Below are 53,676 nucleotides of genomic sequence, written 5' to 3'. Positions count from 1 at the left end.
TAACTTAACTCGTCGGTGATAAGATTTTCATTTGGCAAACTGTTTATAACATATTCTTGCAAATGCTTTTTACGCATTTACCTAAATGCCATAAGCATTCCAGTAAATGCCTTCCTTATTCATTCAAATGCTTTTCGCATGCATCCGAATGCCGGATCCTTTCATAAAGTTACTATAATCAATGAGTTAAAGATGCCGTGATCTTTACTTGAACTCTATTGATCTTTAGTGATCTAAAGAATTGATCTAACCTGTTGAAAACAATGATAAGTCCATATAAAACAAGGAATAGCGCTCCTTTATCAATATCTACAGATCGCAAACGGAAATGAAAGTGGGTTTACTATCATTGTTTTATTCAAGACAGTTTTTATTTTAATTTTATTAAGCAAATTTTTTGAGTTTACCTTTTAGATGTATCAGCCCTATTTGGCAAATTTGAGGTTCATGTATCATGTAGTAAACAGGAGGAAGATATGAACAACAGCAAACATACAGTCATTGAAGTGGATACTAATCTAGTTGAAATTGAAAAGGGATTTAATCCCCGAGAGGCGGTAATCGGAGATTTGTGTTACGAACAAGAACCTGTCAAATCGATGATTGTGTCAATCAAACAAGCCTTTAAGGAAGGAAGGCAGGTTGATATGATCAAGGTCGTAAAAAGAAAAGGTAAATATTTAGTTCGTCAAGGTCATACTCGTTTTCATGGCTTAAAATTAGCAATTTCTGAAGGTGCTAATATTCCAAAATTATCTGTTATCTTAATCGATTATAAAAACGAAATTGAAGAATACCTTGAGAACCTCGATGGTAACAGAAGCAATGGGCTAAATCCGGTTGGGCAAGCTCATGCATTAGCTCATGCTGTTAGTCTCGGGTATTCGGTTGAAGAACTAGCAATGCGATATCAACGATCAACTACCGCAATTCGTAATATGCTAAAAATCCTTGATATGCCATTAGAGCTTCAACGTTTGATTAGCCTAAATCTAATCAAAAAAACGCTCGCCATTGAAATAATGTTAAAATATTCCAACGATCACAAAATGGTTTTAAAACATATAGAAGGTTTCTTACCTGGCGTTAAGAATATTGAGACTACAACGAGCAAAATTGTAGGCATACCTGAACACAATGCAGCTGGAGCAGGACCAGACACCTTAAATAAAGGCGGACCAGAAAAGAAAAATTCGGCAGTCACACGTAAGACTTTGGGTATTAAGCGCCTCTCGCATAAGAAAACAGAACGGCTAAAATCTGAATTTCTTGAGCTTGTGGAAAGTACACATACGGAATCTATAACGAATACTCAAACAGAACTAAAATTTGGTAGAGATAGTGCACACTTGTTCAAAAATGTTGATAGTAAAAATGTAATATTTTCTGATGATGGTGTTCAAATAATCTTGAATGATGAAAAGCTAAATATTTTATTGTCTTTACTTAACGACGAAAATACAGCAATCATTCTTTCTAAACCAAAATTAGAAGAGCTTCTGGAAATTCGAGATCTCCTTAAGGAATAAAAAACCGAGGATTAGTTGAGTGATTAAACCTATAAAGCTGACTCTTATCGATAATTATAATGATTTGCTTCTAACTCATGAAGTCCTTAAACGCAACATGGAAGAGTTAGAACACGGTAAACGTTTTGACCAATTTCCTGAAGGGCATGACCACTATGAAAAAACTGTGAAAGAAGCTGTAGCAATCGTAGAGGCACGTTTGGAGGTGTTTCGAAAATGAAATCTCTTTTCTTTACTCTTGATGGTCATATGGTACCAGCCTCAGTGAATGTATCCCTTAACGGAGATGGAAATTATTATGCACCTATCGAAAGAGAATGTAACGAATGTGCGGGCACAGGCCACAAAGGGGCTGATGTATGTGAAAAGTGTCATGGGGTGCAAACAGTTGGACCCATTATTGAAAAATTAGTGGTACTAGAGCCAATTACCTTTCTCGATAACATTCCGGAACTGCGTGTTAACCCAACACTCGAAGCATGGAAATCCAGAAACCACGTACTTATTGAGAAAGCAAAAAAGGCTAACACTAAGTTTTCTAATAGTATATTGGCGCAACTAGACAATAACCGTTTTTTGACAGAACGCCAGCTGGATTGTTTCTTTACAACCTTTGATGTGATGTTGTCTGAAACTCCGGAAAATGAACAAGAAATTTTAAAACATAGCTACAATATCGGCCAGGTCATAAGCATTGAACTAACATTTACTGAAGTCAGGGCCGCGTACGCAAAAAGTAAAGGGAGTTATTTTTTTACATTTACTGGTAAAGTTAGAAATGACGGGATCGCTTTAACGGCCGATAAACAGGATCACATTTTATTGGGTGAACGTTATCATTTGACTGGAAAAGTCAGAAAATTCTATGATTTTGATTCGAAAAATTATGCTGCAATAACAGTTTTTAAGTTAAGTAAACTCCAAGACAGTTAAATGTTTTACTGCTTAAATATAGAGCCAAGACTTAAACTGTCGTTAGGACTCACTCACGTAATATTGTTGCTTACGCAATGGGTTTTATCCCTCATAAAGATCTGCGAGTATAAATCTTTTACATTTAAATTCCCCTCTATCACAACCTTTTCAATAGTAAAAAAATGATAATCTTATTAATTATAATTTTTAATTTTTTGTATACCAATACCATACAGTTAAGGCTAAAAGGTGATGATGGAGATGGACTTTAAAATGCACAATGATCTGGGTCTCGGTTTCATTTGTAAAAATGCAAGAACATCGTCAAAGCCAACGTTAAGAAAAGTTACTTTTCCGGTAAGCGCATATGAAACGTCTAAGCTTTCTTTAACCGGTTTTCAATGCCCCACAGCCTGCCGATTTCCTTTTTTTGTGCTATGCATGATAATCCATAACCATCTTTCGTCTGCATGCCCTATCAACCAAAATGAATGTTCAAATCATATATCGCAATTTTCTATCGACATTAAAGTACAAGATTGGCTTAGCCGTTCAAGAGTAGCGTTTATTGATTTCCATAATCTAAGAAATACAGATAAAACCACATTAATAACAGTGGAACATCTTGAAGCTTTACTTACTGTTATGTCAACTACTCTTGTCGCTTACGCTCCATATTCAAAAAAGAGACTTAACTTTAGCTTTCTAAATTCATTTACTTTGTCTAAAACTTCTCAAAGTTACACATTAACTTTCCCGGTAGTTCTCAGTCCGCTTTTAGATGCTCTTGGCGGTTTCATTCAGGAATGCATAACCGAAAAATTGTTAAAACGACGAAATTCGAATTTCATGGTTTACGAGTATCTTAAACGTTCAGGCCAGAGCTCTCATAAAGTGGAGGACATTAATAACGACTTACAGCTTAAAACTCTAAATATAAGACTTATGAGCGTCCTTACTGGGCTTTCTCAGCAAGGACTCATTTCATTTATTTGCGAAGGAAAGAGGGGCGACCGGAGAATAGAAGAGCTTCAGTTTATACCTTATGTTCAACGAACTCACCCTGAGGTATTAACTTTTCAGGAATGGATTAGCCCCGTTGATTAGAATTAACTCTATTTCAGCACGGCCAGTATTTCTGTTTCCGTTTTCCGTGTATTTGGCTTACTTCCTACGGATCGGTAAGCGCTGAGTCTGTGTATGACGAATCCACGCTCTTCATAGAGGCCCAAAGTGAATGGTGTCAGGCTATTTGATATCGCAACAGCAGCGCCTTTTCTGTGAGCGTCAACGAGCATATTTGCTAACAGCACGTGGTCGCTTTGGCTGAACGGTTTACCATCGTAACTGACAAAACTAGTTTTGCTTGTTTTGTCATATGGCGGATCACAATAAATCTGATCTCCTTCGCCGGTTGCGGCCAGAGTCTCCTCAAAACCAGCGGTGATCAGTTCAATACCTGAAAGACGAAATGAAAGGTAGTCTATTTTATTGAAGTCAAGCTTCAGTTCTGTATGTTTCCCCCAGGGCACTGAATAGATTCTTTCTGAGTTATAGCGGCACATACCGTTATAGCCCAGGCGATTCAGGGAGTAAAACAAAGCCGCTCTTTGAAGCGGTTGACCAGAAATACAGGTTTTGTTGAAACGGTCCCTCATCTCATAGTAGTCCTTTTCGACAAAGGTTTTATCCGCTAGGTTTTGGACCTGATTTATAAAGTTAGTTTTCTGTCTTTGAATAGTCCTGTATAGGTTGATCAAGTCTGGATTGCTATCTGCAAGCAATGCATTTTGTGCAAACATGTTCAGAAAAACGGCACCACCGCCTATAAAGGGTTCTACCCACCGGCAACTATGATCGTGTGGGTAGTGATGGCTGATGAAAGGCATCAGTTTCGTTTTTCCACCAGCCCATTTGATTATCGGCATGTGTCTGAGATGTCGAGTCAAAGTGTCTATACCTGAGAGAGAAATTTAGGTGCTGGTATCGTACCTAACCACGGGCTTTAACTAATAACTTAGGGAGCAAAAAAAAGTTGTTTAAGACGCACAGTTTTGACTTTCAGCATTGCGGATTTATAAGATTTTTCCTCACTGATACCTGAACTTTATGTTTTGGATTTATGTCTTTGTTTATGAAGCGATTTTGATGCCATCACAAGAAATGGGGAGCCCTCTTTTTTTGTGAAAAATCAGAATAGGCTCAAAAAGTACCTTTTTTGCGAAAAATTATGGATTTTTTTTTCGGTAGTATCCCCGCTACGCAGAAAGTAAGCAGAAAAATGTAACGGAGCCCCTATGAGTGTTTTACTGACAGAACCTACACAGCAAGCTAATGACAAGGTCTTTAAAACGGCCCATGTTGCCTTTTCAGTAGTTACTGGCACAGGTCGTTACGTCACTGGGCTTAAACAGTTCCGTGATGCAAACCCTGAACTTTGTACTGAAGTAAGTGACCAGAAAGCATGGGCTATCCACCCTTCAGTAATTCAGGTCACGCCAGGCTTCAACTCCCGCGAAATGGGAATGGGTGACGATTACTATAAGCTCCCTGAGGTTGAAGAACACATCTACAACATCAAGAATGCCTACATTCGAGGTGACTATGTAGACCCTATCCGAGTACGTGTCATTGATGGGGTACCTTTTGTTCGCCAGGGGCACTGCCGTTTAAAAGCCGCAATGATGGCATGTGATGAAGATCATGACATCACAATCCTTTGCGTTGAGATTAAAGAAGATGAAATTGGCTGTGAGCTCGCGACCATTGATGGTAACCGTGGTCTTGCGCTTTCTCCTGTTGCGCTTGGCGAGTCCTATCGTCGCCTACATTCTCTTGCTGGCTGGTCACTCGAACGAATTGCTCAACGTGAAAATAAAAGCCCGACGACCATCAGTTCTCTTATCCGCCTGACAACCTGTTCTGTTGTTATCAAGAAATGGATTCATGCTGACGCTATTTCGTATGTTAACGTGCTTTCACTGATCGATGAGCTCGGTGAAACAGAAGCAATTTCACGTATCAAGAAGATGATCGCGGAACTTGAGCAGGCCGATGCGAATGGCATCACGGTGAAAAAAACCCAACATGGTCAGGTACGAGTCAGACCTTCAGACTTCAAGCCAGCACGGATTCCGCCGGTTATTGCCACAAAAGCCGTAGAAGGCGTCAAACTCATCACCACCAGCTTATTACAGAAACTGGGGGATATTGAATTGCCGGAGATGACAGATTCAAGTGCTGACGAAGAAATCAACATTACGTTGAACCGCAGTACTCTGGAGATGCTGAGAAATCTTTCAAAAGAGATCACAGAATCAGAGAACAAGCAGCTTCGCCGTGCGGAGAATCGTCAGGCAAAACTTAATGGTGAGAAGCCAAAATACCCACGTAAAAAAAATGCTAAGAAGGCAGGGGAAGAGACCGATCAGGATACTGACCCACAGCCGGACGCAGAATAATTTACTTTTGGCAAAGTGTTGGTTTTGTCAGAGTCATTAAGGATTCAGGCTTTTTGCCCGCCTTTTTTAAACCTCCATGTATCGTTCTTGCCCCGTTTATGCGGGGCTTTTTTTTTGCTTCTTTCTATGAGTTGACATCTTTAAGTTTTATTCAGAGACATAAAAAACTTTTTCGTGTCACTGAACCTATTAGGTTACAGAGCGACGTTGCTATCCTGGTAAAAGTTTTTTCTAAAGGACCGGTAAAATGTCATCTCTTGATTCTGAAGCTAAACCCGATAATGCAGGTCACAGCGTACTGGCTTTAACAACCTCTCATAGCCTGGTGGTTAGCTCTTCTGAAACATTTCTTCCAGATATGCGCAAAGAGCTCGGCATTATCGCGGATCTTGTTGAGTCCTATAATGATGAACTCTGCTTGTTGAAACACATGGCTGTCCAGTTCAAAACCCACAATCACCAGAAACTTTATTCTTATCTCTCAGGCTACAACCACAGTATCTCTGAAGCGGATGCCTTGTTCGCGGAAAACGCTCTGAGATCTGAATACTGGAAACGCGTTATGGCACTCACTGATGTTTTGCCTATCATGTCGGATGCCAAACGTAACGAATGGGATAAGCAGTTTACGGCCGACCGCTATATTATGCCGCCTCAGGTGATCCCTGATTTCACAGCTGACGCTGTAGTAGGCACAGTCGTTGCTTTGCTTAATGACCGCAATCAATTTATTAAAGAAAGGGTTTACGACGTCTTCCAGTCTCTGAGCCGCAGTCATAAGACAAACAAAGCTTTTGGGTTCTCCACCCGCATGATCACTACCGGAGTTTGCGAGCCGTCTAAATACCCCTGGCAGAAATTAAGGGTGGATTTTAAAGAGTCTGGCATTTCACCACTGAGCGAGCTCCGCGTTATATGCGCATTCTTCCGTGGCGAACAGGTGAAGGCGATCCATAACACCAAATCATTGGTTGAGGCGTTGGTCGAACATGAGGGGTTCAGAAAATGGATCTGCATCGATGGCAACAGTATTCGTTTCAGGGTTTACAAAAATGGATCAATGCATATTGACGTCCACCCTGATATCGCCGAGCGGCTTAACAATATTTTATCAGCTATCGTACCGCTGGCATTACCTGCCGACCGCATGGCTCATAGCAAGAAATCTTTGGAGGCATTCCCTGTACTTAAGCAGTGCATCGACTTTGATACCCGGATGCAGCTTTCTGAACTAATGTTTAAAAATGACGGGGACAATAAATGGAGTTGCTGGACATCTTTAGGGTCTCTCGCCGAACGCAAATCTTCGAGTGTTGCCGCTGACACCCTTCGGTTCTTAGGGGCAACAGTAACAAAATACGATGTGACATTTTCCTATGATCCGTGTGAGGTTATTCGTTACATCGGCCAGATAGGGGAGATGCCTGATATTGTATCGCATCAGTTTTACCCTTCATCTTGCCGAATCAGCGAATATGTATATTCCCTGCTCGGTGCAGGGGAAGGGGATACCCTCCTGGAGCCTAATATTGGCCATGCGGATTTGCTTAAATCATTCCCTGCCGGTGTGATCGTTACTGGCATCGAGCTTGATACTTTGAATTGCCTTATCTCCCGGGCTAAGGGATACGATACGACAGAAGCTGACTTCCTCACATGGTCTAAGTCTAATCAACAGAAGAAGTTTGATTATGTCGTGATGAACCCACCTTTTGCCGATAACCGGGCCAGGCTGCATCTCCAGGCAGCTGCATCTCATCTCGCAGCCGGGGGATCTCTAGCAGCCGTTCTTCCATTATCTCTTCAGGGGCTCGATAACCTTCTGGGGGAAGAATTCCGGACGGAATGGATGGACGTTTTTGAGAACGAGTTTGAAAACACGACCGTTTCGGTTCGCATCCTGTACGCCGAACGTATTCAACAAGAGGAAGTCCTATGAGCAACCAACCCACCAGCCTGCCAGAAGAAGATATTGAGTTTGTTATGGATACCTTTCAGAGGAGCATGGGTAAATCCAAACCTGTCAGGGATACTCAAATAGAGGGCGAGAAACCGCAAAGTAAAGAGTCCGCAAACTCAACTGAAAACCCCGGTTATGAAGAATTCTTTTAATTACGCTCATGATATCCTGGTGCAGTTATTTAGAATGATATTTGAGGGATGGGGGACATTGTGATTAAAAGGCGTAACATTCGACGATCAGTTTATGGATTGCTTATTGTTCTTATCGCCGGAAATGTGTGGTTAGGCCTTAGAGCTGATAAAATTCATAAAGTGCGTTATCAGGATTTCTGGTCACCGGCAACTGTGATTAAAGTAACTGTAATGCCTTCAACGAATGAAATCCAGCTCAGTGGTAAAATCCCTAAATCGGTAAGAGTTTCAAACAATTATGTTGAGTACTCGTTACCGGGCACACTCTCGGACAAGACCATTTACCGAAGCGTGTTAGAAGATGAGATGCTCACTTTGCTTAATGCTGGAGGTCAACTTGAAGTTAAATACACTCTGGACAAGCAGACAAATCGAACTAAGGTATGCACTAAGTGCTTACGGGTGATTAAAGATATTAACCATCAATATTCAGCCACTGAGGTAAAGCATGGGCAGTCCTAAATTTGAAATTGCTGAGCAAATTAAAATGTGGATCGTTGTTTATCTAGTTTGCTTTTTAGCACTTTACTGTGTGTTAAGCGCTCTACATGCGCTTTATGATCCGCTAAATTTACCTGCCCTGACGTGGCCTATCAGCTGGTTCGTGGTGCCTGAAATGACAAGTTTTGGCAGTGCATTATTAGCTTTTGTCCTAACGCCAGGCCTTTGCTCTATAATTGCTGTTTTATTCGGTAAGTCTACCTTTAAAAAAGCTAAAACAAAAATATAGAGTTAATTAGATTGGTGGCTCAGGTTTATAAAACCTCTCACTAGAGAGGTTTATTTATTATTTTTGACTGAGATTAACAGCGTTTTCCATAAATGTATCAATAACAACCGTAAGAGACTGGCTGGTACCATGGCTATACTCAGGCCAAGGTAAAAAAGGATATGAAGAATACGCCATCAACATGATACTGGTTGGGCAACGCCAGTCCGTTGGAACACCTTTACTGTAATGGACAATCATAGCCGGGCGACTACAATCAATATCTCCAGCGTTTTTATCGAGTACGAAAGTAGCCAGAACGCCGGTGTCCTTCTGGGATACGAAAACAAGGCTGTCAGTAAAAATAAAGGCCATTAAGGAAGAGGCCAGGAAAGCGCCAGTAAATAAGGACTTCTTCTCTTTCCAAACGCGTCGAGCATATAACCCCATTAGCGCTACCGCTGAAACCATTCCGGACCACTGAGCACCCAAAGAAAAATCTGTTACTGTTTTAGATGTCATACTTTCATTAATAGTAATCATTGCGACAATGAATGGTGATGCAATTCCAAGTGTTGCTAGGACTATCAGCGATATTTCAGACCGGTTTTCTTTAGCGGATCCTTTACTTATTGCAGACATTGCTCTGAACATAACGAATGTACTGTTGAGCATCAGAAAACAGCATAAGAGCATGTATAACATTGGGTTTCCTCAACCTAGAAGTGATGGTTACCCTGTTATTTTACATAAATTTGACTCAACAGATGCTTTTAAAATCTCGCTTCCTTGAATTTAAAAACATATCAGCACAATTGGCAAACATAAAGGAGCAGCGTCTATCAAAAGTTACTTTTATGATTGGTTGAATACTCATTTTGAAGGCTAAAATCCAAAAAAGTGGGTACAAAAAGTTACTTTTGCGTCATCCAGATGCACTGCCGCCATTTTGCATTCTGTACGTTGGTTGCTTTCTCACTTGATGTCTCTTTTAACAGGCAAATTATCACTTTATCCGACCGGACCTTGTAGGCTGAATCCGTAGAATAAGGCTATAACCTATTCCCGGAGCATCATATGCGTAAAACTCTAATTGGCTGCATGGTTGCAACTGCCCTTGCTACTGTATCTTCGGCACATGCTCAGGTATTTAGCTACTCATTTACAGATACCAATAAGGCTGTTCGGAATATTAAGCCTGCAACACAAACATATCTTAATCCCGCTGGTGTTTTGACTCTGAACTTGATATCGGGTCTTGATCGGTACGAGCGAGTGACGGTCACACGAGACAGCGATAAAAAGGTTATGTATTCCTCCGTCTCGACCAAAACGAGCGTTGCAGATCGTATCGTTGCTGCCGATGGAACAGAATACTATGGAAAGGATATGGTTCTACCGGCGCTCGGAGAAGGGACCTTTACTGTAGTCAATGAAACTCTGGATATTCGCCAGACTGTAGTGAGCACATCTACTTATCATTTCATCGTTGATACAACTCCTCCACGCTATAAGAGTATTTATCCGAGTCAAAACGCAGGTTACGACATGGTACTTTCTGGGCCACTTTGGGAGTTGGGCCGAGGCGGTAGTGGCCAGTTTTCTATATTTGCAGACGGTATTGAGGATGCTAGTGGAATTGCCAAGATCCGTCTTGTCATTAAACGAAGTAATGGTTCTGTGGTCTCCGACAATAACCTGAGTTATGACACAGCCAATAAACGTGCGTTCTATCCGTGGATTAAAGATATGAACACCCAGGCTGGCATGCCCTCAAGTGATCTTGATGAAGAATTCACCTTCAATTTCATCGTTACGGACCTGGCAGGAAATACGCTTAACATTCCTCCCCAGCGGTTTTTATATGACGATCAAATGGGAGAATTTACGCCATTTGCAGTTCATGACTCACGTGTAAGCACCAGTGTTGTACCCGGCATTTCTTCGGGATACGTCCCGTTTAAACGAGGCCTTACAGTGCTGGAAAACCCCTACAAGTTGGTTATACGTATCCCAAGAACTAACTGGAAGCCATATCGAAATGGTGGCATGAGCATTACCAATAACTATGGCGGAGTACAGGTCCTTTCCGAAGATGCCACCTATGTCTACGTGGAAGTTAAGCTGCCACAGGGTGCCTTAGATGGAAACTACTATAGACCTGTGAATACATATCAATGGTCTGGAGGAGATCTTGGTCAGTATGCCAGCTGGCTCAACTGGGATCCTGCCTCTGTAAAGAGTCCGGCTTGGGGAAGTTCACCCATAGAACGACAAAAGGCTGATGGAACATGGTTCAACAGCGTAAACTGGAACCTGTTCAAGGCATCTGATATGCCTATAAAACTTACTAATATCCGGTTCAATGTACAGGCTAGGCCATATGATCAAAAAATCACTGGCGGAGCAACATGCAGTATTCCAGCTGGCTCAACAACCTGTACCGTCTCTTTGCCCCAGGATATTATAAATGGCACTACCGGCTATCTTCATAGTGGCTATGAAGTAAGGTCAACCACCGAAGCAACCTTCTTTGCCCCTATATGGGAGAATATAGCCTGGCATACACTGGGTCCCTCCGTCACTGGATTTGATTACATTGAAACCACCAACATTCTCCAGGTTTACGTGAATCAACCTGGAGATGGTTCATATTTCGACCATGTTTATGTAAATCGAGTTTGGTTGTCAGATAAAAACCGTAACAACGCAGAAATAAGCGTAACCGGCAAACAAACAGGTAGAAATATGGCGTCTGGGAACTACACGTATGAGTTCAACATGAAAGAGGTACCAGAAGGCAGTTATAACGTGGTAATTAATGCCCAAGATACATTCAACAATACCGGTAACCTCCCTTATCAAACTGTTGTCGTTGATAATACAGCACCATCTGTAAGTATTAGCTACGAAGGAAAACCGATCAGCAAAAACGTAACAGTATATGGGCTGGAGAACGTCCGTATACAGCTCACCGATGCTCTAACTAAACCATCCTTAAGCCGTATGACTCTTCGCGGTGGCCCTGTTTCTGATGCGGTGGAATTGTCTTGGGTGAATCTGGGAAACAACCTGTATGCACCTAATTATCCCAAGATCTTTCCGTCTCTTAATGAAGGCGAAACATACACTCTCACAGTTCAGGCCAAAGATGAGATGAACAACGTTAAAGAAAGCTCAGTCGAATTTAACTACCTTCCAAACAATCTCGTCAGGCTAGAGAATCTGAAAACCTTAGCTGTCAATGCTTCTCTCAAAACATCTGACAATACTCCTCTGGCTGTTCTGTATGCCAGCCAGCTGCGTAAAAAGGATGGTTCAATCGCTACAGGGCTTCAGGACGCAGTGCTTACTGTCCGTAAGGACGCTGCATTCGGCGTGACTGTAAATGGTGTTTCTGCGATGCCAGGTGAAAGCAAAGAGCTTCAACTGGATTTGGGGCTCGGGGACAGCCGTAGCTTTCCTATTTTCCCTGCTGTATCCGGCCTTACAGGCAGATCTGAGTTCATGATTAACATTGAAGAATTAAAATAAAGCAGGGCTGTTTTGCTGAAGCACAACGGCCGTCTTCTGATGCGCCGTAGCCCATGTTGTTGCAAATCAGTCCGACGTTCATTGCGTAAGTAACGCTTACTGCGGACCATGGTAGTGATTAGACTCACTACCATGGTCATTTCACCACATATCTTCTCTGCATTGCTCTTGTTGGGCAGACTAGTAACTCGTCACTAAATTGCAGCTTTTGTCTTGCTAAGTCGCTGGTATAACTGCACTACGAAATCGTCAAAAGATTTTATCCCTCATGTAGATCCAATAAATGATCCCAAAGGTGCCAGAGAGTACAAAGAAGATCCCGGTACGCTGTAGGCCGCATGGTTACTGGGCTGGAGCATTGTCACTGACAACAGTAGCGACATAAGTGACAACGGGAGTGACTTAAAAGACAATGGTAGAGACTATTTCGACGTTGGTAATGATTTTAAGTGACAATGGTAGTGAGGTTAGACTTAAACTTCCACTGTAAGGTAAGGTGACTCGCATTATTTAAATAAATTATTACTTTCAATTACTTGCGACACGAGTCTGCATGTATGCTTCTATTTCTCAAAAATTTATCCACCGAAAATGCCTGTGGCTGTGATTTAGCTTTGACGACAGTTTTTATCAGGGAGGCAAGTTGAGACCTGTATAAGAACTAAGCATTTATTTATCCCCATTTTCCACAAGGTAGTTCCAATAATTAGTACCTTAGTGTTCCTGATAGATCAAAAGAGATCCCCGCTGCCTCCAGGCCAGACGGCACAAGGCCTGAGACGTGATCAGTGACAACAGTAGTGATTATTTTGACATTGGTAGTGATTATTATAACGTTGGTAATGAGTTTTTTGACATCAGTAGTGATCAGAGCGACAATAGTAGTGACTTTTCATTAGATCTTTTTAACTTGATCTGATCCGTTGTTGATAAGAGTTGCAGGTCATTGTATGCAAAGAGTTTTTGCCAAGTTTTAATGAGTGGAGTCGTTTTTTTAGGTAGAACTTATGCACAGATATGGATCATCACAATGATCCATCCAGTGACATAGAGTTCGCTGGGGCTTACTATTCACCAATCTGTTTACACATTCAGTGATAACTTATTATGACTAAAGAGAAAGATACTGAGCAGCAGGACCTGGTCACCAGGGCTTTCTCTGTTAGAGAGAAAGAATCAGGTAAAGACATCATTTTGCGTCCTAACAGCAACCGTACGGTGCAGTCTATTGCTTTGATGCGGCTCGGGCTGTTCGTCCCATCACCAAAGAGTGTGGGGCGTCAAAATCGGGAATATAAAACGGTTGGCTTTGACGCAACGAAAGAGTTACAGACGCTCTCTTTAATGGAGAGCGAGGGGTTCACCAATATTTCAATTGTCGGTGAGCGTCTTGATATGTCAGTAGATTTTAAGACGTGGATGGGCATCATTCGAACCTATGCCAATCATCCGATTAACAATGACACGATAAGCTTAAAATTCACTGAATTCCTCAAGCTATGTACGCCTGAAAATTATCGCTCATCTACAGCGTCCAGAAAACGTATAGACGCCTCCTTACGCAGGTTAGCATCCGTTACCTTGTCGTTCACCAGTAATAACTCGTCCAAAGTCTATACAACGCATCTGGTACAGTCTGCCCTGTTAGACCCGGAATCAGATCAGGTTGTCCTTCAGGTTGATCCTAAGATTTTCGAGCTCTATCAATACGATCATAAGGTTTTGATGCAGCTGAAGGCAATTAAGGAGTTGGCCAAGAAGGAAAGCGCCCAGGCTCTCTATACGTTCATAGAGTCATTACCGCCAAATCCTATACCGATATCCCTTACTCGGCTGAAAAATCGTCTGAACCTCAAAACACGAGCAAATAGTCAGAATGCTACCGTGAGAAAGGCTCTTGAAGAGTTGGCATCGATAGGATACCTCCAGTACACCGAAATTAAGAAAGACGGAAAAGTATACTTCCAGATTCATAAGCGGGATCCCGATCTGAATTTGAACAATACTCAGCCTCCTTTAGAAGTGGTTGAAGATGAAGAAGAGAACTCAGGGTCTTCTGTTTTAGAAGGTGAGTTATGCCCACCAGCTGACCCGATAGACGGCGATGATGTTCTTACCGTCCATGATTTAACCGCTGAAGAACTGCGCTATATTCGTAGTCTTCGAAGCCAGAAAAAGAACAGCAACGCCAGCTAAAGTTAACCCGGCGGTTCAGGCTCCGGGTGCTAAATTACTTCTTCGATTTTCGTTAGTCCCAGCCCGCTCTTTCACGTCAACGGTAATGAGTCAAAAGTCATTACCGTTGTCATTGTTCTCTACCACCCTATGTAGATCGAGATTGCGAATTCAACGCTTTCTCCTGAGTCACCTGTTAACACCCGGTTTCTACGCTTTACTTCATTGGCCAGTACATCCAACGGAAAATATCGTAACGGGGTGACAATGGCAGTGAGTTGACCCACTCACTACCATCGACATTCAAATCCCGGCTTCTCTGGTAGCTATAGTGACAATGGTAATGATGTGTACCTTACTGGCATTGTCATTGTCCTCCGAGTGTGCGTTCAGCTTTGGGAGGACACCGGAACTTAATGCGGCGAGTCACGGCCATTGTGAATCTCGATTGGATTGGCGAATACGGCTTCCGGTTGGGCCAGATGTCAATGGTTATGCTTCATCCAGCTCATTACTGTAGTCATTGCCGTTCAGCTGAGCTGATGCTCCTCTCATTCTATGTGGCGACAACGGTAGTGAGCCCAGAAAGTGACTACCGTTGTCATGGCCGTCCAGTAGAGCGGGTCAACCTCTTAAATCACAGGGTGACAACGGTATTGAGCCCAGAAAGTCACTACCGTTGTCATGGACGTCTGGTTAAGCGGATCTACCTCTCAATTCACAGGGTGACAATGGTAGTGAGCCCAGCAAGTCACTACCGTTGTCATAGTCGTCCCGTTGAGCAGATCAACCTCTTAACTTACAGGATGACAACGGTAGTGAGCCTATTAAGTCATTACCGTTGTCATTGCCATCCAGAAGAGCGGATGATCCTCTCAATTCATACGGCGACAATGGCACTGAGCCCAGCAAGTCACTTCCGTTGTCATAGCCTTCCAGAAGAGCAGATGAGCCTCTTAATTAACAGGGTGACAACGGTAGTGAGCTCATTAAGTCATTACTATTGTCATGGCCGTACAGCTGAGCTGATCATCCTCTCAATTCACACGCCGACAATGGTAGTGAGCTATTAAAGTCACTACCATTGTCATAGACGTCCAGTTAAGTGGACCATCCTCTCAATACACACGGTGACAACGGTAGTGAGCCATTAGAATCACTACCGTTGTCATTGCTTTTCAGGTGCACTGATAAGGCTCTCAATAGACACGACGACAATGGCAGTGAGCAATTAGAGTCACTTCCGTTGTCATTGCTTTCAGCTGAGCTGATAAGGTACGTCATTTACACGATGACAATGGCAGTGAGCCAATCGAGTCACTACCGTTGTTAATGCCGACCAACCGAGGGAAGGGTCCGCTCAAAGAACTGAGTGACAACAGTAGTGAGATCATCCAATCACTACCATTGTCAGCTTAAACCTGTAGGACGAAGAGGCTTGTCCGATAAAATGACGACAATGGAAATGAGCCTATCCATCACTACCACTGTCATTAAAGTCCAGCGGTTCAACGTTAATCAGTAGCTCCGGATGACAATGGTTGTGAGTCAGGCAATTCCCAAGCATTAAGTGACAGCAGCGTAACACCTCTAAGCTCACTCCTGTTGTCAGGGGTTAGGGTATTGAGTCTCTACCGTCGTCAGTGTTTCTGAGACACCAGTATTGCAGATCACTACAATTGTCACTTAAGTATCGACGGGGGAATAGATGCAAGTGACTGGCTAACCAGTACCAGTTTAGATTCAAAACGATCCCATCTTTGTGGATGCACTTGAGTAAGCTCGTATGACGATATGTCAGAGAAGTGACAACGGGAGTGAGTTGCCGGACTCACTACCGTTGTCATCCCCGGTTGAAGGAAGAGGATCCCCGGGGCTGTATATTTACCGGGTATCCTTACTCAAGGGTTTCGACACTCACTCCCATTGTCGTAATCAACGAGTGTGCATTGTCTTTTAAAAGCATCGCTGGAAACGTACGATTAAAGTAACTTTTCTTTCGGTTCTTCCTTGCGAATCTCTGAAGACGTACTGGCTGATCGGAGTCAAGGAGGGCAGTAAAATTGAAGCCGTCAGTTTTACTGTCGGCTCCGGGTAGTTACTTCAACTCGTCGATCTGAATCATGAATTCTGAGGTGCCAACTTTCCCATTTTCGGAAGGATAAACGGGTAACAGAAGATTATCCCCCTGGCCCATATCTATTTGCACCTCAACTGACTCACCTGGAGCCGCCTGTGCCCCGTTAAATTTAATACCGAAGGCTGCATCCTTCCGCACAGTCAGCGTTGCGTTCTGGACCCCTTTAGCAATTTCTCCATTTGTCTTACGCAGAACGTTAGTGGACAGGTACGCAAGGGGTACGCCATCTGTCGTTTTGAGAGGCGAACTGACCGATAATGTGCGTAGATTATGTAACTGCACAAGGTTATTCGGTAGATAACTGAACTTCTGAGTATAGGTTTTGGTATTCGACTGACTATCGGCAACTGTTACGCTAATTGAATAATTTTCAGATGGTTCGAAATTTGGGAACAGCCTCGGATACTCAGGCATGTATGTATCTTTGCCTGCCGGTGACCACGTAAGCTCAACGTTATCAGCTGTGGGGCCACCTACGAGCTGAAGACGGGTTATCCTCGGGGTTGTCAGATTATCTGCCAGAGCGATCCTGAGGTTCTCCAGGCCGTACACTACCGTATCGTCTTTTACCGGCTTTCCGTCGAATGTTATGGCCACTGTCGGAGGAGTGTTATCCAGAGCAATTTCTCCGAAAGTTTTATTGGTCTGGTTCTGGAAGAAGTCCCTGATGTTGACCTCAACGTTGTATTTTCCTTCAGACTGACGGGATAAATCATAAGCAATCGTGTAGTTACCTGAGATACGAGATTTGATTACGCCTGTGGGTGACATCCGGGTACCGGTGTTCTTATCGGAAAGATAAAATTCCCTCAATGAGACCGAGTCGAACCAGTTACCATCGCCTTCAAGTGACGCCAGTACATCCAGCTGCTTGTTAGTCTCGTCATATGATATCGAGTTTATTACCGGCAGTTGTTTATTGTTCCAGCGTGTCATAATCCATTGCTCAGACCGCAAAATGGGATTGCTGATGCTGCGAACGAAGTAAAGGATCCTATTGTAGCCCTGGGTACCCAAGGCCATATCAAACGTCTCAGGCGCTTCACACGAGGTTTTTCCTGCCGGAATGGTGCAGGTCGCCTTACCGCCGATCTCTTGTGCAAAGGGCCGGGCTTCAACGTTAAAACGAAGTCGGGAAATTTTAATTGGCAGTCGTGATGAAGCCACACTCTCAAAATCCTTCCACTTAACCCAGTTCCCCTTGTCATCGAGGAAATCTACCCAGGTACCCGCAAATGCAGGCGTTTGGTTTGCAGATGGGTTTAGAACGAGGCTGTATGACGGATAATACCCTCCCCACTGGCCAAAGTTCGCCATACGAGCCATATCCCCATTAATTGAGCCATAGGGAAGAGTCATTTCAACATAAGCATAAGTGCTGTCTACAGCTATCTCTTTGGGGGCGGAATATTGATTGATGAACTGAAGCCCACCTTCTGAATAAGCACGGTAGTTAGATTTTGGGATCCGGTAGACTAATCGAATAGGGTTTTCGTTAACGACCATACCGGCTTTGTAAGCCGGATAATTAGAAACCCCGGGTACGACGCTGGAAGACGTATTTGGATCATGAACGGCCCACAGTGTCATCTCACCCAGCGTGTTGTCGTAGCGAAATTTTTGAGTTGGCAGCGTTCGGCTATTACCTGCGTTATCGAAGATAACAACTTTTGCAGTAAAGTCTTCATCCAGGTTGCTGTCTGGTATTCCGGTTCCCTTAACTGAATTCTTAGAGTAAGTGTGGTACATCTTTTGGCCGGATACGTCATACTGCATCTGTGTAGTGCTGTAGAGGCTACCGTCCTGCCTGTAAATATATATTAGGCCCTTATCAATACCATTTGCATCACTTACGCCCGAAGAGGTGAAGTCATACTGCCCCGTTGCCTCTAATCCAAGCTTCCACACGTCACCAGCGGTAGAGCCAGAACCAGTATTAGCGGTAAGAGCATTTGCCGCTGGAGGGGTGACATCAATTAGCCAGTTATAGTTATAGGTCGCTACAGGCTTCTGATTGAGATCTAACACGTTTATCTGAACGACAAATTTGCCTTCACCCAAAGCAGGCAAAGTTACTTTTTTGCCGTAGAACTCACTACCGTCAGCAGCTGTTAGTCGGTCTGATACACCCGTCCGTGTAGTCGTAGTATTAAGAATGACAGTTCCAGTGTCTTTCGTGACTTTGACATTAACGAAACGATCAAGACCTGAAATAAGTGTCAAAGTTACCGGTGATGCCGGATTAAGCATAAGACGAGAAGACGGGGCGTGGATCTCAATACCGTTCGTGTCTTTAAAGGCCGATTCATATATCTGAGCTGGGGCCTGAACAGACATACCGAGTCCGGCTACAGCAGTAATAAAAGCGAGATGTTTCATTCTTATTCCCCTTTAGGTTTGGTGTTATTTTAAGCTTTTCCTAAAGGTCACTATGTTCGTAAAAGTATAAAAAACTTCTCCATATGGTGCTCGAAATTACAAATCTATAATTTGCCTTTCGACAAACCTTATTGTGCGTTCAGGACGGAAATCTTTCTTTTTGGAATTACATCTGACATTTCTGTGGTGTCCAAACTGGCAACGATTGCAAAACTTATAACATTAGCCTGAAACTATCGGCATCCACATATCGCATTAAGTGATGCTTTTACTTTATGTAAAAAAGAATCAGGATAAATTAGGTATGTCAGATATAAATGCGTTAACGGACGGCATATATGAATCAAAACCTGGCGGCATTACGCCACCAGTCGAGAGGGGAGTGAACCTCAGTCAGTACGTCTACCTTCGTTCCGCAAGGCGCTTCTTGTTGTGAATTACAAACTGCCCTGGCGAGAACTGCATCATTTCACCCCTAGCAACACACGTGCCTCTTCAACGGTTTGCCAAGAAGGCATTGCTACGCCAGATTGAGTGCCGTTGCCCCTGCGCTCACCTGTGTCACATTCTACATAAAGACGCATCAGCATCGCTTCTGTTTCAGCGGCCCGGCTATTATCCATTACCAGTTCTGCTGCGCGTCGTAGCTGTTCTGGAATGTCATTCCACATTCCCGCACCACTTCTGTCTTTGTTAGTGAGCAAGTCTTCAATAGCAGATGAAGCCATGTTAAGCAGGTCAGCCGAAACTAAAGGCATCGGCGGGGCGGTATAGAGGATTCGACGTCTTCCGCGTCTGTCTGGATCGTATTTATCATAAAAAGCTTTGTTCACATCTTCCCAGTGCCACTGAAGTTGCCCGGTTGCGTCATGGTGGCAAAACTCGCACTGATAAACAGGCGCAATCGACATAACTGCCTTTCCAATACGTGCCAGTACAGCAACTTCGTCAGCTCTGAGACTCATTGCTTCGCTTGGGTTACTACCCTCGGCAAATTCCAAAATTTGTTCAATACGTTCTGGTGTGAAAGTGGTCATAGGCTTTGAAAACATATTTTTCCAGTTGTGCTTACCATATCATCAGGCATTAGGAGCGTTAGCGAATAATTAACAGGTCAGGACCAAAACTAAATCCTTCCCCCATACGGTCTTCATGACGGGAGACATATGCCTTACCGTATTTCTCCAGATCCTGTAAGCGATCTTTTGCCAGATTCCACGAGTATTCCTGGCCCCACACGGGTCCGTCACGCCCGTCAAAGCGGTCAGGTTTACAATTTGCTTTCAGAAGAGCGTAGACATGCTCCACCGTGGGTAGCTGCAAAGCACTATTAGCCTGAGAAACGGCAGTATGCGTCATTTCTGTTCACTCTTTATTGATTTAGTCAGTTAAGCCGGTCAGGTAACTTTAACCGGCTACTCGTATTAAGATTTCTTTCCGGTTGCTTGTCAGTTAGCGGCGAAGATCAATTTCAAGGCGGGCTGTTTTGACCTTTGTTCCGGACTCCCTAAATGTATCATCCGGAAGAGGCGAAATTTGTCCGCCAAGTTGTTTGACTCGCTCCCTGAGCGCTTTTGTCAGTGTGTCTTCCCGGAACAATACCCCAGCTGACAGAATGGCCTGTAAGCGACCTCGCTTAGCGAGCATTGCGATGGCATGCATGACATGTTTAACGTCAGAGCGTTTAAGGAATGGTGGATTCATAACGATAACATCAAAAGTTTCATCGGGCTGGTACCCAAGAAAGTCGGTATGCACCAGCTCGACTCCTGTGCTAAGGACACTATCGTTCTTCACTGCAAGGAATCGCTCATCGTTCAATTCGATCCCGGTAATCAATGCATCCGGAGCCGCCAGTTTTAAGGCTTTCAGAATGCGGCCATCACCAAACTCTGGCTCCAGTACACGCTCCCCGGCAGCTGGTTCAGCGCGTAGAACCATATCTGTGACTAAATTCTCAGGTGTAGGGAAGAAATTGAACAGATCTCGTGGGATGTCAACCGAACCTGTCAGAATGATTTGCTCGATACGCTCAGCTGCATCCGCCGTAAAAATATGTGCCTGCTCTTTTCGGTTCCATTTGCCACCGGCGGCTTCGAGCACTTTGTTTGTCTTAACATAAATGCTGCGGTCGAGCTGGTCGGCCAGGAAAAGAAAGTTCCCTTCAGCACGGCAGCGAGATAAGACGTTCAGAACTTCAGTTGAGATTTGCATTAAAACTCCATTAAGAGGATTTACCCGCCTGGCGGCAGCGGGTTGGTTACTTAAACGGGACAATTCAGATTTGGCCTTGGTTAGTCGGCAGACAACAGCAGGGATGGGCTGTTATAAGAGAAGCGGTCAACGGGAGCCTTATCAAATCGCTGACCGCTTGCATCAGGGGTCAGAACGAGTCCGTTATGGGCGCAATGAATGTGGAGCAACATATCCCCGCCGGTGTTGATGTGTAAGGCAGGCACACCCTGATCGATTTCGAACATGACACCAAAACAGGGGTTACCTTCCTTGTTAACAACTTCACAGTGGATGTTATGTTGGCCGGTAACGCTGACCTGATAGGCCTGACTGTCCTCTTCTGGCAGTGTTTCCTCCTCCAGGCGCCAGTCCTGAAGTGTGAGGCTAATTTCAGGGGTGTCATGCTCTTTCTGAAGAGCCTGGATACCTTTACGGAACAGCTGCATCATTTCAGGAGTAAGGCAGTCTTCCTCAGCTCCAAAATGTTCTTTCCAGCCTTCAGGATCTGCATACATCCAGACGTTTTTAGCGAGCGAAGGTAAGGAAGCATCAGGCTCTACAAGGAGGTGAGGGATGTTCTCTTTGATTCCGAGATAACGTACCGGCTGGCCATTAAGCGGTAACCCATCCGACACTGTAACTTCTGTTCCTGGCAAGACGACGCTGTTTACCAGACCTCCACAATGTTCGGCCACCACGCGGCCTAAATCTGCCATAAACATCCGATGCTTTTCTGGTGAGTCCAGCTCACCAAGGAGTTCAGGTTTAAGCAGTAAACCGGTAATAATCTCAGTCAGTTCACGAGGAGATACTAATTTATACATTTTGTTTTCCTTTTCTGTGTTGGCTTTATATTACCAATCCAGATGCACGAGCTAATAACCTCCAGACAACTTTTTCAAAAATTATTTACTTAAAGCAGGGTGCTAATATGCGCAAGAAATGAATTTAGGAAGGACGGCTTCAAATTTAACTTTTTGGTTTTTTATTTTAGACGGACTTTAAAATAGCATCGTTGATAAAATAATAAACATGGTTTGTTTTTTTGTTTGTATTGACAATCAAATGGGTATAAATTAATTTACTTACATGGCGTATATTTAACGCCACCGCCCCGGCGGCACCGGGCATAAAAGGAAAACCATTTTGAAACCGATGCTCAAAAAAGATTTTTTTTCAGCTATTGAAAACCTTCTCAAAGCTGGCTTTCAACCTCGCTTTTACACTGTTAACAGTGGCCGAATCGGTCTCATTACATTCACTGATAAAAATGGAACAAAACAGGTTGAACAGGTTTATTCCTGCACTTCTTTAGCCGCCAATACTTTTGGAAAGCGCTTCACCACTTGGTTAGAAGAAATTTTTCAAAAGCATAATGAAGAAAAAGTAGCTGATTCCGGGTTCGAGGTTGGTAGCCGTGTCTGGGATAAATTGATGTATACGTTGCGCACCATTTCAGAAATTCGTGCCGGGGGGGTGCTGGTGCTGGATAACGGTGCACAGCGTACACTGGATGAAGTGCAAAAAACGGCACCTGAAACAAACCAGGTGGAGCCAAAGGAAATCTCTTCACTTCAGGAGCTGCTGAACGCTTCCAAAAATCTGGAGCCGACTTCGCCTGAGCTAATTGCGGCTCTTAATGAGGCTCTGTCAACCGCCATAAAACGGTGAATGCAACGGCAGTCTGGCACATCAGGCCTTGTCAGAGATTAGGCCTGAAAAGCACTTACGTACCGATATAACACCTAATTCCCCTCTAAGGAGATTGCCCTAAATGGCGATGAATAAAAAAGAACAAGCCGCGTATGATGAGCTGGTGGCACAGGCCAGAATAAACCGCGCTTTACGCTGGTCTGACTATGGCGTTGAACGCGATATGCCCGTACCAGAGGTCTCGGGGGAATACCAAAACGGCTGGAGCTTCAACACCGCCACTGGCACTGTTTATCCGACATGGAGCGGAACTACGGTTCACGGCACACGGGAAGAGGGAGAGGTTGTCGATGCAACCTCCCGCCGCATGCGAGGCATGAATGGTAGCCAGAACGGCATACCACAATACAGCACCAAAGAACGCGCCCTGAAGGCATTACGCTGTTCGCTTGAAATCAAGTTTGCCATGCAGCTGGATGCCATAGATAAAGCTATCGCAAAAGAAATAGAGCTGTCCACCGCTCGCCGGGAGAGCGATACATCAGATGCCTAGCGGTAAACCATCAATTCAGGCCCGTGATCAGAGGGGCCTTAACGCCCTGAAAGAGGCGGTTCCAGCGACGGCACAACTACAGATGCGGGTTACCCCTGAACGTAAACTGCGTTACGTCAATCAGGCAAAGGCCGAAGGTCTGGGTCTAACAGACTGGGTCCAAAAGCATATGGATAACGTGTGTGATCTGGCAGGCCAGCCTGAAATAACCATGTACAAAGATGATGGAGAAACAAGTGGCCAAAAATAACAACAGTCTCAAACAGCATGTCTTCAATATGCTGTCGGCTGGCAGCGAACTTAAAGAAGTGAAGCGTTTTCTCACCAGCAAGCGAGTTAAAGCCCGCCTGGCAGTGTCAATGATCCACGAGCAGGCGATTGCTGTGCAGAACACTGAATACCAGAATTATCCGGCTTATAGCTAACTGGTAACAACAATTACAGAGAGATACTTAAAATGAGCGTAAACCCAGAATACACCAGGGTTCAGCATGTCCAGATTATTCGCGAGCGAGATGGGCAGAAGGAAGTTGTTCGAGTCTATGATGAAGATGGCGACGTGGTTCTGTGTTTACCTGCCTACATTCAGGATGAGGAAATAAATCTTATTCTGCGCCGGTTGAATGACGTATATTCAGTCGGATATCGTGTAGGTGATGCAGCCCGCCGCCGCGCCATCAAAAAAGCGCTGGGGGATGATGAGGAGTAAGGCCATTTTTACTGGCAAGATATCTGTATACCGGAGTCTTTAGAGTACGTTCTAATGGCTCCGGATTATTAATACTGTTTTACTCATGCAATAAAAAGCAAACCAAAATTCTTTCGCTAATTCATTTTTAAATGCTCAAATCATTAAATGTAAGGAGCGTTATTTATCAATAGGTATGGCGTTCTTAATGGCTATTAAGCTAGTTCTGCTTTCGCTTGCTTCTGGAAATTAGGGAAACCTAATTTTACCCTATCAAAAAGTAACTTTTCTGGTTTTGTTGCATTCACGTAAACAAAAAAGTCCCGCCGGGCAGAAAAGAAAAACATCAAAAATAGCTATTTTCCCGAAAAGATCACGAACACTGAAAAAGTATCATGGGGAACCTGATCAGGAGACAACCCATGAAAATCAAACTAGCCCTGCTTATTGCATTTGCAGGTTTCAGCGCAGGAGCTTCCGCTGAAATCGCAGAATTCAGCTTTAAAGATACCCTGAACGTTAAAAAGACCGTATCGCCTGCATCCGTATGGATTAATCCGGTAACGAGCTTTGACGTTGCCGTTATTTCCGGTCTGGACCGTTATATTACGCTCAGTCTGCTGAAAAGTGACGGGAGCCTCATCTGGAGCACGAAAAGCAGCCTGGTTACCGTTGATGACCGTACCACATCTTCGACAGGCTTTGATTATTACGGCAAGACTCTGACCGTACCAGCGATGGGAGAAGATAGCTTCACCCTCAGAGAGGTGATTACCGACTTGCAAGGGAAGGAGGTCTCCCGGCAGGATTACCCGCTTGCAATTGACCGAACGCCTCCGGCAACGGGTACCATAAGTTATACGAGAAATGGGTGGAACTTTGGCAGCGAAGCGATCTTCACTTCAGTACCAGCCGGTATGCAGTACGCCAGCGTCCAGGCACTGGTCTTTAATGGACTGAGTGATAAAGGTTCCGGGCTTGCTAATGCTGAATATTTCATAACCGATGCCGCTGGAGTGGAGCGTAAAAAGCCAGCGGAAATTAATACAGTGGAAGGTAGCGTAACCGTTCAAGTCGCCGACGCAAGCAGCAATGCCCTGGCACCGGAAAACCGCTCTGAATATAAAGTGGGGATCTACCTTTATGACAAAGCGGGAAACAGGAGCGAACTAAGCCGCCGAAGCGTAATTGATCGGGTTAAGCCTGACGATATCATCCAGGTGCAGGACGCCACTACCGGATCATGGGTCTCCTATCAGTCTGGCATGACCGTCTTCCAGAACCCTATTTCCGTACGGGTATTAAGGAAGAAAAGTGACTTTACTGCTGTTAACGGTTCCAAATATGGCTGGGCGGACTCGAATTTCCAGACGTCCGATAGCACTTATAATATCTATACTTTCAAATACATATATCCAAATGTGGGGGATACTTATCATGAATTTCAGACTCTGGCGGGAGGAGTAAGACGAATTCATCATAACTCCCTCAACTTCACTCCAGCCCCGGCGATGGAAATAGCCCCGAAGATAGTGGCTAAAGAGATGTACCGGAGTGATACCAGTGAGTGGTTAACTCAGGCCTCAATCAGCGTTAAAACCGCCACCATTAGCCGCATAAAGGTAACCGCAGAACCCCGACCATACGTGCAAAAGTTCAGAACGGTAAAAAATGCAGCCTGGTTCTGCACTATTCCTGTCGGACAAAGTTCATGCGAGATGACGGTTAACTTCAACTACACCAGTGACAAAGGATTTGAGTATCTGCATCTTTACTCGGGAAAAGATGGTGACAGCATATTCGATGCGCTTGCTGGTAATTTTACGGTTATCTGGGATAACAACCCACCGGTGGTTAATGTCGCTCAGGTAAACAAGGCCTCCAAGACAATCACTATGACGGCCACCGATAATGATCGCGTCAACGCCTGGAACATCAGCTACTGGGATACCAAAGTTTTCGAAGCCACCCTTAAAAATGCCCGGGGGGAAACTTTCACCCTGAAGCCTGTGACTGTCAGTGAAAGCGATTATAAAACCAAAAACGCCACTTTCTCATACGCTGGTCTACCGGACGGGGATTATACGGTTGTTAGCGTGTCTGCCACGGATCTTGTTGGAAACACAGGAACCAAAACGCTTAATGCACCGCTGAAAATTGACTCAACGCTTCCGGTTATTGCGTTCAGCTTTAATGGCGCAGACGCAGAAGGAAAACTGGTTAAAGGGCTTGAGAACCTACGCATAAGCGTTACTGATGCCTCTGGGGATGCTTCCCTGATATCGCTTCAGCTCGCTGGTGGACCTAACTCTGAAAAGGTCACCCTTGCATTCACGCCGCTATCCAAGGATGTCTTTATTCCTGAATACCCCAGAATCTTCCCCAATACTGACGAATCGGGACAGATGTATCATCTGGAGGCTCTGGCTATTGACGAATCAGGTAACCGGACCACTAAAACGCTTAATTTTACCTACCAGCCAGCTAACCTGATTATGCTGGATAATCTCAAGACGCTGGCCACAGCCGTAGCACTGAAAGCAACGGACAACACGCCGCTGGCCATCATCCGAACCAGTGTGTTGCGTCGTCAGGACGGTTCTATCATTACCGGACAGTTAAACGGAACCCTGACTGTTCAGAAAAACGCCCAGTTCGGCGTTACGGTTGCCGGAGTTACGGTCCAGCCTGGTGAAACTAAATCGCTGTCACTGGATCTTGGTAATGGTGAAGAGCGCACATATCCCGTTACTCCCGCTGTAAGTGGTCAATCTGGCACGGCCACATTTACTATAGAATTCCCTCAAACATAAACCCTACACAAGGGTACGGTAGTATGCCGTACCCTGTTACGCCATCCTCAATGTAAAATGTAGAGTTGAGCATGACTTAATTATTACTTTCTCATTAAGTGTCTCTTAAACTGCAAACGGGAAAGTAATATTCCCGAGACGGGAAGGACTCCTTCCTTTTGGTTATAATCTATGATGCTAAACTGTGTAATTACACCGGAACAATGTCCTCGTTTAAATCGCTGGCACCAGTACATGATTTATCCATGAATGCTTTTTGATGCAATTTTACTTCAGAATGCTCTTAATTTTTTAAACAAATTATATTTGAATCCTTCGTGTATAAATTTGCAGCCCCTCTCTCAATGTTTTTTTAAAATATTTACTCTCAGGTTATTAGCCAGTAGATTCATTCTGTCATGATTACTCCAGAACTAACCGGAGGAATCACATTATGACCAAATATTATGATCGCAGTGGAATTGAAATCTCCAGCGCAAAAATCCGCTGTGTTGATTCTGTAAAAGGTACTGCGGAATATACTTTTCGTATTGTTTGCGATAAATGCAATGGGCGGGGAGAGCGTAAGCATTTTTATAGAAGTCGCTGTATGGCTTGTAAAGCCACGGGTTACAGCCTCGAAACGACCCGTACTGCTTACACGCTGAATGCGCTGTACCGCATTAATGCGCAAGCTGCCCGCAAAGTGTCAGCATCCCTGCAAGACGAGCGTTTAAGGACTGAAAGCGCCCACAGTTCTGCGTTCACAGCATGGTGCAGGTCTCATCAAAAAATGGTTGATGCAATCACCCAACAATCCAGTAGTAATAATTTTCTGGAAAGCCTTAAGTCTTCTTTAACCCACCAGCGTCAGTTAAGTGATAAGCAGCTGGCAGTTGCCGCCCGCATTTTAGGTATTCATTAATTCAAAGCCCTTTTAATTTAATTTTAAGGTCAATTATTACGGAGGAACTATGATCCATTCATTTAAAGACAGACGGCTTGAAAAGTTCTTCCGTAATGGAAAAACAACGGCAGGTATTCCTTCTGAAATTATTAACGCGATTCTGTGTCGACTTGAAACGCTGGATAATGTCCAGAGTGAGCGGGAGTTATTATCCAACAGCTTGCGTTATGAACGCTTAAGAATGACGTCAAACCGTTATTCCTCCATTCGAGTAAACTCTAAGTATCGATTATTCTTTGAATGGAATGATGGCGCACATAATGTTCATTTGTCTGCACATGACTATAAATCGCTCATCCATTAAGGTTAAAAATGAAGCTATTTTCAATTTCATCCCGGGATACAAGCATGGACGCGATGTTTTATATCCAGGCCAGTACTAAACAACAGGCAAGTTACATATTTAGTACCCTTTCCCCGAAGCCTACTGCGAACTGCCAGCTTACAGATTTGCAGAATGAGACGGTCGTCCCTTCCATAAGCCCTATTTCGCTTTCACTTAACCCCTGGTCGATCAATTCCCAGTCCCGAACCCGGGAACTGCGTATGGCCACGCATGGTCTTAACCTGATCTGTGCAGTCACGGATGAGCATACCCGTCAGATAGTTGACTTTTGCGATAACCTTGGACAGCAGCTTAAGGATCCGGACGACAAAAGCGCCTGGGTTAAGCTCATTAATTCTGAATGCGCTTTGCTTAATTCTCCGCGTCTCTATCCCGTTCTGCTTGAGCCGGATACACCGGCACAATTTGAAATCTTTGTGCCAGCTCCGGAAGATGGAGAACACGACACGGTCATAGCCAGCGTTGTTAAAGAATGTTTCGGAGATGAATGCCGGTACAGAGTAACGGACAAAGCTTTTGCAATGTCGGAAAAGCCAGTCATCAGGCTGGAAGCTCATTTCAATGACAAACGCGAAAAGGTTTTAGAACTGACCTTTTCCTGTTTCAATCTTTCACTCTCAGCGTCCGTGCATGAAAACCAGCTACGTCAGATTTTGTTACTTTGCGAAGACTTTGGCGTAAGGCTTCAGGGTAGAGCAGGGGCATCCTGCCACGTTAATATGCGCAGTGCTTACCGTCGTCTTGCTCATGTTGGCACCGGCTCTCGCCCAGGTGATGACAGTGATGTGCGGGTCTATACCTCGTTAAAAGAAGAAAAAGATGTTAAGAGGCTGCTTGATAAGTCAACCAGGGGAAGTGAGCTTGTACCGGCGAGGCACGGGCAGCAGTTTAACGGGGTCTTAGTGAATGCCACACCCGCATCGGCCACTACTGGTTTCATTTACCTTTCGCATGATTTTCCGGAAGGCCAGTTTATGATGACAGCCGAGGTGTTGCATGTTGGAATTACACCAGGCGGTATTTACTACATTGAAACACTGGACGGTTACCGGTTTATCGTGACAGCGTTTGAGAAGGGATTAATGAACGGTTTGAGGGAGTTTATAGCTGCAAATGAGGAATATTTTAAGTATTACCGCTGGTCTTAGTATCTGAGCTGAAACCGGTAGGCCAGGGAAGGCAACCGGGAAAATGCAATTTAACCTGATCCTATACCTACGACTATCTTTATCCACTTATAATAGCCTCACCAAATTATAATGCCCGATCACCGCATTTGCTTAAACCTCACATATTCTTCTTATGCTTCCCCTGATAATCTACGACCGAAAGACAAAGGAAAGTGAATACGAAATAAGATTTATGAGCACATAAAAGTTACTTTTCCTTGGTGGCACATCACAAACATTGTGGGTTTCATAATCCTTTTTGTTATTTAAAAAGGATGTGTTCAATTCTAATTAAAGGTGGTATTTTTTTTGAAAGTTTGCTGGGAGGTTATTAGCTGGGGGGATGGGTAACAGTATAATAAGTACAGATGAAAAGGAGGTTTTATGAAAGCGTTAGACGTGGTTTCAACTCAACTCAACTTTATTAATCTGTTGGATCAGGCAGGATATGCTCTTTCAGAAATTGTTGTAAAACGCTTCAGTGCTGCACCAGCCTTTAACGAAGGGCACTGGTTGTTCATTGCAGAGCAGGATAACCGCTACATTGAAGTGGTCTGTATTCTCTCTTTAGCTTCAGAAAGCGGAGAGCAGCATATTGATGTTTTTATTAATATGTTCGAAGACCCGATTGATGATGTTATTTCACGAAACATTGAAACCAAAACCTTTGCGACGCTTTATAAATACATTGAACGTATACCTTTTACTCCGGGTGTAAAGAAAGAATTCTTGAGCAGTATTGAGAACATCAATTTTAGTTAATCAAAAACCACAACTTTTTGCCACCAAGTTATTAGGTAATGCTATCAACCTGATATAATTACCTTAACATGAATATGAGCGGAGCCGGGTTATGTCTAATAATACTGAAGTCATTAGCTGTGATTTATTTTCAACTCTATCTTCACTTAATTTTAGCACCGAGGATATTACAGGTTTGACTCCGGCCAACTTTCGAAAGGGAGCTTTCTTACATGCAAAAATTTCTGCTAGCCAGGCCACGCGAGCGACTGATATTTCCATTCAATTACTCACGGATCGTGTTTCAGGTGAAATGAACTACGTAATAGTAATTGGCAGGCACGAAGGACTCCTGCAAAGCGAAGCAATTGACCCAAACGCTGATAAGCAATACCGGGAAAACCGTTATTCTCGCCATTTTATCTCAGTAACCGATGCCAATACCAAAGCCCTGAAAAAAACCTGCAAGGTAATGAAAACATATATCAAAGAGCAGGCATTTAAGCCTAACACCTGGGGGCACAGTTTCATTAAGGGTTGATTTATTCTTGCCCCGGTGAGCCGGGGCAACGCTAAATTAACCTCAAACTGTGCTGGAGGCACAAATGTCTGAAAAACACTTTATCGTTAAAATCCAGAACCGAAACGGCGACCATGAGAATAGCTATGTTCGGTTACTCGTCAGCGATTGTGAGAAAAATGCTTGCCAGACGGCACTCATTTCAGAGTGCCATGGCGAGCTTGAACAGCTGAGTTTTGAAGACGGTGGGGTTTACGACTACAACGGCGAAAATCACTACAGTGTCAGGAGCTGCGTGGAGGTTGCTCCAGAAGACGTTGCAACTTTGCAACGCTTCCTTTAACACCTGCGACATTTGATTAAATATCGGGCGTCCGCTACAGGATGCCCGTGATTTAAACGATTCCTCAAAGATCGCTGTCACTCCTGATAACTGTATTAAGAGCAGGTTTGTGATAGGTTCAGCGTAACAACATTACTGGAATTTTGGTTGCCTTGATGAAGAGCTGCTTTTCTGATTTACCCGTTAAAGACGGCACGTCCGGAACCTGGAAACTGGACACATTCGAAATTACCGCAGATAAGGCGATGAGCCTCGCCCTTCGTGCCGAGTATACAGGTAATACAGACGAGTTTATCCCGCCCGGTAGATATCGGCGTTTGTCCAACGGCTGGGATGTGGTGATGTCCAATACCCCGATGGAGATCAGAACCTGCCAGGATTTTTTAGAGCGAGCCACCGGGCGCGTGCTCATTAATGGTCTTGGTCTGGGGATGGTGCTTCACGCCATTCTTCAAAAAGAAGATGTAACCCATGTAACAGTAATTGAAAAAGAACAGGACGTTATTAACCTCGTTGCGGCCTCGTTTGCAAACGATCCTCGCGTTGAAATTATCCATGCTGATGCAATGATGTATTGCCCACCAGCAGGCGTCACGTACAACGCATGCTGGCACGACATATGGCCAGACTTCGCAACAGCTAACCTCTCACAGATGGATAAGCTGGAAATTAAGTACCGGGACATCTGTGAATGGCAGGGCTCGTGGGGCAGGGAGGAGTGTGAGCAAAAGCACATTGAGTTTCAAAATCTTGGGGCTGATTGAGTACAACTTTTGAAGGTGTCTCCGCTAAAGAAGACTGGGTCTCTTTGCGCATGCCCAGCTGTGCTGCATGACCTGACAAAGCCTATAAATAAACAGATCGGTTTGATTTAGTAATCCCCCTTCCAACCATCAGGCCGATATTTAAACTGCATCTCCATTAAGGATGGCTGATGAGCACGATTTCTACGGATTTAATTGCACGGATCTACGCAGCCTCCGAATTGCCGTTGAGCAACGACGAGCTTTATCGCGAAGTGCAGCGTGAAACTGGCATGTCGGATGCCGAATTGCACGAACTGAAAGAATTTGGGTCAGATAAAACCAGAACCAGCGGCGTCAAACACAAAGTACGCTGGTTTCAGCAGACTCTTCGGCAGGCCGGAGTCATCGAACGCGTTCCAGAAAAACGGGGCGTCTGGAGATACTCCTCTAAGACGAAAACAAACCTACACGAGTCATGGGAAAAGCTCTGTGTTGTCGGTTTCTCAACTTCTCTTGGGGCATCGGTTTTTGGAAACGCCTATGCCTTCTTCAGCAATATCACAGAGCAAATTCATCTTTGCCTGACCTCGCCGCCTTACCTCCTTCGAAATTCAAGAGACTACGGGCATGGCGGGGGGCGTGGCGAGCAGGTTTATATTGACTGGCTTCTGCGTATCCTCGAACCGATCGTGAAACAGCTTGTACCCGGCGCAAGTGTGGCATTGAATATCACTCAAGATAGCTTTAATAGGGGCAGGCCTTCACGTTCTCTGTATCTGGAGCGTCTGACACTGGCATTATGTGACAAGCTGGGGCTTGAGCTCATGGACAGGCTTCAGTGGGTGAATCGCAGTAAGCCCCCATCGCCAACGCACTGGGCATGTAAGCAACGAGTGCAGCTCTGCTCATCGTATGAGCCTGTGCTGTGGTTTACCAATGATGCGAGTAAGGTTCGTTCAAACAACTTACGTGTACTGCAACCGCATTCAGAGCAGCATCTTAAATTGCAGGCAGCAGGCGGTGAAAATCGCACGACCTTTTATGGTGATGGGGCGTACCAGCTTAAAAGCGGATCCTTTGGAAATAAAACAGAAGGAACGATCCCCAAAAATACTTTGTTTTACGGCAATAGCTGCGCTGATACGAGATTTTGCCATTCCATTGCCCGCGAGCTAGGTTTTCCGCTGCATGGTGCAACGTCTCCTACCAGGCTTGCAGCGTTTCTGATTGAGTTTTTGACAGAGCCGGGAGATCTTGTTGTAGATCCCTTCGCTGGCCTGCATAAAGTTCCCATCGCAGCCGAGCGACTTGGCAGACGTTGGCTGGCGACGGACAAAATCATGGAATGGCTGGCGATTTCCCGAAACCTTTTTACGGCCGCACCGGGATATAAGAGTAACCCCATGCTGGACGAGCTCGCCGAACTGTATCGGGCTTAATGCAAGTTAACGGTTTTGATAAAGTGGTTTGAAGCGACAAGCGGTTTATTCATTTTGCATTGTTTCTACCATAAAATGACAATATTAACGGCTTAGCATACGCCGCAGAGATAATTAGGGTGCCATTCATTTCCGGTTGTCTGTATTAACGAGTGTATTCAATATTCACTTGTTTCTCCGATATAGACCCAACAAAAAAAACTGATGGTTGTGATACAGAACTTGTTGAATTAACATCCGGTACATTAACTATATTGGTAATTTAGACGGTTTCTAAATTAAAGTTGGACAGATATGAAGTCAGATACAGAAATGGTTTCTCCTATCGAGTTGCACATTGGCGATCATGTCCAGCGGCATGGTGCTTTATTTGAGGTTATGCATATTGTTGAATCCGAATGCGATATTCCCGGCGGCATCCGGGTAGCAGCATGCATTTCACGGGTTATCGGTGACGTTACGGGCAATATTCCTCGTGGTTGGCTGGAAACACCGAAGCGTATGGCTGAGCGAGGAGTTAAGTGGGCGACGAGTCTGCCTGAGGGGCTTTACTTTAACATCCAGGGGAACGCACATGCGAAAGTAAGCCGGGTTATTCGTAATGTGACTAATTGAAACTTTTTTCTGAATTGCGGTGTAAAAGTTACTTTTCACCGCATCGTTTTCCCTAACTACTAAATCAGAGCTTCTCTGAAATAAGCGGATTTAACCGCTAGCGATTTATTCAGGCCATTTTATTCTAATCATTATCCTACACTTCAAAAATATTCATTATTTTTTCTTCTGACCTATTAGCCAGAATTCTCGATTCGGTATCATTTACTTACGGTAAATCTTTTGAAAACGAGGTAAATGGCATGCATTCTCAGGATCCTATCACGAAATTAACCCAGACGTTGCAACGCGACGATGGTTCTCAGGTTCGTATTGTAGCGCAGCGGGGATATGGAAGTGGGCTTACAGCCTCGCTTGATGTGTACGTTCTCCGTCGTGATTCCTCTGAAAGCAACTGGTCACTGTGCGGAAAAGATCCTCACCCAGAGTGGAGAAAGATGTCAGTAGATGAGTATCAGAAATTTGGACGCTCTGAAATGCTGCGTTATGCCACACCAGGTGAAATTCTCAGGGTGGCATCCGCTATTGGCCAGCCAATGAGCTTCCTCGATGGCAACCCTGCGTTTTAGCCCGAACCCTGGCGACGCCTTTTAAACCGGCGTCATTCTTTTTACGAGCAACAGACGGAGAAAAAATGAATCTGAACGAACGAAGCACGAGCGCAGCAACGCCAGATTTGAGCCGACTTTATCTCATTTCCGGGCGCATTATGTTTGATGATGATGATCAGGCCTACCTGGTCGAAGCCGACTCCCCTGGTGATGCAGAGGAGGCTTTCCGGCATCATATTGCTGACAGTGCCGACGACTTAGAAAAGGTGATTATAGTTTCCTCTACAAGTTTCGCTTCAGCTCACAGCAGTCGCGTAATTTGTCGGCCTGCCGTGAAGTAATTTCAACTTCCAATGATATTTCCCTCTTTATAAAAGCCGCCGTCTGGCGGTTTTTATTTGCAAAAATGAATATTAATCCTGAATGATATTAATTTAAGATGAGGTAGTGTTCATATTCTTCTTCTTAATATTTTTTCTAAAAAAACGCCTTCAGGTTATTAGTTGGTATTAGTGTATTTGTTATGATCTTCTCATCAAATACATTAATTAAATAATCAAGGAGTCAACTGTGGCAGATAATTATACTCAGGCGTCGTTTATTATTCCCTGCACTCAGGAGCAGGCAAAAATGGCACAAGAAGCAATCACATTCGTTACCGAAGCAGAAATTGCAGAAGGTGAGCGTTTGCTTGATAAGCCACTGACAGATTGTTCTCTGACTGAGAAGCTGATCCTCAGTATTATCGAGAACCACCCTGAGTATGACCCTTCTGAGCCGAGCTTTGGGCAACCATCCTGCCCAGACTGCAATTATGAACTGTTGTTCGCAACAGAAGTTACCAGCAGTGGGCTGGCAGTTTTTCATGGAGAGACCATTGATCTTGACCATGCAATTTGCCTCACAACTGCCGTGCTGTCGGTATTCGACCTCTCGGAAATGGTAACAATTACTGCTGCATTTACATGCAGTAAAAGCCGGACAGATGAATTTGGGGGTATGACTATTCTGGTCACAAAGGATACCCACTATTACCAGGATGGCTGTCAGTTTTCTCGTCTCATGAATGAGGCTCACAAAGCCGGTATCCAGTATGCTCTGTGTAAAGTGACGCATTACCACGGTGAGAGCAGCTATGTGGCAAGCTATGTCCTGAGCTGCGACGTAGCGGATTCAGCCCAGGAGGTCGTTAACAAACGACTGAAGGCATGTGCCGGAAAAGAGCCAGAAGACGGAATCTATATTCTGTGTGAAGAAGACAACACTAGTCTTTCGGTCGAACTCGTTACAGAACTGTCTCCGCTCGATTACGACAAGCTGAGCAAGCTTCTCCCTTCCCTTGACACCCTTTGCGGCGCTTAAGCCTGCCAATTACCGTAGCCACCGGTTTCCCCGGTGGCCTGGAGCCTGCCATGACCAATAAATTCATAGTTTCTACCGTTGATTGTATCAATGAATTTGCAAGTGACGTTCCGCAGAGTGTTTCCTTACGGATAGATACAATGCTTGAACAGCGTATCCGCAAATTGGCGGCATACGTGAAAGAAAACGATCTTCATTTAACTGAGTTTTACTTCTATGAGGCTTTGTTGAATAAATCGAACTTTTGCTGAGTTGAAGGATCAGATCACGCATCTTCCCGACAACGCAGACCGTTCCGTGGCAAAGCAAAAGTTCAAAATCACCAACTGGCCCACCTACAATAAAGCCCTCATCAACCGTGGCTCCATAACTTTCTGGCTGGATGATGAAGCTATTCAGGCCTGGTATGAGTCGGCAACGCCTTCATCACGGGGAAGACCTCAGCGCTATTCTGACCTTGCCATCACGACTGTGCTGGTCATTAAACGCGTATTCAGGCTGACCCTGCGCGCTGCGCAGGGCTTTATTGATTCCATTTTTTCTCTGATGAACGTTCCGCTACGCTGCCCGGATTACAGCTGTGTCAGCAGGCGGGCAAAGTCGGTTAATGTCAGTTTCAAAACGCCCACCCGGGGTGAAATCGCACACCTGGTAATTGATTCCACCGGGCTGAAGGTCTTCGGTGAAGGCGAGTGGAAAGTCAAAAAGCATGGCCAGGAACGCCGCCGTATCTGGCGTAAGCTGCATCTCGCCGTTGACAGTAAAACACATGAAATCATCTGCGCTGACCTGTCGCTGAACAACGTTACGGACTCAGAGGCCTTCCCCGGGTTAATCCGGCAAACCCACCGGAAAATCAGGTCAGCCGCCGCCGATGGCGCTTACGATACCCGGCTATGTCACGATGAACTGCGGCGTAAGAAAATCAGCGCGCTTATCCCGCCCCGAAAAGGTGCGGGTTACTGGCCCGGTGAATATGCAGACCGTAACCGTGCTGTTGCGAATCAGCGGCTGACCGGGAGTAATGCGCGGTGGAAATGGACAACAGATTACAATCGTCGCTCGATAGCGGAAACGGCGATGTACCGGGTAAAACAGCTGTTCGGGGGTTCACTGACGCTGCGTGACTACGATGGTCAGGTTGCGGAGGCTATGGCCCTGGTACGAGCGCTGAACAAAATGACGAAAGCAGGTATGCCTGAAAGCGTGCGTATTGCCTGAAAACACAACCCGCTACGGGGGAGACTTACCCGAAATCTGATTTATTCAACAAAGCCTCTTTTCTTTTAAAAATAAATTATTCAGATTTATTTTCTATTGATTTAATGAGGTAGGGAATGACAGAAAGTGCTTTGCTTTTGCGAGAGGCATTTAATGAATCGGTTAACTATATGACATGGTCTTTTTATTCACTGATAACTGCTTACGTTTCGATGGCTTTTTATGATAGAGTTGAGGTTAAGACCCGAATAAATAATTATCTGAATAAGTTACTTTTCGTGATTGCTATGTCCGTTTTTATCCCAAATATGTACTTTGTTTCAATGGTGTTCAGTCAGAAGTTAGGCACCGCAGCTGGCGTTGCGTCATTCATTATTGGGCTACTTTTCATGATGTTAAACTCGGCACCTGTAATTACTGGTATCGTACAGCAGCGCAAAGATTGAGTTTTATGAGTATAGTCAGTTGGGTTTTCATCTGTTTTATCAGACTTAGAAAAATGAAATCTTTCAATTCATTGATTTTAAACGCAAAAAAATTTCTAAATGATCAGAATTATAGGGTGCTCATTTTGCACAGCAGTAGGGGTTGACCATTCAATGGAAACGCTCCTTCGAACTGACCCGGAGAAATACGGTTATCAGGCTGGCCTGAGTCGTCTTCAGCGATTTCTTTCTAAGATCCAGTACGACTGGAGCCTGCGGGATTATATCGGTCGTAAAGTGTTCGAAGGCGGATATGTGCGTCTTCAACCCAATATCTTTTCTTCGTCCCTGACTGAACGTCTTTTTCATGCCTGTTGCAGCCTTGATTATGTTGAAGCAAGACGTGCGGCAGAGCATCGCAGAAAGCTACTTTCCGGCGAGGTTGACGATACGGCTTATAACCGTCGTATGGCTGAGCCACAATTTCGGCTTGTACAGGAAGCAAACGTGATCCACGTTGATTTCCTCTGGTCGTTGCACTGTTTCAACCCTCGCCCGTTTCGGGCAATTGAGATCTATCGCAGGGTCTGGGAAGAGGCCGATCTGGACCTTCTTGAGGATGAGCCTGACATGCAGCCTGTGCCCCGTACACCAATGCCAGCTCCACTCTGGATGAAACTGCCCGGAGGCCGGTTCGGTACAGCTTATGATGGACTGACTGATACGTTGCCGCTGATGACCTATTTTGACGGGCAGGCTGACCCCAGGGCTTCACGTAGCCTAAAGACCGGAGAGAGCAGTTCTGTCGTCGTGGCATTCGAGGAAGAGGATGAGCTGACTGTTGAAGAAGATACGGCGTCCTGGATTATCTGGCATGAATACGACGGGTTACGCCAGCGCATCGCTGACGGTGAGTTTACTCCAACGACTGCTGCTCAGTATCTTCTTCGTTATGGCGCGGTCCGAATTTCAAAAGGCAAGGGCGCTGTCTATCATCGTCTCGCACAGCGGGGACAAACCTTTTCCCGCCTGGGGATAGGCGACAGAGTGTCGCTTCCAGAGCTGGTTGCCAGTCGGCGTTTTAAAATACTCAGTGATTCTGCATACCGTCAGGTTGTAGCCCGGAAATTGCGTGGACAGATAAAAAAGTTCAGATTCTGGGCATGCGTAGCTGCCTGTGTTCAGTTGCACGTACACAACAAGACGGCACTCGGAGAAAGAATTTTAACGTTACTCGAAGGTGAGAGGGAACAGCAACAAGGTGCGATCCAGGCGAAGCTGAAGGCGGGAATGATGGATGCAGTTCTAACTCTGTGTAACCAGCGACTCCGGGTGAAAGAAAATACTAACCAGCCAGAGGAGTTCCGCTATTACCGTGCCGTAAGAGCTCGTTTCATGCGCCATTTATCTGAATGCCTTAAGCCAGAAAATGGCGGCGTTATCCGTGACGTTATCTGGGAACTGAGGGTGCTGAGCAGTGCTCACGGTACGACCAAAACAGGTTTTTACTATGTCGATAGCAATCGCCCGACAGCGAAAGGACTGTTAAACCGCCTTCTGATGAGGATGGTCAAGCAGGTCGTATAAGCGTCTGAAACGCGAAACACACGAAAATGGAGGGGTTATACAAAAAAAACTTAGCTTTGATCGTGATGTAATGTGGACATCATGTCCAAGCGTTGCTGCATCCAGAAAAGTAACTTTAATCCTGTTGATACAGCCCTTGCATTACCTGTTTACGCATAGCGTGGAAACGTTCTAATTAAACCAGACGAATATAAATTTAAATTAATTCACTCACCCCCGGAATCGGGGAACTAAACAAAAGGATCATCAATGCAAAATCAAAATACACCCGCTCAGGAAAAACACACCGTATACCTTTTTAATGCCGAACATGCTGACAAGACAGCCGCCAAGCAAGCCGGGAAACTCTTCACGCTGGACATTGAACACCCAATGACCCTCAACGATCTCTCGCTGCTGTGTGAGTCGGTCGCGGACGCTGTGGGAGCACCTGGCGGAATTAAATATGAAATCACAACAGAGCCTAATGGGGTTCAGGAGGAATACTGAATCAGTGTGGTGTGAGTCCATTTTAATTTGACGTTTCATGAGTTCTATCGAGAGGCTGAAGTATGACTTTGAAAATGGAAAGTTCCCGGACTTCCAAGCCTGAGGGGCCATTTGTATTAATCACTTTTGAGGGGGACGAATTTCTTTTTGATGACAGACATAATGTCGTCAAGATAAATGGCAGGCCTAAAAAAATGGATGTAAAGCGAAATTATTTTGAGTCCGATCTGGGAGAAGGGAAAGCGAAATACTGGACTTTAAATATCGAAGAGGCTCATCGGTTCAATTCGATTGATGAAGCGACAGAACAACTTTGTAAACTGAGTCGCCCTCATCTGATCAAAATTCGCAAAGTTGAGGGGGTATCTGAATGACCAAAGAGATGTTTTTACGCATTTTAAATGAGGCACAGGCTCGTGTGGATAACGATTCGCTTCCGCTTGATGTTCGTATCCGGTCACGCACCACGGTAAATGATTGCGTCATCCGGGCAGATAAAGAGGGGTGGCCTATTGAGTATAAACAGAAGGTCTGGGTAGATGCAGTCAGTGGCTGTTATCTTTAGCGGTTACTTAAGCCAGTTCCTGTGCCCGTGAGCTTAGTAAAGGCGGAAAATGATATGGTCAAGGTGATAAATATCAACGGGAATTTAGTTGAATTACCTGAGCCCTCAGCAAAGTTATCCAAAGCTGAATCACCTGATGGTAGGTTCTCAAAACCTAAAAATAAGATCTCTAAAATACAGCGAGCTGAGCTGCGAATGAAATTTGGGGGGCGTTGTGCCTATTGTGGTTGCAAGCTTCCTGAAAAAGGGTGGCATGCCGATCATGTTGAGCCTGTTCGACGCGACTTTGAACTGGTGAGAGCCCCTGTCGGCAGCGGCGTAACTCATGTTGCCCGAAGTACGGGTAAGGTTATGCACCCTGAACTGCATGCTATAGAAAACTTATTTCCATCATGCGCCCCCTGCAACCTTTTTAAAGGAGCTTTTAGTGTTGAAGGAATGAGAAAAGAAATGGCACTGTTGCAAATAGTCGGTGGTGATAAACTTATCATCCCCTTTTGCTGATGGAGCTGCACATGAACCCATTCAAAGGCCGGCATTTTCAGCGTGACATCATTCTGTGGGCCGTACGCTGGTACTGCAAATACGGCATCAGTTACCGTGAGCTGCAGGAGATGCTGGCTGAACGCGGAGTGAATGTCGATCACTCCACGATTTACCGCTGGGTTCAGCGTTATGCGCCTGAAATGGAAAAACGGCTGCGCTGGTACTGGCGTAACCCTTCCGATCTTTGCCCGTGGCACATGGATGAAACCTACGTGAAGGTCAATGGCCGCTGGGCGTATCTGTACCGGGCCGTCGACAGCCGGGGCCGCACTGTCGATTTTTATCTCTCCTCCCGTCGTAACAGCAAAGCTGCATACCGGTTTCTGGGTAAAATCCTCAACAACGTGAAGAAGTGGCAGATCCCGCGATTCATCAACACGGATAAAGCGCCCGCCTATGGTCGCGCGCTTGCTCTGCTCAAACGCGAAGGCCGGTGCCCGTCTGACGTTGAACACCGACAGATTAAGTACCGGAACAACGTGATTGAATGCGATCATGGCAAACTGAAACGGATAATCGGCGCCACGCTGGGATTTAAATCCATGAAGACGGCTTACGCCACCATCAAAGGTATTGAGGTGATGCGTGCACTACGCAAAGGCCAGGCCTCAGCATTTTATTATGGTGATCCCCTGGGCGAAATGCGCCTGGTAAGCAGAGTTTTTGAAATGTAAGGCCTTTGAATAAGACAAAAGGCTGCCTCATCGCTAACTTTGCAACAGTGCCGCGCGACGAGCAGCAGCACCAGGAGCAGAAGCACGTCGAGAAAAAGCAACAGCAGATCGAGCAGCGCCCACGGCGGGCCGCTCGCATCGGATAAGTCGAAAAATCCGGCTAAAGTGGCCGAGCTGCACATCAGGCCGCGCGGTTTTCCTCCCTGATCGCCGGCGCGGTTTCTTCCTCCCTGAACCGCATGCAGACTTGCCGCCTCGGACACCCCGAGGCGGTTTTTTTTCGCCTCGCTCGAGCATCGCCGCATCCGACGATGCCGAGACGACCAGGCCGCGCACGTCGAGCTGCAGCATCGCCATTGCCGACGATGGCACCAGGTCGCCGGCGGTGGCCACCGACCTCGAGCTCGCATCGCCACATCCGACGATGCGCGCCGGCGTCGACCATCGCCAGGTCTGACGATGGCGGCCGCCCTGCCCTGGATCTCGCATCGCCATTTCTGGCGATGAGATCCACGGAGCGGCCATTTAGACCCGCCAATAACGACCCGGCCAAGATAAATCGCATGACGGCCTTTTTGGCCGGGGGTAGCTGTCGTTTTCAGAAGACGGCTGCACTGAACGTCAGAAGCCGACTGCACTATAGCAGCGGAGGGGTTGGATCCATCAGGCAACGACGGGCTGCTGCCGGCCATCAGCGGACGCAGGGAGGACTTTCCGCAACCGGCCGTTCGATGCGGCACCGATGGCCTTCGCGCAGGGGTAGTGAATCCGCCAGGATTGACTTGCGCTGCCCTACCTCTCACTAGTGAGGGGCGGCAGCGCATCAAGCGGTGAGCGCACTCCGGCACCGCCAACTTTCAGCACATGCGTGTAAATCATCGTCGTAGAGACGTCGGAATGGCCGAGCAGATCCTGCACGGTTCGAATGTCGTAACCGCTGCGGAGCAAGGCCGTCGCGAACGAGTGGCGGAGGGTGTGCGGTGTGGCGGGCTTCGTGATGCCTGCTTGTTCTACGGCACGTTTGAAGGCGCGCTGAAAGGTCTGGTCATACATGTGATGGCGACGCACGACACCGCTCCGTGGATCGGTCGAATGCGTGTGCTGCGCAAAAACCCAGAACCACGGCCAGGAATGCCCGGCGCGCGGATACTTCCGCTCAAGGGCGTCGGGAAGCGCAACGCCGCTGCGGCCCTCGGCCTGGTCCTTCAGCCACCATGCCCGTGCACGCGACAGCTGCTCGCGCAGGCTGGGTGCCAAGCTCTCGGGTAACATCAAGGCCCGATCCTTGGAGCCCTTGCCCTCCCGCACGATGATCGTGCCGTGATCGAAATCCAGATCCTTGACCCGCAGTTGCAAACCCTCACTGATCCGCATGCCCGTTCCATACAGAAGCTGGGCGAACAAACGATGCTCGCCTTCCAGAAAACCGAGGATGCGAACCACTTCATCCGGGGTCAGCACCACCGGCAAGCGCCGCGACGGCCGAGGTCTTCCGATCTCCTGAAGCCAGGGCAGATCCGTGCACAGCACCTTGCCGTAGAAGAACAGCAAGGCCGCCAATGCCTGACGATGCGTGGAGACCGAAACCTTGCGCTCGTTCGCCAGCCAGGACAGAAATGCCTCGACTTCGCTGCTGCCCAAGGTTGCCGGGTGACGCACACCGTGGAAACGGATGAAGGCACGAACCCAGTTGACATAAGCCTGTTCGGTTGGTAAGCTGTAATGCAAGTAGCGTATGCGCTCACGCAACTGGTCCAGAACCTTGACCGAACGCAGCGGTGGTAACGGCGCAGTGGCGGTTTTCATGGCTTGTTATGACTGTTTTTTTGTACAGTCTATGCCTCGGGCATCCAAGCAGCAAGCGCGTTACGCCGTGGGTCGATGTTTGATGTTATGGAGCAGCAACGATGTTACGCAGCAGGGCAGTCGCCCTAAAACAAAGTTAGGCCCGCACGGAATCAACATCTCATGTCCGCCAACAATGCCGCAATAGTTCTACGAGTCATGGCCGAGAACGATCTGCCAATGCTCCATGCTTGGCTGAACCGCCCCCACATAGTCGAGTGGTGGGGCGGCGAGGATGAACGCCCAACTCTTGACGAAGTCTTAGAACACTATTCGCCCGAAGTTCTGGCAAAGCAAGCTGTAGTGCCTTACATCGCAATGCTAGATGACGAACCCATCGGCTACGCCCAATCCTACATCGCACTTGGAAGTGGCGATGGATGGTGGGAAGACGAAACTGATCCAGGGGTCCGCGGGATTGACCAGTCTTTGGCTAATCCATCACAGTTAAACAAGGGGTTGGGTACAAAGCTCGTACGCTCGCTCGTTGAACTCCTGTTTAGCGACCCGGCCGTAACGAAAATCCAAACCGATCCATCTCCTAGCAACCATCGCGCCATTCGCTGCTACGAGAAGGCCGGGTTCGTTCAAGAAAAAAACATCCTCACACCTGACGGCCCTGCGGTGTACATGGTCCAAACACGCCAGGCGTTCGAAAGCCTGCGCACTGTTCAAAGCTTCAAAATCAAGGGGAAGTGGTCATGAATGGCTGCACCATCTCTACCAACTGGTATCTCGGCGTGTTCTCATCTGCCTTCGCATCTGTCGTCAGCCTAACCGGGCGTTCAACCGGACATCAACGTGCTGCGCACGTTGATGTCGGTTAACTGGGGCGTTATGCTCTGTGAGCCTGGTTATTGGCGAAGCGAAAGTATGACGATTTCAGCAATAAACGCAAAAGGATAAAAAAATGACATGGAGAACGACCAGAACACTTTTACAGCCTCAAAAGCTGGAGTTCAATGAGTTTGAGATTCTTAATCCCGTAGTTGAGGGCGCCCGAATTGTCGGCATTGGCGAGGGTGCTCACTTTGTCGCGGAGTTCTCACTGGCTAGAGCTAGTCTTATTCGCTATTTTGTCGAGAGGCATGATTTTAACCCACATTTCCCAAGTAAGGCGCTGATTTCGCTGTCCTGACCATTATATTTCCTATATAAAACATGGTGTTGAAGGCTGCGAGGGGCGCGTTTCATGGATCACCCAGAGGGTGCGGGCTTGCAACGGGCAGATCGGGTGGATTTCGACCCTCGCGTGCGGCTGGAATTTCGCGGCACGCAGCTCAGTTCCGACGGCGGCCTTCTGGTGATGCGCGAGCTTGATGACGCGCTCGGGTTGTCCGATTTGGCGTCAGCGGCGCTGCGCGATACTCGCTCTGGCAAGAACACGGTCCATCGGCTCGACGGCCTGTTCCGGCAATCAGTCTTTGGGCGGCTGGCCGGATACGAGGATGTCAACGACGCCAACCGTCTCGCCTGCGATCCGGTCATGCGCCAAGTTGTCGGCGGCAGAGCGGTCGATGCACAAGCGGCCTCGGCATCGCAGATGGGACGGTTCGAGACCGAGACGCTGGCTCTGGCCGGGAACCGTGCCGCGCTGGCCGACCTGAACGGGCAATGGATCGACCGGTTCCATGACCGTAACGGGCTGAAGTACATCGTTCTGGACATGGACAGCTCGGTCAGCCCGACCCATGGCGACCAGGAAGGGTCCGCCTGGAATGGCCATTTCGACTGTAGCTGCTATCACCCCAACTTTCTGTTCAACCAGTTCGGGATGCTGGAACGCTGCGCCCTGCGCCATGGCAACGTCCACAGCGCCGATGGCTGGCGTGATGTTCTCGACCCCGTAATTGCGCGCTACGCGGAGCGCGACCTTGGTGGCAGGTTCTTCCGGGCCGATGCTGCCTACGCGATCCCGGCGATCTATGAGCGATTGGAAGAAGCGCGGTTCTTCTACGCCATCCGGCTGCCCGCAAACGCGGTCCTCAAGGACAAGATCGCGCATCGGCTAACGCGCCCTGTCGGGCGGCCGTCACTGACCAAGGTCAAGCGGTTCTTCGAGGAATTCGAGTATCAGGCGGCGTCCTGGGACAAGGAACGCCGGGTGATCGCCAAGATCGAATGGCATCCGGGCGAACTGTTCCCGCGTGTCGGCTTCATCGTCACCAACCTGCCGATGGAGCCGGACTGGGTGGTGCGGTTCTACAACCAGCGCGGCACCGCCGAGCAGCACATCAAAGAGGGCAAATACGCCTTTCGCTGGACGCGGCTGTCGTGCCGGAAGTTCCGCGACAATGAGGTGCGGCTGCAACTGCACGCCCTGGCGTACAACCTGGCCACCTTCTTGCGCTGCATCGAGCTGCCCGAGGCCATGGCCGACTGGTCGTTGACCAGCCTGCAACTGAAGCTGATCAAGATCGGGGCACGTGTGGTCCGTCACGCCCGCACCATCACCTTCCAGCTGGCCGAGGTCGCTGTCACCGGCACGATGGTACGCGCCATCCTCGCCGCTATCCGCCGATTGCGAGCGCCACCGCTATGCGCATGATCGCGATCCACGCTCAAACTGAACGAAAGCGGCTGGACAGATCTGTCCGCTGCGCTGAAAAACGCCGCCCCTGGGCAAGGAAACAGCGGCTTCGCGGTCTGATCCGTCCAGATCCAGCAGTCTGCGCGACCGCAGGTGCCGCTTGCGGCAGAAAATCCTTGTCTAGCGCTCGGATACAGGCTATCTTCACCTCAAACGACACGCCACTTGGGGAATGCAGGATATAGAGGATGGCAGCGGAATGAACACAAGGGAAACAATTGCGGCGGACCTTTCACGGCTGGGTGTCCAATCCGGCGCTCTCGTCATGGTTCACGCATCGCTGAAGGCGATCGGCCCCGTCGATGGAGGCGCAGCATCGATAGTGTCTGCCCTGCTCGATGCCGTCGGCCCCACTGGAAGCTTGATGGGATACGCCTCGTGGGACCGGTCGCCTTACGAAGAAACGCTCAATGGCGCACGGATGGATGCGGAACTGCGCCACCGATGGCCGCCGTTCGATCCAGCCATATCAGGCACGTATCGCGGCTTCGGCCTGCTCAACCGGTTCCTCCTCCAGACACCCGGCGCCCGGCGCAGCGCGCACCCGGATGCCTCGATGGTCGCGGTAGGGCCTCTGGCCGGCACTCTGACGCGGCCTCACGAACTTGGGCAGGCTTTCGGACCTGGATCGCCGCTGGAGCGTTTCGTCGAGCGTGCCGGAAAGGTTCTGTTGCTCGGAGCCCCGCTCGATTCCGTTACCGTCCTGCACTACGCCGAGGCCATTGCCCGCATCCCGAACAAGCGACGCGTGAGCTACGAAATGCCGATCCGCAGCGAGGACGGCGGAGTGAGATGGAAACGCGCCGAGGATTTCGACTCCAACGGCATTCTCGATTGTTTCGCTATCGAAGGAGAGCCGGACGCCGTCGAGACAATTACCAATGCCTATGTGGAGCTGCGACGCCATCGGGAGGGCTTGGTCGGTCAGGCGCACTGCTACTTGTTCGAAGCGCGGGATATCGTTTCGTTCGGTGTCGACTATCTTCAACGGCACTTTGGCTCGCCCTGATCCGACGCATGGCATGCGGGATGCTCGCCCGCACCCTATCAACGACTATGTATCCAGGGTGCGCCCCGCCGAAAATACGGGCCCCGCGACACTGTGAACAGAAGCGCTTAACATCAAGGGGGACTCTATGTCTGCTACCGCAACCATGTTTGCCCAGTCGTTCTTCCATGGAACCAAAGCCGCTCTTGCACCCGGTGATCTGATCGCCGTCGGTTATCGATCGAATTTCACAGACGCGAAATCCCTGTCGTGGGTGTATTTTACAGGCACGCTCGATGCGGCGATCTGGGGCGCCGAATTGGCGGGTGGCAGCGGAACGGAACGAATTTATGTCGTCGAACCGACCGGCGCCATCGAGGAGGATCCGAACCTGACGGATAAGAAGTTCCCGGGTAACCCGACCCTGTCTTATCGCTCCCGCGATCCATTGCGCGTAATTGCTGAAGTGACGAAGTGGCAAGCACACACGGCCCAGCGGCTGCGGGAAATGAAGGAGGGCCTGGCGCGTCTGAACGCAGAAGGTGCCGAGATCATCGATTAACGTCGCCTGCCGGCAGTGCCATCATGGCGCATGGAACCGACTGTAGCCGATGACCGCACTGGTCTTTATTCGCGTCGCGGATGCCACAAATTGCTTAGCCCACTCGCCGCCTGGGGCCGATTTTCGCCCCTCGCCTTGAAGGGATTCCGAGTAGAATCCCGTGGCCATTGTTAATTAAGCAAGCGCGTTAATTAACAAATATGATCTCCGCATCGCAACCGTACCTCTCGGTCAGGTTAAACGTGTCCAGGCTGGCAAGCACTTCGGCGCTTTGCCAGTTCATGCTGGCAATCGTGCCTACGCAATGATGGGCGGCATCGTCGTGGGAACGGCGCTGACGATTCTCTTCCTACGGGCCCTCTATGTCGCCTGGTTCTGGATCCCGCGTGAAGTCGAGCAAACTGATTAATATGCACGACTTCGATCAGTTGGTGCCGTTAATTTCACCAAATGCGATATTCTGGTTCAATGACGGATCATTTTGTGGACTGAAGCAGATACGGCAAGCCTTTGAGGAAACCTGGAAAAAATTTCCTCTTGAAAATTATTGGTTAGAAAACCTGGAGTGGGTTGCCCAGTCGAAAGATTGTGCCGGATGCACCTATCACTTCCGGTGGAGGGCAATTTTAAATGGTAGCGCTCTGGAAGGCGGTGGGCGAGGAACAACTATCCTTCGTAGAGAAGCGAATGTCTGGAAGATCACTCACGAACATCTGAGCCAGTTCCCTAAACAAGACCCCAAGGGCCGACAGCTGCCGAGTAGATCGCTCGGATTGCGCCAAAAGCGGTCATGAGAGAAATGCCGCGACCTCAATGGTCGCGGCTGGCAGTTATGCAACGTCCTGTAACTGGGCCTCTCCATTGTGGAGGAAGCATGCTTAATGCGATTGGTTTGGAATGTGGGGCGATTCAGGCATCCCGGCTATCTGAATGGCTCAACTCAACAGCCGGTGCTCATGAACTTGAGCGATTTTCGGATACCCTGACCTTTTCTTTGTATGGCTCAGTGCTGATTTGGGTTAAATCATATCTACGCGAATCAGGAAGAAAACTGCAGTTAGTCGGAATCGATTTACCCAACACCTTGAATCCAAGGGACGACCTAGCGCAATTGGCCGAAATTATCCAGGTCATCGACCACCTCATGAAACCCCACGTTGATGCGCTGACTCAGTTGTTGACGTCCATTGATGGCCAGTCGGCGGTTATTTCATCGGCAAAATGGGGGGAGTTGGAAACGGCTCAGCAGGAGAAAGCTATCTCAGGGGTAACCAGATTGAAGCTCCGTTTGGCGTCGCTTGCCCCTGTCCTGAAAAATCACGTCAACAGCGATTTTTTCCGAAAAGCCTCTGATCGAATAGAGTCGATAGAGTATACGTTGGAAACCTTGCGTGTAATGAAAGCTTTCTTCGATGGTACCTCTCTTGAGGGAGATACTTCCGTACGTGACTCGTATATGGCGGGCGTGGTGGATGGAATGGTTCGAGCGAATCCGGATGTAAGGATAATTCTGCTGGCGCACAACAATCATTTACAAAAAACTCCAGTTTCCTTTTCAGGCGAGCTTACGGCTGTTCCCATGGGACAGCATCTCGCAGAGAGGGAGGAGGGGGATTACCGTGCGATTGCATTCACCCATCTTGGACTCACCGTGCCGGAAATGCATTTCCCATCGCCCGACAGTCCTCTTGGATTCTCTGTTGTGACCACGCCTGCCGATGCAATCCGTGAGGATAGTGTGGAACAGTATGTCATCGATGCCTGTGGTAAGGAGGATTCATGCCTGACATTGACAGATGACCCCATGGAAGCAAAGCGAATGCGGTCCCAAAGCGCCTCTGTAGAAACGAATTTGAGCGAGGCATTTGATGCCATCGTCTGCGTTCCCAGCGCCGGCAAGGACAGCCTGGTTGCCCTATAGGAAACCAGAAATGAAATGAAGGAGCATAACCTGCCAATCCACCGGACGGTTTTCAACCGCCGGTGATCAGCGCGTTAGATGCACTAAGCACATAATTGCTCACAGCCAAACTATCAGGTCAAGTCTGCTTTTATTATTTTTAAGCGTGCATAATAAGCCCTACACAAATTGGGAGATATATCATGAAAGGCTGGCTTTTTCTTGTTATCGCAATAGTTGGCGAAGTAATCGCAACATCCGCATTAAAATCTAGCGAGGGCTTTACTAAGCTTGCCCCTTCCGCCGTTGTCATAATCGGTTATGGCATCGCATTTTATTTTCTTTCTCTGGTTCTGAAATCCATCCCTGTCGGTGTTGCTTATGCAGTCTGGTCGGGACTCGGCGTCGTCATAATTACAGCCATTGCCTGGTTGCTTCATGGGCAAAAGCTTGATGCGTGGGGCTTTGTAGGTATGGGGCTCATAATTGCTGCCTTTTTGCTCGCCCGATCCCCATCGTGGAAGTCGCTGCGGAGGCCGACGCCATGGTGACGGTGTTCGGCATTCTGAATCTCACCGAGGACTCCTTCTTCGATGAGAGCCGGCGGCTAGACCCCGCCGGCGCTGTCACCGCGGCGATCGAAATGCTGCGAGTCGGATCAGACGTCGTGGATGTCGGACCGGCCGCCAGCCATCCGGACGCGAGGCCTGTATCGCCGGCCGATGAGATCAGACGTATTGCGCCGCTCTTAGACGCCCTGTCCGATCAGATGCACCGTGTTTCAATCGACAGCTTCCAACCGGAAACCCAGCGCTATGCGCTCAAGCGCGGCGTGGGCTACCTGAACGATATCCAAGGATTTCCTGACCCTGCGCTCTATCCCGATATTGCTGAGGCGGACTGCAGGCTGGTGGTTATGCACTCAGCGCAGCGGGATGGCATCGCCACCCGCACCGGTCACCTTCGACCCGAAGACGCGCTCGACGAGATTGTGCGGTTCTTCGAGGCGCGGGTTTCCGCCTTGCGACGGAGCGGGGTCGCTGCCGACCGGCTCATCCTCGATCCGGGGATGGGATTTTTCTTGAGCCCCGCACCGGAAACATCGCTGCACGTGCTGTCGAACCTTCAAAAGCTGAAGTCGGCGTTGGGGCTTCCGCTATTGGTCTCGGTGTCGCGGAAATCCTTCTTGGGCGCCACCGTTGGCCTTCCTGTAAAGGATCTGGGTCCAGCGAGCCTTGCGGCGGAACTTCACGCGATCGGCAATGGCGCTGACTACGTCCGCACCCACGCGCCTGGAGATCTGCGAAGCGCAATCACCTTCTCGGAAACCCTCGCGAAATTTCGCAGTCGCGACGCCAGAGACCGAGGGTTAGATCATGCCTAGCATTCACCTTCCGGCCGCCCGCTAAATATCTCCTTTTGGGTTGTTAATAAAACATCCAATAAGTTGACTGTGCGTGAAAAAGAAAGTTTTGTGTGATGGCGTTGAAGATCGCACCGTTAAGCTCTTATGTGGGATGGTGCAGAGCTCGACGACTACCGATAAAACGCAACCGCCGCAAACAGACAAGAAAAAGCCCCAACTGATAACAGTTGGGGCTTCAGTATTGTGATTGGTGGAGCAATAGCACCCTGAACCCAAAACCTTCTCGCTCAACCGGTAGTGGCTGATAACAACTCGTGAGGGCTATTGCGGGTTAAGCATTTAGCGATGTCTAGGGCCAGACTGGACGTCTGAACGCAAGCCGCTGATACTGTACATAACCACAGTATCAGCGGAGGATACCCATGTCGCTGGCAAGGAACGCCACGGCGAGTCAATCGCCCACTCAAACAAACGGTTACGAACGCCACCAACCCGACCAGACGCTGCTCTACCAGCTGGTTGAGCAGCACTACCCAGCCTTCAAAGCCTCACTCGAAGCCCAAGGTCAACACCTGCCTCGCTACATCCAACAAGAATTCAACGACCTCCTCCAATGTGGCCGTCTGGAGTATGGTTTCATGCGGGTTCGCTGCGAGGATTGTCATCACGAGCGTCTGGTCGCCTTCAGCTGTAAACGACGCGGCTTTTGCCCTAGCTGCGGTGCCCGCCGGATGGCCGAGAGTGCGGCGCTGCTGATAGACGAAGTCTTCCCCAAGGAGCCCATTCGCCAGTGGGTGCTCAGCTTTCCTTTCCAGCTACGCTTTTTGCTGGCTCGCCATCCCCAGCTGATGGGCCAGGTCTTGAGTATCGTCTATCGTACACTCTCAACTCATCTGATCAAAAAAGCCGGTTACACCAAAGCCTCTGCACAAACTGGCTCAGTGACTCTTATCCAACGCTTTGGCTCCGCGCTAAATCTCAATGTCCACTACCACATGCTGTTTCTCGATGGTGTCTATGCCGAAGATGACTATGGCAAGCAACGCTTCCATCGTGTCAAGGCACCCACTTACGATGAGCTGAATACGCTCGCTCACACCCTCAGCCATCGCATCGCTCGCTGCATGGAAAAGCGTGGGATTTTGGAGCGTGATGCCGAGAATACGTGGTTGACACTGGAAGAGGGCGAAGACGATACGCTGACTCAATTACATGGTGCTTCGGTTACGTATCGCATTGCCGTCGGCCCCCAGCAAGGGCGCAAAGTCTTCACCCTGCAAACCTTGCCAGGGCGTGAGGATAAAGCCGACTCAAGCAGTCGAGTAGCCAACCATGCTGGTTTCTCGCTACACGCCGGTGTGATGGCCGAAGCGCATCAGCGGGATAAGCTTGAGCGCTTGTGTCGCTACATTAGTCGGCCAGCGGTTTCAGAAAAACGTCTGGCATTAACCGCCAATGGGCAGGTGCGTTACGAGCTCAAAACTCCGTACCGCAATGGCACCACCCATGTGATCTTCGAGCCGCTGGACTTCATCGCCAAACTCGCTGCGTTGGTACCTAAGCCGCGAGTCAACCTCACACGCTTCCACGGCGTCTTTGCACCGAACAGCAAACACCGAGTTCAAGTAACACCCGCCAAGCGGGGCAAGAAGCCCGACAAATCGGAAGGTCTCGATACTAACTGGCGTGACAAGAGTCCTGCAGAGCGCCACCGCGCCATGACCTGGATGCAACGCCTCAAGCGAGTCTTCAATATTGATATTGAAGTCTGCGAACACTGCGGCGGTCACGTCAAAGTGATTGCCAGCATCGAAGATCCGAAGGTCATTGAGCAGATTCTCAAGCATCTGAAACAGAAAACAGCCAAGGCGAATGCCGCCAAGCAGCGTGAGCTGCCACCAGAACGAGCGCCGCCACTGACTCCCAGCCTGTTCGATCCATCACAGAGTCGTCTCTTTGACTGACGACCCCAAATCCAACACTGCTCAACACTGCCAACTTTTAAACGGGGCGGTGGGGCAGTTTGTATCTCTCGAGCTATCAGGCTAGAGATTTTACCGCCAAATCGAACCTTATTAGAGCGGTTTAGGCTGGACCGGCAGTTAAAATTGGGGCTTGAGCGGTAAACGAGTGAGGGAATTTCAGGTAAGATACTTCGGATGAGGAGCAAAAAGGTGGTTTATACTTCCTATACCCAGTAGTGTTCCCCTGTCGGTTTGGTTGGGGTCGATGCCCCACTTTGGGCGCGGCGTTGGGCGCCGCAAGATGAAAGCTCTGTGTGAAGGCTTGGATATTAAGACCTTGGATGATTTCAATGCCATCACCGAAGAGCAGATCGTTAGCGTCGACAAATTCAGCTACAAAACTGCCGCAAAAGTGCTTGCAGGTATGGCTGAACATGCCGAGCTATTCAACAAGATTCAATCAATCATCGGGTTCAAACAGCAGGTCACTTCGGGGGATCGTTTTACCGGTGAGAAGATCGTGATCACCGGTTTTCGTGACGCGGCCTTGGAGAAGCTGATTGAAGCTGAGGGTGGTGAAGTGCAATCATCAGTCTCGTCGAAGACCACCATGGTGATCGCGGCATCCACTTCCGGATCTTCCGGCAAATTGAAGAAAGTGCACGATCTCAACAACAGCGGAAAGGCAAATATCAAACTGATTGATCTGGCCACCTTCCGTAAGCAATATCTGGAACAACCAGCATCGACTGGTTTGGAGTTTTAATGAGTCACCCACAACTTGAGCTAATAGTCGCTGTGGATTCTAAGTTGGGATTCGGGAAAGGCGGCAAGATTCCATGGAAATGCAAAGAAGACATGGCGCGATTTACGCGGATTTCTAAAGAGATCCGCGTGTGCGTTATGGGGAAACACACGTATACTGACATGCGTGACATGCAGTTAGAAAAGGATGGCGCCGAGGAGCGAATCAAGGAGAAAGGAATTCTCCCCGAACGCGAATCGTTCGTGATCTCCTCGACGTTAAAACAAGAAGATGTCATAGGCGCTACTGTCGTTCCTGATCTTCGTGCTGTGATCAACCTGTATGAGAATACCGATCAACGCATTGCTGTCATTGGTGGGGAGAAGTTGTACATTCAAGCTCTTTCATCAGCAACGAAACTGCACATGACCATAATTCCAAGAGAGTTCGACTGTGATCGATTTATTCCTGTTGATCCGATCCAGAACAATTT

Annotated in this window: 57 protein-coding genes and 2 pseudogenes (1 of these 59 only partly in view); 51 read left to right on the top strand and 8 right to left on the bottom strand. The window is 47.5% G+C overall.

Features of this window, described 5'->3' with window-relative positions; translation table 11 throughout:
- Nucleotides 1-476 precede the first annotated feature (476 nt).
- From AAHF05_RS23980 to AAHF05_RS23965, 4 genes are all read left to right on the top strand, one after another.
- Nucleotides 477-1,529 carry a hypothetical protein gene (locus tag AAHF05_RS23980; protein ID WP_001065778.1) on the top strand — a complete coding sequence of 351 codons (1,053 nt, stop codon included), beginning with the start codon at nucleotides 477-479 and terminating at the stop codon, nucleotides 1,527-1,529.
- 19 nt (nucleotides 1,530-1,548) lie between these two features.
- The gene (locus tag AAHF05_RS23975) at nucleotides 1,549-1,749 is read left to right on the top strand and encodes a hypothetical protein (RefSeq protein WP_000594930.1); all 201 of its coding nucleotides are present in this window, start codon (nucleotides 1,549-1,551) and stop codon (nucleotides 1,747-1,749) included.
- Nucleotides 1,746-2,462 carry a zinc finger-like domain-containing protein gene (locus AAHF05_RS23970; RefSeq protein WP_000838219.1) on the top strand — a complete coding sequence of 239 codons (717 nt, stop codon included), beginning with the start codon at nucleotides 1,746-1,748 and terminating at the stop codon, nucleotides 2,460-2,462. The genes AAHF05_RS23975 and AAHF05_RS23970 overlap by 4 nt, the downstream gene beginning before the upstream one ends.
- A gap of 234 nt (nucleotides 2,463-2,696) precedes the next feature.
- The gene (locus AAHF05_RS23965) at nucleotides 2,697-3,551 is read left to right on the top strand and encodes a hypothetical protein (protein ID WP_000970401.1); all 855 of its coding nucleotides are present in this window, start codon (nucleotides 2,697-2,699) and stop codon (nucleotides 3,549-3,551) included.
- A gap of 8 nt (nucleotides 3,552-3,559) precedes the next feature.
- On the opposite strand, the gene AAHF05_RS23960 is transcribed toward AAHF05_RS23965, so the two are convergent.
- Nucleotides 3,560-4,372: a Dam family site-specific DNA-(adenine-N6)-methyltransferase gene (locus AAHF05_RS23960; protein WP_001121574.1), complete on the bottom strand. Its 813-nt coding sequence runs from the start codon at nucleotides 4,370-4,372 to the stop codon at nucleotides 3,560-3,562.
- 369 nt (nucleotides 4,373-4,741) lie between these two features.
- On the opposite strand from AAHF05_RS23960, the gene AAHF05_RS23955 reads away from it, so the two are divergent.
- From AAHF05_RS23955 to AAHF05_RS23935, 5 genes are all read left to right on the top strand, one after another.
- On the top strand, nucleotides 4,742-5,905 hold the full coding sequence (locus AAHF05_RS23955) for a hypothetical protein (protein ID WP_000114860.1): 1,164 nt from the start codon (nucleotides 4,742-4,744) through the stop codon (nucleotides 5,903-5,905).
- Nucleotides 5,906-6,152: 247 nt separating this feature from the next.
- On the top strand, nucleotides 6,153-7,844 hold the full coding sequence (locus AAHF05_RS23950; protein ID WP_000096325.1) for a DUF4942 domain-containing protein: 1,692 nt from the start codon (nucleotides 6,153-6,155) through the stop codon (nucleotides 7,842-7,844).
- The gene (locus AAHF05_RS23945; protein ID WP_000070862.1) at nucleotides 7,841-8,017 is read left to right on the top strand and encodes a hypothetical protein; all 177 of its coding nucleotides are present in this window, start codon (nucleotides 7,841-7,843) and stop codon (nucleotides 8,015-8,017) included. The genes AAHF05_RS23950 and AAHF05_RS23945 overlap by 4 nt, the downstream gene beginning before the upstream one ends.
- 60 nt (nucleotides 8,018-8,077) lie before the next feature.
- Nucleotides 8,078-8,521, top strand: coding sequence for a hypothetical protein (locus AAHF05_RS23940; RefSeq protein ID WP_001805248.1), 444 nt, complete (start codon nucleotides 8,078-8,080; stop codon nucleotides 8,519-8,521).
- Nucleotides 8,508-8,789, top strand: a complete 282-nt coding sequence (locus tag AAHF05_RS23935; RefSeq protein ID WP_000535423.1) for a hypothetical protein — start codon at nucleotides 8,508-8,510, stop codon at nucleotides 8,787-8,789. The genes AAHF05_RS23940 and AAHF05_RS23935 overlap by 14 nt, the downstream gene beginning before the upstream one ends.
- A gap of 57 nt (nucleotides 8,790-8,846) precedes the next feature.
- On the opposite strand, the gene AAHF05_RS23930 is transcribed toward AAHF05_RS23935, so the two are convergent.
- Nucleotides 8,847-9,473, bottom strand: coding sequence for a hypothetical protein (locus AAHF05_RS23930; protein ID WP_000966518.1), 627 nt, complete (start codon nucleotides 9,471-9,473; stop codon nucleotides 8,847-8,849).
- A gap of 372 nt (nucleotides 9,474-9,845) precedes the next feature.
- Here AAHF05_RS23930 and AAHF05_RS23925 point away from each other — a divergent pair, with 372 nt between their 5' ends.
- Together AAHF05_RS23925 and repHI2 are read left to right on the top strand one after the other, a co-directional pair.
- On the top strand, nucleotides 9,846-12,302 hold the full coding sequence (locus AAHF05_RS23925) for an Ig-like domain-containing protein (RefSeq protein ID WP_001232713.1): 2,457 nt from the start codon (nucleotides 9,846-9,848) through the stop codon (nucleotides 12,300-12,302).
- Between the two features lie 1,107 nt (nucleotides 12,303-13,409).
- Nucleotides 13,410-14,498 carry an IncHI-type plasmid replication initiator protein RepHI2 gene (gene repHI2 / locus AAHF05_RS23920; RefSeq protein WP_000159528.1) on the top strand — a complete coding sequence of 363 codons (1,089 nt, stop codon included), beginning with the start codon at nucleotides 13,410-13,412 and terminating at the stop codon, nucleotides 14,496-14,498.
- A gap of 2,077 nt (nucleotides 14,499-16,575) precedes the next feature.
- On the opposite strand, the gene AAHF05_RS23915 is transcribed toward repHI2, so the two are convergent.
- The 5 genes from AAHF05_RS23915 to AAHF05_RS23895 all read right to left on the bottom strand — a co-directional run bounded on the left by AAHF05_RS23915 (nucleotide 16,576) and on the right by AAHF05_RS23895 (nucleotide 22,055).
- Complete coding sequence (locus AAHF05_RS23915) at nucleotides 16,576-18,996, bottom strand: Ig-like domain-containing protein (protein WP_000681217.1); 2,421 nt, start codon at nucleotides 18,994-18,996, stop codon at nucleotides 16,576-16,578.
- A 464-nt stretch (nucleotides 18,997-19,460) separates the two neighbouring features.
- Nucleotides 19,461-20,048, bottom strand: coding sequence for a hypothetical protein (locus tag AAHF05_RS23910; protein WP_000491820.1), 588 nt, complete (start codon nucleotides 20,046-20,048; stop codon nucleotides 19,461-19,463).
- A 43-nt stretch (nucleotides 20,049-20,091) separates the two neighbouring features.
- The gene (locus AAHF05_RS23905; protein ID WP_000149862.1) at nucleotides 20,092-20,355 is read right to left on the bottom strand and encodes a hypothetical protein; all 264 of its coding nucleotides are present in this window, start codon (nucleotides 20,353-20,355) and stop codon (nucleotides 20,092-20,094) included.
- Nucleotides 20,356-20,448: 93 nt separating this feature from the next.
- Nucleotides 20,449-21,210, bottom strand: a complete 762-nt coding sequence (locus AAHF05_RS23900) for a methyltransferase (RefSeq protein WP_001447802.1) — start codon at nucleotides 21,208-21,210, stop codon at nucleotides 20,449-20,451.
- Nucleotides 21,211-21,290: 80 nt separating this feature from the next.
- On the bottom strand, nucleotides 21,291-22,055 hold the full coding sequence (locus tag AAHF05_RS23895; protein ID WP_000277498.1) for a hypothetical protein: 765 nt from the start codon (nucleotides 22,053-22,055) through the stop codon (nucleotides 21,291-21,293).
- A gap of 331 nt (nucleotides 22,056-22,386) precedes the next feature.
- Between AAHF05_RS23895 and AAHF05_RS23890 the strand changes: the two genes are divergently transcribed.
- The 27 genes from AAHF05_RS23890 to AAHF05_RS23760 all read left to right on the top strand — a co-directional run bounded on the left by AAHF05_RS23890 (nucleotide 22,387) and on the right by AAHF05_RS23760 (nucleotide 41,369).
- Nucleotides 22,387-22,902: a hypothetical protein gene (locus AAHF05_RS23890; RefSeq protein WP_012695482.1), complete on the top strand. Its 516-nt coding sequence runs from the start codon at nucleotides 22,387-22,389 to the stop codon at nucleotides 22,900-22,902.
- A 103-nt stretch (nucleotides 22,903-23,005) separates the two neighbouring features.
- Entirely contained in the window at nucleotides 23,006-23,437 is a 432-nt protein-coding gene (locus AAHF05_RS23885; protein WP_001251242.1) for a hypothetical protein, read from the top strand.
- 221 nt (nucleotides 23,438-23,658) lie between these two features.
- Nucleotides 23,659-23,862, top strand: coding sequence for a hypothetical protein (locus tag AAHF05_RS23880; protein WP_012477421.1), 204 nt, complete (start codon nucleotides 23,659-23,661; stop codon nucleotides 23,860-23,862).
- A gap of 32 nt (nucleotides 23,863-23,894) precedes the next feature.
- A complete protein-coding gene (locus AAHF05_RS23875; protein ID WP_000115760.1) occupies nucleotides 23,895-24,146 on the top strand; it encodes a hypothetical protein in 252 nt (83 codons plus the stop codon).
- Between the two features lie 401 nt (nucleotides 24,147-24,547).
- A complete protein-coding gene (locus AAHF05_RS23870) occupies nucleotides 24,548-26,938 on the top strand; it encodes an Ig-like domain-containing protein (protein WP_000694552.1) in 2,391 nt (796 codons plus the stop codon).
- A 433-nt stretch (nucleotides 26,939-27,371) separates the two neighbouring features.
- On the top strand, nucleotides 27,372-27,842 hold the full coding sequence (locus AAHF05_RS23865) for a hypothetical protein (protein ID WP_000170639.1): 471 nt from the start codon (nucleotides 27,372-27,374) through the stop codon (nucleotides 27,840-27,842).
- A 49-nt stretch (nucleotides 27,843-27,891) separates the two neighbouring features.
- A complete protein-coding gene (locus tag AAHF05_RS23860) occupies nucleotides 27,892-28,188 on the top strand; it encodes a type II toxin-antitoxin system RelE/ParE family toxin (protein ID WP_000581857.1) in 297 nt (98 codons plus the stop codon).
- Nucleotides 28,189-28,232: 44 nt separating this feature from the next.
- The gene (locus tag AAHF05_RS23855; RefSeq protein WP_000339750.1) at nucleotides 28,233-29,378 is read left to right on the top strand and encodes a hypothetical protein; all 1,146 of its coding nucleotides are present in this window, start codon (nucleotides 28,233-28,235) and stop codon (nucleotides 29,376-29,378) included.
- Nucleotides 29,379-29,783: 405 nt separating this feature from the next.
- Nucleotides 29,784-30,161, top strand: coding sequence for a hypothetical protein (locus tag AAHF05_RS23850; protein ID WP_000645320.1), 378 nt, complete (start codon nucleotides 29,784-29,786; stop codon nucleotides 30,159-30,161).
- Between the two features lie 91 nt (nucleotides 30,162-30,252).
- Nucleotides 30,253-30,681: a hypothetical protein gene (locus tag AAHF05_RS23845; RefSeq protein ID WP_000069824.1), complete on the top strand. Its 429-nt coding sequence runs from the start codon at nucleotides 30,253-30,255 to the stop codon at nucleotides 30,679-30,681.
- Nucleotides 30,682-30,745: 64 nt separating this feature from the next.
- Nucleotides 30,746-31,003 carry a hypothetical protein gene (locus AAHF05_RS23840; protein ID WP_001290639.1) on the top strand — a complete coding sequence of 86 codons (258 nt, stop codon included), beginning with the start codon at nucleotides 30,746-30,748 and terminating at the stop codon, nucleotides 31,001-31,003.
- Between the two features lie 155 nt (nucleotides 31,004-31,158).
- A complete protein-coding gene (locus AAHF05_RS23835) occupies nucleotides 31,159-31,767 on the top strand; it encodes a hypothetical protein (RefSeq protein ID WP_000833775.1) in 609 nt (202 codons plus the stop codon).
- Nucleotides 31,768-31,937: 170 nt separating this feature from the next.
- Nucleotides 31,938-33,188, top strand: a complete 1,251-nt coding sequence (locus AAHF05_RS23830; RefSeq protein WP_000104393.1) for a site-specific DNA-methyltransferase — start codon at nucleotides 31,938-31,940, stop codon at nucleotides 33,186-33,188.
- 294 nt (nucleotides 33,189-33,482) lie between these two features.
- Nucleotides 33,483-33,803: a hypothetical protein gene (locus tag AAHF05_RS23825; RefSeq protein ID WP_000834113.1), complete on the top strand. Its 321-nt coding sequence runs from the start codon at nucleotides 33,483-33,485 to the stop codon at nucleotides 33,801-33,803.
- A 242-nt stretch (nucleotides 33,804-34,045) separates the two neighbouring features.
- Nucleotides 34,046-34,372, top strand: coding sequence for a hypothetical protein (locus AAHF05_RS23820; protein ID WP_000556022.1), 327 nt, complete (start codon nucleotides 34,046-34,048; stop codon nucleotides 34,370-34,372).
- Between the two features lie 65 nt (nucleotides 34,373-34,437).
- Nucleotides 34,438-34,695: a hypothetical protein gene (locus tag AAHF05_RS23815; RefSeq protein WP_001052325.1), complete on the top strand. Its 258-nt coding sequence runs from the start codon at nucleotides 34,438-34,440 to the stop codon at nucleotides 34,693-34,695.
- A gap of 229 nt (nucleotides 34,696-34,924) precedes the next feature.
- On the top strand, nucleotides 34,925-35,716 hold the full coding sequence (locus AAHF05_RS23810; protein WP_000774871.1) for a hypothetical protein: 792 nt from the start codon (nucleotides 34,925-34,927) through the stop codon (nucleotides 35,714-35,716).
- A gap of 50 nt (nucleotides 35,717-35,766) precedes the next feature.
- The gene (locus AAHF05_RS23805; protein WP_022646497.1) at nucleotides 35,767-35,967 is read left to right on the top strand and encodes a hypothetical protein; all 201 of its coding nucleotides are present in this window, start codon (nucleotides 35,767-35,769) and stop codon (nucleotides 35,965-35,967) included.
- A 1-nt stretch (nucleotide 35,968) separates the two neighbouring features.
- Nucleotides 35,969-36,937 carry an IS5-like element IS903B family transposase gene (locus AAHF05_RS23800; RefSeq protein ID WP_072223036.1) on the top strand — a complete coding sequence of 323 codons (969 nt, stop codon included), beginning with the start codon at nucleotides 35,969-35,971 and terminating at the stop codon, nucleotides 36,935-36,937.
- Between the two features lie 116 nt (nucleotides 36,938-37,053).
- On the top strand, nucleotides 37,054-37,383 hold the full coding sequence (locus tag AAHF05_RS23795; RefSeq protein WP_000140246.1) for a hypothetical protein: 330 nt from the start codon (nucleotides 37,054-37,056) through the stop codon (nucleotides 37,381-37,383).
- 153 nt (nucleotides 37,384-37,536) lie between these two features.
- On the top strand, nucleotides 37,537-38,949 hold the full coding sequence (locus AAHF05_RS23790) for a hypothetical protein (protein WP_022646499.1): 1,413 nt from the start codon (nucleotides 37,537-37,539) through the stop codon (nucleotides 38,947-38,949).
- A 249-nt stretch (nucleotides 38,950-39,198) separates the two neighbouring features.
- Nucleotides 39,199-39,438 carry a hypothetical protein gene (locus AAHF05_RS23785; protein ID WP_001180999.1) on the top strand — a complete coding sequence of 80 codons (240 nt, stop codon included), beginning with the start codon at nucleotides 39,199-39,201 and terminating at the stop codon, nucleotides 39,436-39,438.
- A gap of 62 nt (nucleotides 39,439-39,500) precedes the next feature.
- Complete coding sequence (locus AAHF05_RS23780) at nucleotides 39,501-39,812, top strand: hypothetical protein (RefSeq protein ID WP_000172888.1); 312 nt, start codon at nucleotides 39,501-39,503, stop codon at nucleotides 39,810-39,812.
- Nucleotides 39,809-40,003, top strand: a complete 195-nt coding sequence (locus tag AAHF05_RS23775; RefSeq protein WP_000159617.1) for a hypothetical protein — start codon at nucleotides 39,809-39,811, stop codon at nucleotides 40,001-40,003. Before AAHF05_RS23780 ends, AAHF05_RS23775 begins: the two co-directional genes overlap by 4 nt.
- A gap of 54 nt (nucleotides 40,004-40,057) precedes the next feature.
- Entirely contained in the window at nucleotides 40,058-40,507 is a 450-nt protein-coding gene (locus tag AAHF05_RS23770; RefSeq protein ID WP_000241453.1) for an HNH endonuclease, read from the top strand.
- A gap of 11 nt (nucleotides 40,508-40,518) precedes the next feature.
- The gene (locus tag AAHF05_RS23765; RefSeq protein WP_001067855.1) at nucleotides 40,519-41,223 is read left to right on the top strand and encodes an IS6-like element IS26 family transposase; all 705 of its coding nucleotides are present in this window, start codon (nucleotides 40,519-40,521) and stop codon (nucleotides 41,221-41,223) included.
- Nucleotides 41,224-41,228: 5 nt separating this feature from the next.
- Nucleotides 41,229-41,369: a hypothetical protein gene (locus AAHF05_RS23760; RefSeq protein WP_001044210.1), complete on the top strand. Its 141-nt coding sequence runs from the start codon at nucleotides 41,229-41,231 to the stop codon at nucleotides 41,367-41,369.
- Nucleotides 41,370-42,015: 646 nt separating this feature from the next.
- Here the strand turns inward: AAHF05_RS23760 and intI1 are convergent.
- A complete protein-coding gene (intI1, locus tag AAHF05_RS23755) occupies nucleotides 42,016-43,029 on the bottom strand; it encodes a class 1 integron integrase IntI1 (RefSeq protein WP_002075255.1) in 1,014 nt (337 codons plus the stop codon).
- Between the two features lie 162 nt (nucleotides 43,030-43,191).
- Between intI1 and aac(6')-IIc the strand changes: the two genes are divergently transcribed.
- The 13 genes and pseudogenes from aac(6')-IIc to dfrA19 all read left to right on the top strand — a co-directional run.
- Nucleotides 43,192-43,773 (top strand): aminoglycoside N-acetyltransferase AAC(6')-IIc, encoded by a 582-nt coding sequence (gene aac(6')-IIc, locus AAHF05_RS23750; protein ID WP_012695484.1) that lies wholly within the window; start codon nucleotides 43,192-43,194, stop codon nucleotides 43,771-43,773.
- The gene (locus AAHF05_RS23745; protein WP_022646489.1) at nucleotides 43,770-43,895 is read left to right on the top strand and encodes a hypothetical protein; all 126 of its coding nucleotides are present in this window, start codon (nucleotides 43,770-43,772) and stop codon (nucleotides 43,893-43,895) included. Before aac(6')-IIc ends, AAHF05_RS23745 begins: the two co-directional genes overlap by 4 nt.
- An 83-nt stretch (nucleotides 43,896-43,978) precedes the next feature.
- Nucleotides 43,979-44,167: pseudogene (locus AAHF05_RS23740) on the top strand (erythromycin esterase family protein); the annotation flags it as partial.
- Between the two features lie 93 nt (nucleotides 44,168-44,260).
- Nucleotides 44,261-45,616: an IS1380-like element IS1247 family transposase gene (locus AAHF05_RS23735; protein WP_006473457.1), complete on the top strand. Its 1,356-nt coding sequence runs from the start codon at nucleotides 44,261-44,263 to the stop codon at nucleotides 45,614-45,616.
- Between the two features lie 241 nt (nucleotides 45,617-45,857).
- Entirely contained in the window at nucleotides 45,858-46,667 is an 810-nt protein-coding gene (aac(3)-IIg, locus tag AAHF05_RS23730; RefSeq protein WP_012695485.1) for an aminoglycoside N-acetyltransferase AAC(3)-IIg, read from the top strand.
- A 127-nt stretch (nucleotides 46,668-46,794) separates the two neighbouring features.
- Nucleotides 46,795-47,208: an NAD(+)--rifampin ADP-ribosyltransferase gene (gene arr, locus AAHF05_RS23725; protein WP_012695486.1), complete on the top strand. Its 414-nt coding sequence runs from the start codon at nucleotides 46,795-46,797 to the stop codon at nucleotides 47,206-47,208.
- Between the two features lie 386 nt (nucleotides 47,209-47,594).
- Nucleotides 47,595-48,002: a nuclear transport factor 2 family protein gene (locus tag AAHF05_RS23720; protein WP_063613390.1), complete on the top strand. Its 408-nt coding sequence runs from the start codon at nucleotides 47,595-47,597 to the stop codon at nucleotides 48,000-48,002.
- 86 nt (nucleotides 48,003-48,088) lie between these two features.
- Nucleotides 48,089-49,129 (top strand): annotated as a pseudogene (gene ere(A) / locus AAHF05_RS23715) (EreA family erythromycin esterase); the annotation flags it as partial.
- Nucleotides 49,130-49,311: 182 nt separating this feature from the next.
- Nucleotides 49,312-49,659, top strand: a complete 348-nt coding sequence (locus tag AAHF05_RS23710) for a quaternary ammonium compound efflux SMR transporter QacE delta 1 (RefSeq protein ID WP_000679427.1) — start codon at nucleotides 49,312-49,314, stop codon at nucleotides 49,657-49,659.
- The gene (gene sul1, locus AAHF05_RS23705; RefSeq protein WP_000259031.1) at nucleotides 49,653-50,492 is read left to right on the top strand and encodes a sulfonamide-resistant dihydropteroate synthase Sul1; all 840 of its coding nucleotides are present in this window, start codon (nucleotides 49,653-49,655) and stop codon (nucleotides 50,490-50,492) included. The genes AAHF05_RS23710 and sul1 overlap by 7 nt, the downstream gene beginning before the upstream one ends.
- Nucleotides 50,493-50,896: 404 nt before the next feature.
- The gene (locus AAHF05_RS23700) at nucleotides 50,897-52,438 is read left to right on the top strand and encodes an IS91-like element ISCR1 family transposase (protein ID WP_000050481.1); all 1,542 of its coding nucleotides are present in this window, start codon (nucleotides 50,897-50,899) and stop codon (nucleotides 52,436-52,438) included.
- A 301-nt stretch (nucleotides 52,439-52,739) separates the two neighbouring features.
- On the top strand, nucleotides 52,740-53,204 hold the full coding sequence (locus tag AAHF05_RS23695) for a BRCT domain-containing protein (RefSeq protein WP_000645230.1): 465 nt from the start codon (nucleotides 52,740-52,742) through the stop codon (nucleotides 53,202-53,204).
- Nucleotides 53,204-53,676, top strand: the 5' portion of a protein-coding gene (gene dfrA19 / locus AAHF05_RS23690) for a trimethoprim-resistant dihydrofolate reductase DfrA19 (protein ID WP_000019304.1). 97 nt of this gene lie beyond the right edge of the window; only the first 473 of its 570 coding nucleotides appear in the window; the start codon lies at nucleotides 53,204-53,206; the stop codon falls past the right edge of the window. The genes AAHF05_RS23695 and dfrA19 overlap by 1 nt, the downstream gene beginning before the upstream one ends.

Origin of the sequence: Enterobacter adelaidei (assembly GCF_041937165.1) — a bacterium.
Classification (GTDB): Bacteria; Pseudomonadota; Gammaproteobacteria; order Enterobacterales; family Enterobacteriaceae; genus Enterobacter; species Enterobacter adelaidei.
Note: the sequence above shows the minus strand (reverse complement) of the source record. Positions and strands in the feature narration are given on the sequence as shown.

Coding starts and splice junctions, on each gene's coding strand:
- AAHF05_RS23980 (WP_001065778.1), top strand. CDS start 477: ATGAACAACAGCAAACATACAGTCATTGAAGTGGATACTAATCTAGTT.
- AAHF05_RS23970 (WP_000838219.1), top strand. CDS start 1,746: ATGAAATCTCTTTTCTTTACTCTTGATGGTCATATGGTACCAGCCTCA.
- AAHF05_RS23965 (WP_000970401.1), top strand. CDS start 2,697: ATGATGGAGATGGACTTTAAAATGCACAATGATCTGGGTCTCGGTTTC.
- AAHF05_RS23960 (WP_001121574.1), bottom strand. CDS start 4,372: ATGCCGATAATCAAATGGGCTGGTGGAAAAACGAAACTGATGCCTTTC.
- AAHF05_RS23955 (WP_000114860.1), top strand. CDS start 4,742: ATGAGTGTTTTACTGACAGAACCTACACAGCAAGCTAATGACAAGGTC.
- AAHF05_RS23950 (WP_000096325.1), top strand. CDS start 6,153: ATGTCATCTCTTGATTCTGAAGCTAAACCCGATAATGCAGGTCACAGC.
- AAHF05_RS23945 (WP_000070862.1), top strand. CDS start 7,841: ATGAGCAACCAACCCACCAGCCTGCCAGAAGAAGATATTGAGTTTGTT.
- AAHF05_RS23935 (WP_000535423.1), top strand. CDS start 8,508: ATGGGCAGTCCTAAATTTGAAATTGCTGAGCAAATTAAAATGTGGATC.
- AAHF05_RS23930 (WP_000966518.1), bottom strand. CDS start 9,473: ATGTTATACATGCTCTTATGCTGTTTTCTGATGCTCAACAGTACATTC.
- AAHF05_RS23925 (WP_001232713.1), top strand. CDS start 9,846: ATGCGTAAAACTCTAATTGGCTGCATGGTTGCAACTGCCCTTGCTACT.
- repHI2 (WP_000159528.1), top strand. CDS start 13,410: ATGACTAAAGAGAAAGATACTGAGCAGCAGGACCTGGTCACCAGGGCT.
- AAHF05_RS23915 (WP_000681217.1), bottom strand. CDS start 18,996: ATGAAACATCTCGCTTTTATTACTGCTGTAGCCGGACTCGGTATGTCT.
- AAHF05_RS23910 (WP_000491820.1), bottom strand. CDS start 20,048: ATGTTTTCAAAGCCTATGACCACTTTCACACCAGAACGTATTGAACAA.
- AAHF05_RS23905 (WP_000149862.1), bottom strand. CDS start 20,355: ATGACGCATACTGCCGTTTCTCAGGCTAATAGTGCTTTGCAGCTACCC.
- AAHF05_RS23900 (WP_001447802.1), bottom strand. CDS start 21,210: ATGCAAATCTCAACTGAAGTTCTGAACGTCTTATCTCGCTGCCGTGCT.
- AAHF05_RS23895 (WP_000277498.1), bottom strand. CDS start 22,055: ATGTATAAATTAGTATCTCCTCGTGAACTGACTGAGATTATTACCGGT.
- AAHF05_RS23890 (WP_012695482.1), top strand. CDS start 22,387: ATGCTCAAAAAAGATTTTTTTTCAGCTATTGAAAACCTTCTCAAAGCT.
- AAHF05_RS23885 (WP_001251242.1), top strand. CDS start 23,006: ATGGCGATGAATAAAAAAGAACAAGCCGCGTATGATGAGCTGGTGGCA.
- AAHF05_RS23880 (WP_012477421.1), top strand. CDS start 23,659: ATGATGGAGAAACAAGTGGCCAAAAATAACAACAGTCTCAAACAGCAT.
- AAHF05_RS23875 (WP_000115760.1), top strand. CDS start 23,895: ATGAGCGTAAACCCAGAATACACCAGGGTTCAGCATGTCCAGATTATT.
- AAHF05_RS23870 (WP_000694552.1), top strand. CDS start 24,548: ATGAAAATCAAACTAGCCCTGCTTATTGCATTTGCAGGTTTCAGCGCA.
- AAHF05_RS23865 (WP_000170639.1), top strand. CDS start 27,372: ATGACCAAATATTATGATCGCAGTGGAATTGAAATCTCCAGCGCAAAA.
- AAHF05_RS23860 (WP_000581857.1), top strand. CDS start 27,892: ATGATCCATTCATTTAAAGACAGACGGCTTGAAAAGTTCTTCCGTAAT.
- AAHF05_RS23855 (WP_000339750.1), top strand. CDS start 28,233: ATGGACGCGATGTTTTATATCCAGGCCAGTACTAAACAACAGGCAAGT.
- AAHF05_RS23850 (WP_000645320.1), top strand. CDS start 29,784: ATGAAAGCGTTAGACGTGGTTTCAACTCAACTCAACTTTATTAATCTG.
- AAHF05_RS23845 (WP_000069824.1), top strand. CDS start 30,253: ATGTCTAATAATACTGAAGTCATTAGCTGTGATTTATTTTCAACTCTA.
- AAHF05_RS23840 (WP_001290639.1), top strand. CDS start 30,746: ATGTCTGAAAAACACTTTATCGTTAAAATCCAGAACCGAAACGGCGAC.
- AAHF05_RS23835 (WP_000833775.1), top strand. CDS start 31,159: ATGAAGAGCTGCTTTTCTGATTTACCCGTTAAAGACGGCACGTCCGGA.
- AAHF05_RS23830 (WP_000104393.1), top strand. CDS start 31,938: ATGAGCACGATTTCTACGGATTTAATTGCACGGATCTACGCAGCCTCC.
- AAHF05_RS23825 (WP_000834113.1), top strand. CDS start 33,483: ATGAAGTCAGATACAGAAATGGTTTCTCCTATCGAGTTGCACATTGGC.
- AAHF05_RS23820 (WP_000556022.1), top strand. CDS start 34,046: ATGCATTCTCAGGATCCTATCACGAAATTAACCCAGACGTTGCAACGC.
- AAHF05_RS23815 (WP_001052325.1), top strand. CDS start 34,438: ATGAATCTGAACGAACGAAGCACGAGCGCAGCAACGCCAGATTTGAGC.
- AAHF05_RS23805 (WP_022646497.1), top strand. CDS start 35,767: ATGACCAATAAATTCATAGTTTCTACCGTTGATTGTATCAATGAATTT.
- AAHF05_RS23795 (WP_000140246.1), top strand. CDS start 37,054: ATGACAGAAAGTGCTTTGCTTTTGCGAGAGGCATTTAATGAATCGGTT.
- AAHF05_RS23790 (WP_022646499.1), top strand. CDS start 37,537: ATGGAAACGCTCCTTCGAACTGACCCGGAGAAATACGGTTATCAGGCT.
- AAHF05_RS23785 (WP_001180999.1), top strand. CDS start 39,199: ATGCAAAATCAAAATACACCCGCTCAGGAAAAACACACCGTATACCTT.
- AAHF05_RS23780 (WP_000172888.1), top strand. CDS start 39,501: ATGACTTTGAAAATGGAAAGTTCCCGGACTTCCAAGCCTGAGGGGCCA.
- AAHF05_RS23775 (WP_000159617.1), top strand. CDS start 39,809: ATGACCAAAGAGATGTTTTTACGCATTTTAAATGAGGCACAGGCTCGT.
- AAHF05_RS23770 (WP_000241453.1), top strand. CDS start 40,058: ATGGTCAAGGTGATAAATATCAACGGGAATTTAGTTGAATTACCTGAG.
- AAHF05_RS23765 (WP_001067855.1), top strand. CDS start 40,519: ATGAACCCATTCAAAGGCCGGCATTTTCAGCGTGACATCATTCTGTGG.
- intI1 (WP_002075255.1), bottom strand. CDS start 43,029: ATGAAAACCGCCACTGCGCCGTTACCACCGCTGCGTTCGGTCAAGGTT.
- AAHF05_RS23745 (WP_022646489.1), top strand. CDS start 43,770: ATGAATGGCTGCACCATCTCTACCAACTGGTATCTCGGCGTGTTCTCA.
- AAHF05_RS23735 (WP_006473457.1), top strand. CDS start 44,261: ATGGATCACCCAGAGGGTGCGGGCTTGCAACGGGCAGATCGGGTGGAT.
- arr (WP_012695486.1), top strand. CDS start 46,795: ATGTCTGCTACCGCAACCATGTTTGCCCAGTCGTTCTTCCATGGAACC.
- AAHF05_RS23710 (WP_000679427.1), top strand. CDS start 49,312: ATGAAAGGCTGGCTTTTTCTTGTTATCGCAATAGTTGGCGAAGTAATC.
- sul1 (WP_000259031.1), top strand. CDS start 49,653: ATGGTGACGGTGTTCGGCATTCTGAATCTCACCGAGGACTCCTTCTTC.
- AAHF05_RS23700 (WP_000050481.1), top strand. CDS start 50,897: ATGTCGCTGGCAAGGAACGCCACGGCGAGTCAATCGCCCACTCAAACA.
- AAHF05_RS23695 (WP_000645230.1), top strand. CDS start 52,740: ATGAAAGCTCTGTGTGAAGGCTTGGATATTAAGACCTTGGATGATTTC.